Genomic DNA, 57,671 nt, shown 5'->3' with positions numbered 1-57,671 from the left:
CACTACCCACGGGAATCGCCGCGTATGCCCACGCCATTGAGACCTCTAGCGCCGACAGCGTCTGGCGACTGACTCTCTGGGTCATTTGAATGCCGTAATACACCAAAACAGCCAGCACCAGCAGACAGCAAAGTCCAATTAGCCACTCAAGCGCCAGCAGGGTGCGCTTGGGTACTAGCTTGTAGATCACCTCGACCGCCATCATAAAGCCGCCACGGAACGTAGCCGCCGCCGCCATAAAGACACACCAGATCATCGATGCCCGTGATAGCGTTTCCGACCACGTGGAAGGCGCATTAAAGATAAACCGAGTGAGCACCTGATAGAAACTCAGCGACACCGATATGATCAACATCACAATAGCGATCGTTAGTGCCAGACGAGTCAAGACATGTTCGACACGCAAAAGCCAAGACACCATGAGTCACCTCACCCCGTCAGGTTGTGGGAAGGTGGCGCCCAGCGGGCGCCACGGGATGGGCTCAGCAGCTGCTGTTACGAATGCGCTCTAACATTTCATCACCGTACTGTTCAATAAAGCGGGCGTAAACATCCTCCACAGCCTCTTGGAAAGGCGCTGGATCGATATTGTCCGTCACGGTCATGCCGTGTTCTTGTAGAAACGCGACGCCCTCTTCCTCTAGCCGCGACACCTCAGCACGAGTAGCGACGGTGGCTGCTTGGGCGGCCTCATCGAACCACTCTCGCTCTTCATCACTCAGCCCATCGAGCAGCACGGGAGAGCCCAGCAAAATAGCGGGCGAGTAAACATGCCCCGTCAAAGACAGCTGGTCCTGCACTTCGTAAAGGTTCGAGGCAACAATGACGGCAATTGGGTTTTCTTGACCATCGACCGTACCCTGTTGCAGCGCGGTGAACAGCTCAGGCATGGCCATCGGCGTAGGGCTTGCGCCTAATCCTTCAAACGCCTGCTGGTGAATACGGTTCTCCATGGTACGAATCTTCAGGCCGCTAACGTCCTCAGGCGCAGCGATGGCACGCTGGCTATTGGTGATATGACGGAAACCGTTTTCCGACCAGGACAGGCCAACCAAATCGTGCTCGCCCATTTTATCCAACAGCTCCTGGCCGATCTCGCCATCAAGCACACAGCGCGCCTGCTCGTAGCTGGTGAACAAGAACGGCAGATCAAGCACATAGGTCTCCGGAACAAAGTTACCCAGCGGCCCGGTGGAGGTGATCACAACATCGACGGTACCAATCTGCAGCCCCTCGATCATGGCGCGCTCTCCGCCGAGTGAGCCGCTCGGATGATCCGACACGGTAAATTCGCCGTCAGAGAGGCGCTCTAAAGTTTCTTTAAAGGCGCGCGAGCCCGCACCGTAGTGAGAATTACTAGAGATGGCGTAGCCCACGCTGACTTCAGTGGCCGCCTGGGCTTGAAACGTGAGCCCCGTCAGAGCGATAGCGGTGCCGATGGCTGTCACGAGCGTGCGTTGAGTGAAGCGAGTGGTCATGGTGATGCTCCTTCGTTGTATTTATTAATTAGGATGACGGGAGCCTTGGCTCCCCTTATTGCTCGCCCATCAACTAGGCGTCGTGGCAGCTAGGAATAGCGACATCAGTGATACTCGGCCACATAGGCATCAACAATCTGCCGAAAATCACGATCTCCGACAAACCCAAGCTGAGTAGCCTTAGCCGTTTCAAAGCGTGCCGGCCAGCTAGCCACTAAGGGCTCAATGCGAGGGTCCTGCTCATGATGCACAAGCGCTACCGCTTCTGGCCCGGCGATCTCTTGCAAAGCATCCAGCATCTCAGCGACATGGGTGGTGATGCCAGGCAGGATGAACGCGCGGAATTTACCGAGCGCCTCTTGAGCAATATCGGCCCCGTGTACCAGCGCATCAATCACCTTATCCGGCGACATCACGAACAGCGGCTGGTTTATCGAGACAGGACAAACGGCCTTCTCACCGTTCAAAGGCTCACGCAGAATACTTGAGGCAAAGCTTGAGGCCGCTGCATTCGGCCGCCCAGGGCGAATCACGATCGTTGGCAGGCGCAGCACAAGGCCATCAATAAACCCACGACGGCTGTAGTCATTAATTAAAAGCTCACACATCGCCTTTTGCGTACCGTAAGACGTTTGCGGCTGCAAAGCGGTCATATCATCAAGTACGTCGGGCAAATCACCGCCATAAGCAGCCACGGAGCTTGCCATGATCAAGCGGGTGTTACTCAGATCACGAGCACGGCAACCTTCTAGCAGCGCTCGCGTGGCATCAAAATTGACCAGCATCCCCAGGTCAAAGTCTGCCTCGGCAGCGGAGCTCACCACCGCGGCCAAGTGATAAATAACGTCAGGGCGCTGATCCAGCACGCTATCCAGCGCACCGGGCTTAGTAATGTCGATTGCTAGCGATGTCACCGCGACATTGCTTTGCGATGGCTGCGGCGCCTCAACTTGGTCAATCAGCGTTAGCCGGGTGATAGGCTGCTGACGAAGCTCGCCTCGCGCCAGTAATTGCTGGACTAAACGCTGGCCGAGAAAGCCAGCCGCACCGGTAATCGCTATGTGCATTGTGTCGATCCTATGTGGCAATTGTTATTGTGTCTTCAGCCGAAGTTAGCTCAACGATCCGTTAGACCCCACTGTTTACCCCAGCCTAAGCCTGCACGGGTTTCTGCCTGCGGATGGTACTCGCAGCCAACCCAGCCGCTATAGCCTAAGGCGCCCATGCGCTCAAAAAGAGCGGGATAATGCACTTCCCCTACGTCAGGCTCGTGGCGCGTTGGCACACCTGCAATCTGAATATGGCCGATGGCACTAAACTGGCGCTCAAGATGACGTAGCAAATCACCGTCCATAATTTGGCAGTGATAGAGGTCAAACTGGAGCTTCAAATTCTGCGCCCCAACCTCTTCGATGACCGCCATTGCCTGGGCTTGGCGAGACAGAAAAAAGCCGGGCATATCGCGAGTATTGATGGGCTCAATCAGTATGTCTCGGCCGACTTTCGCCGCCTCACGCGTCGCATAGCGCAAATTGCTGATATAGATCGCGTGATGCTCAGCTACGGTATCCGCATCGGCGCCCTGCGGTAGCAGCCCTGCCATGGCATGTACCCGCGGGCAGTTGAGCACTTCTGCATAACGTAGCGCCTCAATCACTGAATCACGAAACTCACCTTCGCGCCCCGGCAGGCTCGCCAGGCCTCTTTCACCCGCGTCCCAATCACCTGGCGGCAGGTTGAACAGCACTTGCTCCAACTGCGTTTCTGCCAACACATGGCGTAATTCTTCAGCGGCGAACGCATACGGAAACAGGTACTCCACGCCCTTAAAACCTGCCTCTGCGGCGGCCGCAAAGCGGTCTATAAAGGCGTGTTCGTTAAACAGCATGCTGAGGTTGGCGGCTAGTCGAATCATAGCGGGGCTCTTTTGAATAGCGGTGCTGTTTTTATGGGCTGCATTGCTCTCAGCCTCCGCAGGCATCGTTAGCCGCTTCAGGTAACGTGATGCCCGATAAACGCTGATAAACTTTTATCACCGCCGAATCGTCTTCACGTCCGAAACCCGCGCCGCTGGCAGCGGTAAACAGCTGCAGCGCGCTAGCCGCGATCGGCGTTGTTAGCGCCAGCTCCCGCCCGGTTTGATGCACAATATTGAGATCTTTAACGAAAATATCCACCGCTGACAGCGGCGTATAGTCGCCACTCAGAATATGCGGCACACGATTTTCAAACATCCAAGAGTTGCCTGCCGAATGGCTAATGACGTCAAAAATCACCTCTGGGTCGAGTCCCATACGAATACCTAGCGCCATCGCTTCAGCAGCGGTGGCAATATGCACCCCGGCCAGCAGTTGATTCACAAGCTTCATACTAGAACCAACGCCCGGCGCATCGCCAAGGCGATAGACTTTGGCTGCCATGGCATCGAGCACAGGCTCAGCGTAGGTGAACGCCTCGGGCGAACCGGACGCCATCACTGATAAGTCACCGCTTTTCGCTTTAGCCGCCCCGCCGCTAATGGGTGCATCGAGCATCATTAGACCTTCCGCCGCTAAGCGCTCGCCAAGCTGCTTCGCCTGGCTTGGTGCCACCGTTGCACACTGCATAACGAGGCTATCCGGTGCCAAATGGCCGACGACGCCCTGCTCACCGAATAACACTTGCTCAACCTGCCCTCCGTTGACGACAACCACCAGTACAATATGGCAGTCAGCAAGGTCTGCAGGCGTTGCAACGCTACTGCCCCCTGCTGCCGTGAAGGCTTCGCGCGCTGCTGCCGAAATATCACAGCCTGTCACATTAAGGCCGCGCTGAAGCAAGGCAGTAGCGGTTCCCATCCCCATAACGCCTAGGCCTATGACCCCGATTCGAAGGGCTTGTTGGCTACGTTCACTCACCTGGCGATACCTCGCTGCGGTTATATTGGCTGTCGCTGTACTGGCTATAGCAGTGCTGCGAATGATAGCGCTACCATTCTTTCTAGATTATTCTTTGCGTATCGACAAGCTGAACATGAGGGATACGCGACCAATGTCTAAAGAGCCTACCAGCGGATCTAAACAGCGCCGCCGCTCCGATCAGGTCACGCTTAGCCAAGTGGCAGAGGCGGCAGGCGTATCACCGATTACCGCCTCACGAGCGCTGAATCATCCCGATAAAGTGAGTGAACGGGCTCGACACAGCGTTCATGCCGCGGTGGAGCGTTTAGGTTATGTCCCAAACCTAATTGCAGGCAGCTTAGCCTCCTCCCGCTCACGCCTGGTTGCGGTCATTGTGCCTTCGCTGGTAAATACTGTGTTTGTTGAGGTTATTCAGGGGCTTCAAGAAACGTTAGAGGCACAGGGCTACCAAATCCTGCTCGGCAATACCGACTACGACTCGGATCGTGAGTATCAGCTGGTGCGCACTTTTTTGGGCTGGTCATGCTCGGCACTGGTGACCGCAGGCCTACGCCACAGCCAAGCATGTCATACGTTGCTCGCCAACTGGGACCATCCCATTATGGAAGTAATGGAACTGGGTCAAGCGATGGATCTTAACGTTGGGCTCGACCATGTGGCCGCAGGGCGCTGCATGGCTCATCACCTTATTGAAAAAGGCTATCGCCATATTGTTTATGTCGGTGCTCGTCTGTCTCAGGATTATCGCGCAGGCATGCGCTTTGAAGGGCATAAATCGGTGCTGCAAGCTAACGGGCTCGCAGTACCTCTGGTAGAACTAAACACGCTGGGCAGCCTACAGGCTGGCGCGGAAGGCCTAGCCCAGGTGCTGGCACATTACCCGCAGACCCAAGCCATCCACTTCGCTAACGATGATTTGGCCGCTGGCGCGTTGCTTGCCGCCCAGCGCCAAGGCCTAAGGGTGCCAGAAGATATCGCCATTGCCGGATTCAATGGTTTGCCGCTTAGTCAACACGTAACGCCACAGCTCACCACTATTCTCTCACCCAGAGAAGAGATAGGCCGCCTAGCCGCCAGCACCTTAATACAGCGGCTCAGCGGCAAAGCCGTCGAGCACCGCCAGCATGACGTTGGTTTTACCCTCCAGGCGGGTGGCAGTACTTAGCATTGCCCTCAGTTACAGCATTGGAGGATGACCAAGAATATCCAACCCCGTGCCCAGCTCATTTTCAATTGCCTGGCCAATCGCCAGCAGCTTGGCATCTTGCCATGGGCCGCCTAGCACTTGCAGGCCAACGGGCATGCTTGCAGCATCTTTTCCCACCGGCAGCGTTAGCGCACATAGACCCAGAAAGTTAGCGATCACTGTATTGCGAAGGGCATGCATATTGGCTTTAGAATAAGCGCCTTCCGGCTGCAGGCTCTGAATAGTGGGCGGGGTAATGGCCACTGTCGGGGTAAGCACGGCATCCACATCCGCCATGCGAGCGGCGGCGGATTGATAGAGCGAATCCAGCACCGTACGACGACGCACGTACTCCCAGGCAGGCATATCATCAGCCGCTGCGATACGGGCAGCCACATTAGGGTCAAGAGAAGCAATCATCTCGGGTAGTTCGGTTTTTAGAAATGCTGCCAACTCAGCGGCGGCTACACCGCCCAGTTTGAAGAGTGAATATGCTTCTTCGATGCCCGGCAATTCCAACGTCACTATCCTTGCTCCGGCGCCTTCCAGCTGTTTTATAGCCGCGCGAACGGTTTCTGCAATGCCTGGACTACAGTCATCCCAGAAAAATGTTTCCGGCACGCCAAAGGTGAGGTCCGCAAGCACCGGGGTCGCCGGTATTCGACTATCGTTGCCGCCTCGCGGGCCATCACCCAACTGACCATCCAGTGCATCAAACGCAAAGGCCAGGTCATCCACCCGCCGCGCCAGCAGGCCAGGGGTATCCAGCGTGGTCGAGAGTGGCACAATTTGTTGGGTCGACCAGCGCCCGGCAGTGGTTTTCAACCCTGCGACGCCGGTCATCGACGCGGGAATACGCACTGACCCTGCGGTGTCGGTGCCCAGCGCCAGGCTAGCAGTGCCACTCACCAGCGAAACACCCGCTCCGGAGCTCGAACCGCCAGGCACTCGATGCTGACCAATATCCCAAGGATTACGCGGCGTTCCCCAGTGAGCATTAGTGCCCAGCCCACCAAAAGCAAACTCAACGGAGTGGGTTTTACCCATCACGGAAGGTAACTGTTTCAGTAAAGCACTCACTACAGGCCCAGCAGACTCCCACCGTTTCGGCAGTCGCTGAGAAGAACCCGCATAAGTGGGCAATCCAGGCACTGCGTAAATATCCTTGATCGAGACCGCTATCCCCATCAGCGCACCGACATCACCACCTTGGGCGAGTACAGTATCAGAGGCTTTGGCCATCGCTAGCGCTTGTTCACCATTCCAGGTGAGGTAAGCATGATCATGTTTGCCGCGCTGTTGATAAGCAGCTATCGATGCCTCGGCAAGTGTAGTGGCGGTTAACGTACCCGCTCGCAAGCGAGCATGCTGCTCACGCAAAGATAGAAATATCGGTGAATCCTGCATACGTCACGTACCTCCATCCGGTGTCTAACGTACTTCAAAAATCGCTTCGACTTCCACTGCAGCATTACCAGGTAGAGTAGCTACCCCAATGGCGGTTCTGGCGTGTCGCCCAGCCTCGCCAAACAGCGCGACAAATAGCTCCGAGGCACCGTTGATAACCAGAGGTACATCGTGAAAGCCCGGCGCCACATTGACGAAGCCATTCATGCGTACGCAGCGCACCACTCTAGAGAAGTCACCCTCAAGTGCATCGCTAAGTGATGCCAACAGATTTAAAGCACATGTTTGGGCTGCTAGCTTACCGGTTTCAAGGTCAAGCTCAGCGCCCACCTTTCCCGAATAGAGAACATCACCCCCACGCTCACAAATTTGCCCGGCTAAAAACAGCTGGCTGCCCAACTGAGACCAAGGCAAAAACATGCCACGCGGTTTTGGAATCACGGGAAGCGTAAGGCCCTGCTCCGCCACCGCTTGTTCAATTGTTTTACTCATTGTTCGTTGTCCTTATTGATTAACGTATTCACGCTATTAATTAATAAATTAGCGATGGCAGCCAGGTACTTAACCAGGGTATATAAGTGATGATGATCAGCGCGATTAGCATCAAACCAATGAGCGGCAAGCAGGCCTTAAATACTTCCTGAAGTGACATTTTGGAGATTGCCATGGCGACAAACAGGTTCAGCCCTACCGGTGGTGTAATCATACCCACCGAGAAATTGATTAACGTGATAATACCGAAATGAACCGGATCGACGCCTACTTGCGCGGCGATAGGCTGCAGTAGCGGTGAGAGCACGATGATCGCTGAAGCGCTATCGAGGAAAAAACCAGCAATAATCATCACGATGTTAAAGAGCGCCATGACCTGAAACGGATCATCTGTCCAAGACAACACTTGCCCCGCCAGTTGGCTCGGTGTGCCGGTAATGGCAAGCAGCCAAGAAAAAGCGGAGGCACCCGCAGTAATCAGCAGCAGCGTGGCGGAAATCAGCCCTGAACTTCTCAGCGTACCCATCAGTTCCATTACATTGATCGTGCGATACACCACCATGCCAACAAACAGCCCATATATGCAGGCAACGGCTGCCGACTCCGTAGGGGTAAAAACTCCGCTGTAGATACCACCCAGCAATATCACCGGCAGACCCAGCCCCCAAGCGGCGTCTTTCAAAGCCGCCAAAATTTGACGCAGTGTCGGAAATGAGGAGCGCTCATAGCCTTTGATGCTGCTAAACACAATGCAGTAGGCAATCAGGATAGAGGCAATGACAATGGCCGGTAGTAAACCTGCCGCGAACAGACGCCCAACCGAAGTTCCGGTTACAGAGCCATAGATAATCAGCGCAATACTCGGCGGCACAATCGGCCCTAACGTACCGGCGGTGGCAATCAAACCAATCGCGAAGCGTTTATCGTAGCCAGCCGCTACCAGCGCCGGAAACATAATCGAGCCAATCGCCACCACCGTGGCGGGGCTTGAGCCGGAAATGGCACCGAAGAATAAGCATGAAAGCACGGTAGCCGCTGCTAAACCGCCGGGCACCCATCCGACTAACGCTTTGGCTAAATTGATTAACCGATCTGAAAGTCCACCAATGCGCATTAGCTCTGCCGCCAGAATAAAAAACGGAATCGCCATGAGCGAGAAGTTATTCATACCGGTAAACATGCGCATCGGCACAATGACCGGGTTGGTGGTGCCAAAAAACTCGATCGCTAAAAACACCGCTAATGCTAAAGAAGCAAAGATAGGTAACCCAAGCAGTAGCACGGCAAAAAAGATGGGTAATAATGCAGTAATCATAGTCGCTCTCCTGGGATTAAATGAGCTTATCCGAGCCGGCCACAAGCTCTTCGGAGAGACCTACCGGAGGCTTTTTCCAAACTTCATTAATGACCCATAGATAGCGAAGAGTCAGCAAAACACCGGATACGCCAATAGGCAGATAAAACCATGCCATCGGCAGGCGAAGTGCCGCTGTTAGCTGTCCACGGTCTAGCGTACTGAAATAGAGAACGAAGCCGTAATAGGTCATAAAGCCTGCGAATATGATGCCAATGATCGCCGCGATCATATGCAGCCATCTATTAACGGCGGGCGAAGCAATTGCATTAATCACATCCACCGAAATATGCGTGCCATGACGCACGCCCATACTGGCTCCTACGAAACTCATACAGATAATGGAGTAAATAACGACTTCTTCAGCCCAAAACAGCGAACCGCTAAAGCCGTAGCGATAGACGACTTGGATGGTAGTGAGGATGGTCGCAATCGACATGAAAACGACCATCGCCACACTTTCCAAGCGATCAAGACATTTATTGAGCGCTTCGAACATGAGACATCCGCACCCTTAATTGGGTAAAAGGAAAGGAGCTAGGTTTTAGGAGATCCTAGGATCAGTACTCGATACCAACAGCGTCATATACTTTGTGCAGCAACTCAGTGGTGACGATGTCTTCATATTCTGCGTGCACCGGCATACTGGCTTTAATAAAAGCTTCGCGCTGTTCTGGGGTGAGTGCATTAATCGCGATTTCGTCTTTGATTTCTTCCATAATGGTTTCTTCATCCCGCAGCGTTAGCTCACGGGACGTATCTCGGCCATTATCAAAGGCTTCCAGCATGACCGCCTGCAGGTCTTCCGGCAGTGAGTCCCAGGAATCCTGGTTCATCACCGCAGCATAGGCGTGATAAGCATGACTGGTCAGCGAAAGGTAATCCTGAACTTCGTGGAATCGCATGGTGTAGATATTAGCCAGTGGGTTTTCCTGGCCCGACACTACCCCTTGCTGTAAGCCGTTATAAACCTCGGTAAAAGCCATTGCGGTCGCATTCGCACCCAGGTTTTGATACGTGGAGATGATGATGGGCGCTTGCATGGTGCGCATGCGAATATTTGCCATATCTTCGGGCGCTTCAATAGGGCGATCATTGTTAGTAATATGACGAAAACCTGCTCCCCAGAAGTTGATGCCAATCATATTATGGCCACTCAAAGTATCGAGAATTGCTCGGCCTACCTCACCATCAAGAGTTGTAACCATGGTGTCGTAATCTGCAATTAAGAACGGTAAATCCAAAATTTGCATGCGCGGTTCAAAGTTGCCTAGCGTAGCCGTTGGTGGAATACCAATATCCACGAGCCCCATTTGAATCTGCTCGATAATTTCCACATCGCCGCCCACTTGAGCGGCAGGTAATACGTTGATTTGAATACGCCCGTCAGATTTTTCCTCCACCTCTTCTTTAAATTGCAGTGCCGCTTGGCCGTTAGGTGTCCCTTCAATTAATACATGAGCAAAACTAAAGGTGTAATCGGCCGCCTGAAGTTGAGCTGCACTAAAAGAGGCAATTGCGATAGCAGCGGATAGGGTGACTTTCTTTAGTATTAGTTTCATGTCCAGCACCTTATTTAATTATGGTGGGTTATTTTTTTAGTGTTTTGTTACTGCATTTGAGCAAGATTAAGAGTCCACTCATGCCATCATGCGTTCCATCGCATTACCCAACGCTGCGCGCGGGGTACTACTCAGCAGTAAGGCAAGCGCGAGTCTTGCCTTACGTGCACTGATATCGTTGAGCGCTATCACTCCGGCCGACAATAAGTCGTCGAGGCTACCGCTAAATTCATAGCTGGTGTTCACCGGCCCTTGAGCACAACTGCTCACAACCGCTACGGGCACACCCGCGCTAACCAGTTCCCTTATTGCGTTCATCCAGCTAGGCGGCACATGGCCACGCCCTAAGCCATCAATTACTATCGCCTTTGCTCCACTCTCGACACAGACTTTCAATACGTCTGGTGAGGCATCCAAATAGGCTGGCAGTAGATCAACTCTTGGTAGCGGAAAGTCCCATCCTTCGATCGGGTTCGCCACCGCCGCGGCTGCGTGATAAAGCTTTACGCGCTGCCCATCGATATATCCCAACGGCCCGGCGCCGGGCGCATTAAAACCGTGCAGTTGGAAGCTGCTCATTTTTCGGGCATAGCGTGCAGTGAATAACGACTCGTTAAAAACCACCACACAGCCATGCTGACGCAGCTGTGGGCTTGTCGCCGCCACAATGGCATCGCAGATATTTTTAAACGCGTCGGTGCCTAGCTGGTGAGGTGCTCGCTGCGAACCAGTAATGACACAAGGTTTATCAGCCGGCAGCGTGAGTGACAGAAAGTAAGCGGTTTCTTCTAAGGTATCGGTACCATGAGTGATCACCAGCCCGTCCACATCCGGGCGTGCCAGCGCTTTTCTCCCTTGAAGATACAACTCAGCGAGATCAGCGAGGGTGATGGCGTTACTGGGTTTTTGCAGGATCGAAATAACTTCTACCGTGGCTTCGACCCCCTGCGGTAGCACTACCCGATCCAGCAATTGCTCACCGTTTAATGCGCCTGACTGGCTACGCCCTGATTCGCCAGGCTTACTGGCTATGGTGCCGCCCGTCGTCAACACCACGATGTGTTTTTTGGTCATGCAGGTTCTCGCATTTAATGTCTAATCGATTCGGACACCAGACATCAGATGTCTGATATCATGCTAGACCTACTAACGAGCTTTATGCAAGCAGCGTACATAAAACAATAAAAAATATGCATATTTCTTTTAAATATATGCAATCAAGCGTATTAAGCCGCTAGGCTTACGCTTTATTAGCATGTAATAAATACCGATGAGCCACGTGAGGCCCACATGAGTTTTAAACGCCAGCCCGAGACTACCCCCACGAACACGACTTCTTTTGGAGATTCGATGGAGCGCAGCTCAGTCGCGCTGCAACTACTCGAGCGCATCAAAAGTGCCTTGATACGCGGCGACCTAAAGCCGGGTGACTATTTACCTTCAGAAACTGAATTGACCCACAGCCTGGGCATTGGCAAATCAAGCGTGCGCGAAGCCATAAAAATGCTGCAAGCCATCGGCATTGTGGAAGTCAAACGTGGTCAGGGCACTATGATTCGCCGCGAGCCAGGCAAGCCGCTGGTGGATCCTATGGCCTTTGGGATGATTTTAGCGCGCGGTATGACGAGGGACGTGCTGGAATTTCGTAACATGTTTGAACCTGCGTATACCCTTCAAGCAATGGGCGAAGCAACGGCACAGGATCATCAGCGCATTCAGCAGAGTATCGACGCCATGGAAGAAGCGATCCGGGTAGGGGCACAAACGTCTCAGCACGATATCGCCTTCCATCGCGCCATTCTGCACAGCACCCATAACCCCATGACCATCCGCGTCGGGGAGACCTTACTGCAACTGATAGAAGCCGCGCTGGAAACCTCAATGCGGTCGCTACCTGAAACCGCTTTAAAAGATCACAAAGCGATTTATAAAGCTTTCAAAGCAGGCGATAGCGCGGGCATTCATGCGGCGATTGCCGTTAGTAGCGACAGCTGGGAAACCAACCTTACCTATGAAGGCGACAGCGGATTGAGCACTCCCTCAGCTTAAAATTAACTATAAATTATCATTAACACTTTAACTGACCGCATAAAGCCCTTCTCGACATTTTGCTAAAATAGCTAAAGCGGCACCAACGCTTTTAACGCTGTACGGCGAAGGTGCTGCGTCAAACCGGCTAATAGGCGCCCGCCATTACGCCAGTAGTGCCAGTAAAGCGGCACGTCGATGGAGCGTCCTGGGATCAGCTCCACTAGCTTGCCTTGCGCCAGTTCATTGCGCACTTGCAGCTCAGACACCATTCCCCAGCCAAACCCGCTTTCAAGCAAACGTACAAAGCCCTCAGAAGAGGGACACAGATGATAGGCAAAGCTGCCCGTTACGCCAAACGTTGCTAAATAGCGATGCTGCAGTAAGTCATCTGCACCAAATACGATAGCGGGCGCCTGGGGTAAAACCTGCGCCCTAACGCCACCTGCGAAATACCGCGCGATGAAGGCTGGGCTTGCCACGGCAAGATAGGGCATAACGCCCAGCACTTCGCTATTCGCTCCCGCCACCGGGCGCTCGGCGGCGCATACGCAGCCCGCTACTTCGCCAGCGCGCATGCGCTTTAATCCCACTTCCTGATCTTCGACTATCAACTCCAGCAGTACGTTTTGATGGGCGCAAAAATCGCCAACCGCCGCCGCCCACCACGTCGCCAAACTGTCAGCATTGATCGCTAGACGTAGACGCTCCGGCATGGCGTCATCGAGCATTGGCACTTGGTCTTGAAGGTCGCGTTCAAGCAAGCGCACCTGCTGCACATGATTGAGCAATCGACGGCCAACATCGGTCGGCGCGGGCGGCGTCGCTCGAATCAGCACAGGCTGGCCAATACGTGCTTCAAGCAGCTTGATACGCTGAGAGATAGCCGACTGCGACAGCCCCAGCGCTTGTGCTCCCCGCTCAAAACCACCCTGCTCGACGACGGCCGCTAACGCCGCCAATAATTTGTAATCAAGCAATTCATTTTCCTAATGGTATATCAGTAATATTCGTTTTCCTTATACACGCAGCGGCAGCACACTTACCAACAATTTCATCAACATTAAGTAGGCCGCTATGTGGCAGGGTGTGTGGCAGGGTATGGGGCAAAGTTATATCAACGGCCTGCTGGTCGCTATCGGGCTAATTATGGCGATTGGTGCTCAGAATGCGTTTGTGCTCTCACAAAGCCTACGCCGTGAATATCATTTAGCCGTAGCGTTGGTATGCATGGTTTGCGACGCGGTGCTGGTAGCCGCGGGCGTATTCGGATTGGCAGGCATATTGATGCAAAGCCCGCTACTGCTCGGCATTGCGCGCTGGGGAGGCATTGCTTTTCTGCTTTGGTACGCAAGCCAAGCACTGCGCCGCGCTTGGCGCCCCGTTACGCTTGAGGCAAACGGCACGCAGGCGCGTTCTTTCCACGCGGTGATGCTGGCGACACTGGCCGTGACCCTGCTCAATCCGCATGTTTATCTCGACACGGTCGTGCTGATTGGCTCGCTAGGTGCCCAGCAGCCAGTTCCGAGCGCCTACGCGCTGGGCGCAGCTAGCGGCTCGGCGCTATGGTTTAGCGCGCTAGCCCTGGGAGCTTCCTGGCTAGCGCCCTGGCTATCAAGGCCGTTAACTTGGCGACTGATCGATATTGGCGTAGCCATTATGATGGCGACCATTGCCTTTCAGCTGCTTGTCGATGGGCTTTAGGGCTATCGCCGAGTAGTTCGACGCTGTGCGCTACAGGGCTGAGGTTACACCCCCACCGGACCACCATCGCGTTTCTGAATGACCACCGTCGCAGCTCGTGGGCGCACTTGGCCGCTGGCGGCAATGGTGGCGTCTTGAACCAGCGCGCCGCCGTCAGCGGGCCAGTTGCCGGGGTGCTGAATATTGATAAACAGCGCGGTTTTATCCGGCGTGGCAAAGATACCGGTGACTTCACTGCCATTAGGCCCTACCGCGAAACGCTTTAGCTGCTGCTGATTGCTATTGTTAATTACCGGGCCGGTGCCTTGAATATCGCCCAGCCCGTTAGGTACTACCGCAAGCAATTGATCGTTTGTATATTCCGTTAACCCGCCATAGCCATTATCGGTTTGAATCCAAAGAATCCCCTGGCCGTCACCACGTTCGTCGAACCACAACCCATCGGGGCTCGCGAACTGGTTCATTTCGCTCAGGCCAGAGTGGTTATCCACATCGCTTGCCGCGGCACCAAACACAAACACTTCCCAGGTGAAGGCGTTCGGCAAACGGCTTTCGCGCCAGCGGATAATATGCCCCGCTTCGTTATTGGCACGCGGGTTGGACGCATTGGTGGGCGCTGTGCCATAACCAACGCCTAACTGCTCAATGTCGTCACCGGTATTGGTAAACGTCGGCGTGGTTTCTTCGGCGGTACGCTGAGTATTATTGGTCAGCGTGAGGTATACCTCGCCTGATGTAGGGTCGACAGCCGCCCATTCTGGCCGGTCCATTGGTGTTGCGCCCATAAAATCCGCCGCATCACAGGTATTAATGATAATTCCTGCGTGGTCGTCGTCTGCCAAGCCCAGCGCCACGGCTAGCGTGCGGCCATCCTGCGTTGTCGCATCAGGCGTCAGCGCTAGCCACTCACCACTGCCATCGGCATGGAAACGGGCCACATACAGCGTGCCGTTATCCATATATCGACTACCGATAGCCAAGCGGTCGTATTCTTCGCCGGGGCGGTTGGCATCAGCGGGATTCCAGAGGGCATCAGAAACGTATTTATAGACATACTCATTGCGCGAATCATGGCCAGAGTAGTAAACCACCGGCTGACCGGCTTCCAGCTTGCCCAGCCAGCAGCCTTCATGGCGAAAACGACCCAGTGCCGTGCGCTTAACGGCGAGCGCATCGCTATACGGGTCCACTTCTACCTGATAGCCAAACGAGCGCGCCTCGTTGCGATAGTCGTCAGCCGCGTGTTCACCTCGTGGAGTAATATCGAAACGGCCAAACTCATCGTTGTCCTCAGAGGCATCGCCTGCCGAGGTATCCCAGCCATAGCGGCTTTTATCGGTAGGAATACCGATGCGCGCATCGTCCTGGAAGCGTTCACCACGGTTAACGAAAATATCCGGCCAGTTCTCTTCGCAGGCAATATAGGTACCCCAGGGAGTAACACCGTTGCCACAGTTATTGTTGGTGCCTCGGGTCTGCATGCCCGACGGTGAAAACTGCGTTTTGACGTAGTCGCTACCGGCAACAGGGCCTGCGATTTCCATCACTGTTGCGCTGGTAAAGCGGCGGTTATAAGACGAGCCCGGCACATGTGCCCAGTGGCCGTTGGCATCTTTTTCAACCTCAACCATGGTGACGCCATGGGCATTGATCTCGGTGCGTGACTCATCGGCGGGCCGCTTACCGCTTTTTGCATTAGTCGGACCACCCTGAGGTGCCCACAGCGCTTCTTGATCGATATACTCATTGTTAAGCGCCAGTACAAATCGACGCGAGGCGTTATCGGCATCCAGCGCAAACCCTGCCATGCCGTCATGGTGCATGCCCACACTCACAGCCTGACGCTCAGGCGTCATCGGCTGGTCAGCCTGCCAGGTATCGCCGTCGTTTAGCGGCGTACCCCAAGGTACTAGCACCTGTGCCACATAGCCTTCTGGCACCACTATCGCGTCAGTCCGTGAACCGTGTACGGCTTCGAAGGCCAGCGTCAGCGGTGTTTTGTGCGCACCGTTTGAGGCAAGCGCCTGAGCGGCGCCACCAAAACTAAGCATTGAGGCCGCCGCCATGCTTAAGCCGCCACGCATCACATCGCGCCGAGATACATGTTTTGCCAATACCGCTGCGAACGGTTCATTGCGGCTTGGGTTAAGCAGACGATGATCTTCGATCTCTTTACTCATGTTGGGTCTCCCTCGTATCGTTTTAAGCTAACGATTGAATTTCAAGAGACTTTAACTGAGCAAAATGACAGCGCGATGACGGTCTGCATGCCTGTATATAGGTAAATTAAAGACACCTTTTGGCACAGTTGCTGCCATTAATCGCATGATGACAAGCGTTTACCTTCCAAAGCCTATTGAGTAGCATTCTCAACTCTGTTAAATTAACGCTAATAGTTATCATTAGCACAGGAGTCATTATCGCATGCAGTTTCCCGACAAGGGCGCTGAGCAACGCCATGCGCCAGTAGTGGCGCCAGTAGTGGCGCCTATAGCGGCGCGTGAAGTGGATAGTAAAGAGCTGCTGGGCAGCGCTGGTCAGCTGATTATTCATCATGAACAAAGACGCTATATCTTGCGTCGCACCAAAAGTGGCAAGTTAATCCTTAACGCATAAGCACACCCTAATTTTAAAAACTAATACAGCAACAGCCAGCCATATTGCAGCCTAACTGCACTCAGCCAGCGATGTCTTCCACCTCTCTTTGTTGGAACTATCCGGCTCATGAAATACACATGCGCGTTCAGCGGCCTTTGCCTCACTTTTTTCCCTCTACTCGCCGCTTTTGCAGACGATGCTGAACTTAATCCGGTAACGGTGACGGGCACTCGCGCGCCGACGGACCTCTCTCGGGCACCGCTGATTATCGACATCATTAACCGCAATGATGCGGTGCTAGCAACGGCTAGCCGAGTGGAAGACATCCTTAGCCGCCAGCCGGGTCTGCATGTCGCTGGCCAGGGACGCCGCAACGGTCAGACGTTGAGTATGCGTGGTTTTGGTCGCTCAGGCGTGCTGATACGTTTAGACGGCGTGCGGCAGGATATTTCGACGGGCCATGTCGGCAACTTTTTCCTCGACCCTGGCTTAATTCAGGAAGTACAGGTAGCTCGCGGCGCCCTCTCCAGCTTATACGGCAGCAATGCGATGGGGGGTGTGGTCAGCTTTACGAGCGTTGATGCCGATGACCTGCTGGCACCTGGCGAAGATAGCGGCGTACGCCTTTCCGTTGGTGGCGCCACCGCTAGCGATGAATTACGCGGCAGCCTAACGGCCTTTGGCCGCCGCGATACCGCCAACGGCAAGGTGGATGGCTTATTTTCAGTCGGCCGCAGTGAGTCTGGCGATATTCGGCGCGCCGGTGGCGATCAAGCAGAGGAAGACGCCACCCTCAACAGCCTACTGTTAAAAGGCGGTTGGGAGCCAAACGACGACCAGCGGGTATTTATCAGTTGGCAGCATTACGACGAGCGCGCAACCCAGCCTGCCAACCCTCAGCAGCTTTCAACAGATGCCAGCAGCCCACTGCGTGACCGCGATGTTGAGAGCAATAACGTGCAGCTTGGCCATCGCTGGCAGCCTGGCGCCGCGACCGAGATCACCTCGCGGCTAACCTTTAGCCAGCAGGATATTGATGAGCCCCAGGCCAGCCGCTCATTAGAACGTATCGGCTTGCAAAGCGATGGCTACCATCGTATGGATCACGGCTGGCTCTCCCAAACACTGGTGTTTGGCGCCGAACTGGAACAGGCCCGCCAGCGCCCAGAGGGTGAAGCCAACGGCTTCCCAAAAGCCGACATTGACACCCAAGCCGCGTATTTAGATACCACGCTAACGGCGGGGCGCTATTTGTCTGATGGCGGCGCGGGTCAGTTTGATGTTGGTTTGGGTGCGCGCTTTGATCGCTACGACGCTACCGGGCAAGACGATGGTGACAGTGTCCATGATCAAGTATCGCCACGCTTTCGTCTTGCCTGGCGTCCTGATGATGCGCTGATGCTGTTCTCTGGCTACGCCGAGGCTTTCCGCGCACCTAGTCTCTCCGAGCTTTACGCCAACGAGCGTCATTTTGCCGGTTTCTGCGCCGGGCCATTTTTCTGCACCCCGGACAACTACTGGATACCCAACCCCAATCTTTCCCCCGAAACCAGCAGCACGTGGGAAAGCGGCGTGGTCTGGCACCAGGGCGATTGGCAGGTACGCGCCAGCTATTTCGACACCCGCGCGGACGACTTTATCGACACTCAGGTCGACATCATGGCAGGCACTACCCAGGCGGTGAACATTCAACGTGCTCAGCTATGGGGCTATGACGCCCGCGTGACATGGCAGCCTAGCGCTCTCCCATCACTGACCAGCTTTGCCGGTCTTTCGGAAGTCTCCGGCAAAGACCGCGACTCTGGCGACCCACTGGGCAGCCAAACACCGCTAGAAGCAACGCTGGGCAGTGAGCTGGCGCTCTATGGCAGCAATATTCGCCTAGGTTGGCAAAGCCGATTCGCTCAATCCTTCGATAAGCAGAGCGACGACGAGCGTCTACCTGGCTACGGCCTTCACGATTTACATCTTGCCTGGCGTCTTACTCCGGCCGTTGACACCTCGCTGCGGCTCGCCAATGCAGGCGACAAAGTGTGGTACCGCCCCGATGGCAGTCTAGGCGATGGGCGCAGCCTATTCGCGACGCTCAACTGGCAGTGGTAACCAAGATAGTCATCAACCCACTCAGTGACCTATGCAGAGGTAAGTCATGATTGAGTCTCAACAAATCGCTATTTACGAAGCTTTCGACGCGGCGCGAGCGGCCCAGCCACGGCTACCCGCGATTGACATTGCCGAGCGCTTAGCGATTAGCGAAGGCGAACTCCAGGCCGCCCGCCTCGGGCGCGATGTGTGGACGCTACCCTTAGCACCGAATGAACTTGCCGCTTACCTACCCCAACTGGGCTGTGTTAAAGCGCTCACCCGCTCTCGCTTAGCAGTACTCGAGCAAAACGGCGATTACCCTGAGCTAAACGGCGGGCCGCAAACGGGGCTGTTGCTTGGTCCCGGCGGCCTAGATCTAAGACTGCTCTATTCGCACTGGCACTGGGCCTGCTTAATTCGGGACACGATGCCGCCACTCGAAGGCAAAGAGACATGGCGCTGGAGCATTCAGGTGTTTGATCGCCATGGGCGCGCTATCCACAAATGCTTTGCCCTCGAAGACCCGCTGCCGCGCCCTTGGGACGAACTAATGGCCATGGGCAATAGAGATTCGCCAGCCTTTACCCAGTTAGCGCCACGCTTACCGCGACAGCTTCCCGACACGCCCTCTCTCGCCAGCGAGTGGAGCGCGATGCGCGATGTCCACCAATTTTTCACGCTACTGAGACGGCATCAATTAGAGCGTATCGAGGCCAACACGCTCATGGAAGGTCGTTTCACCCGAGCCTTGCCTACCAATGCACTGGAAACATTGCTAACCCAGGCGAGCCAACAGGCTCTGCCGCTTATGCTCTTTGTGGCAAGCCCCGGCTGCGTGCAGATACGTACGGGCATCGTCCCTCCTCCGCAGCGCGCCCGCGGTTGGCTGAACCTATTTGGCGATCAATTCACCCTGCACATTGATGACACGGCGGTTAATCACATCTGGCAAGTCAGCAAGCCCAACCGTGATGGCGGCGTTACCAGCATTGAAGCCTTCGATAGTGAAGGGACTCTTGCGCTGCAAATTTACGCTGAACGCCAAGAAGGTCAGGTAGAAAGGCGAGACTGGCGGCAGCTACTAAGCACGCTGGAAAGCTGTGCGGAGGTTGCATGACTCAGCAGCACGTGGCTTCCCGCTTAGTGGCAATGATGACACTGGCATGGCTGTGCGTGGGCACCCCTCTCGCCCATGCCGACGAGCAACCGTCGACTAACGAGCGCTGGGTAGTCCTCGGTGGTGATATCGCCGAAACACTGGCCGCACTGAGTGCCGACGCCAACGTGATCGCTCGCGACGATACCGTCCTTTATCCCCCGGCCATGGCTGACTTACCTTCGGTTGGTTACTTACGCCAGCTCTCTGCGGAAAGCGTGCTGTCGGTTCAGCCTGACCGCGTGCTGGCCGCCGAGCATGCCGGCCCGAAAGAAGTGCTGGAACAGCTGACGGCAGTGGGGATAACGATCGATATTATCGCAGCCCCCAACACGCTAGAGGCTATTCCTGCCAAGGTCCGCGCGGTGGCACAGCAGACTAATCGTCAACGTGAGGGAGAGCGGCTAGCAGTGTCTTTAACCGCAAAGCTGGAGCGCCTAGCCGCGCTGCCTGCACTGCCGCCGATCCGAGCCATGTTTGTGATGCAACATAGCGGTCTGACGCCGAGAGTAGCGGGAAGCGGCACGGCAGCCCATACCGCCTTAGAGGCCGTTGGACTAGAAAACGCGTTTGCAACCATGCAGGGCTATCACAATGTGGGCGCCGAAGCGCTGGCGAAAGAAGCCCCCGAGCTGATGATTATGTCGCAGCGCGGATTAGATGCCTTGGGTGGCGAAACGGCGCTATGGCAACTACCGGGAATGGCATTAACGCCAGCGGGCCATGCGCAGCGCTTGATAATCATTGATGACCAGGCGCTGCTCGGCTTTGGCCCCCGTGCGCCGGATCAACTCCTCGCGCTGCGCCAACAGGTAGAAGCGTTATTAACCGCGCCAACGACGGCTCGGACTAATCAATGACCATTAGCCTAAGCACGCACCGTCCTCGTGCTTGGCTGCCGGCTAGCCGCGCGCCGCGCGTTCTTATGGGCTTAACCATTGCGCTGATGATCGCCTTAATGTGGGGCGCGGCCTCGGGGGTGCTGGGCATTTCCCCCTGGGCGCTCATGAGTAGTAGCACCAGTGAGCTCAGCGTGCAGGTGTGGTGGCAATTGCGCTTACCCCGGCTGCTGCTAGGCGTTGCCGTTGGCGCCATGCTGGCAGGCAGCGGCGCCGCCATGCAGGGCTTGTTTCGCAACCCGCTGGCCGACCCAACGCTGCTCGGCCTAGCCAGCGGCGCGGGTCTCTTTGTCGCGCTGTGGATCGTACTGTTTCAAGGTAGCGCGATGGGTAGCCTTTATGGTCAGTTCGCAGCGGGGTTTTTAGGTGCGTTAAGTGTTTGCGTCATCGTCTTTGGCTTAGCAAAACGCCAAGGCGGCAGCAGTGCGGCGGTCATGACGTTGCTGTTAGCGGGCCTGGCGATTAACACCCTGGCAGGCGCCGGTGGCGGCGTGCTGGCCTTCATCGCCAGCGACGAACAGCTGCGCCAACTCAGTTTATGGGGCATGGGTACGCTTACTAACGCGTTATGGCGTACTACCGCCATCGCGCTGGTACTGATTAGCATTGCACTGTGGATGCTATTGCGCAGTGCCAGCGAACTCGACCTGCTGCAGCTTGGCGAATCCACCGCCCATGCGGCAGGACTAGATGCCTCGCGCCTCAAGCGTCGCGTCGTTGTCGCCACCTCGTTAGGCGTCGGGCTGTGCGTTGCACTGACCGGTGTCATTGGTTTTCTTGGCCTGCTAGTTCCCCACTGCCTGCGTCTGTGGCTAGGACCCAGCCATCGCCTGCTGCTGCCCGCGTCAATGCTAGGTGGCGCACTACTGTTGGTCGTCGCCGACACGCTGGCGCGCACACTAGGCGCACCGGCAGAGATTCCGGTGGGTCTGCTCACAAGCCTCCTGGGTGGGCCTTACTTCCTTTACTTATTGATGCGCCGGAGCTCGTCATGCTGACCCTGCATAAAGCGGGATTATCGACGATGCCCTCCTTAGCCCCCATCGACGGCACCATTCGCCCTGGTGAGCTACTCGCTATTGTCGGCCCCAACGGCGCCGGTAAAAGCACGCTACTCAGCATGTTGTCAGGCTATCGCCCTTGCGAGGAGGGCGAAGTACGTCTGGATGGTCGTTTACTACAGGAATGGGAGATAGATGCCCTGGCCAGCCGCCGTGCGCTGGTCGCACAGCAAGAACCGCTGGGCTTTGATTGGCGAGTGGAGGAGTTGGTGTGCTTAGGCTGCAACCCAGAAAAAGCGCTCATTGCCGAACTGCTCGATGACTTAGATCTCATCCATCTTGCTAAGCGCAGTGCGCTTACGCTTTCCGGCGGCGAACGCCAGCGTGTCATGGTCGCGCGAGGCGCCTGCCAGATTCTCTCCAGACGCTCTGCTACCGCCCATGATGGTGGTCTTTTGCTATTGGATGAACCTACAAGCGCACTGGACATTGGCCAACAGCAGCGACTCATGCGCCAGCTGCGTGTCTGGGCTGAACAGCATCAGATGGCGATCGTCTGTGTGCTGCACGACCTGAATCTGGCCAGCACCTACGCTGACCGAGTGTGGTTGCTCAATAAAGGCCAGCGCATTAGCCACGGCTTACCAAACCAGGTGCTTAGTCTCGACACTATCGCTGATATTTATGCAGCGGAACTCCAACTCATTCGCGCCAGCCCTGCAGCGGCGCCTTTTCTTGCCCTTAGACCTTGATGCTTTTATTTATGTTATGAGCGAGCTTCGCATGACTAAGCCCCCTGCTGTGCTGCTGCGCATGTTTCTCAACGAAAGGCACCGTCTCGTTAAACGCATCAAGCAAGTCGTTGGAAGTACTAGTGTCGCAGAAGACTTAGCGCAGGACACGTTCGTAAAGCTGTGGCAGCGCTCCTCCAAAGACGCCGATACCGCGGGTTTGCTGCACCGTACTGCGCAAAATTTAGCGTTGGACTATTTGCGCTCTCAGGCAGTACGACGGCGTTACCAAACCAATGAACTAGATACCGCTGCTGATGAGCCGCCTCAGGCACCAAGCCCAGAGCAGATAGCGAATACGATGCAACAGTGGCAGCGGCTTACCGAGCAACTCAACGACTTACCGCCAAGGACAAAGCGTGTCTTCTTACTTAATCGCATTGAAGGTGAGACCTATAACGCGATTGCTGAACGCCTTGGCATTTCTATTAGCACCGTTGAAAAAGACATGATGCGGGCAATGCGACTGTGTCGTGAATGGCAACGACAATCAATTAATGAGGAAGAAGCACCGGCTAAACGTTGTATTAATAATAACAAGCCACGTATTCAGAAAGGGCTAGATCGTGACTAAGCCAAATGAACCTACACGTCAGCAAACGCAAGAGCCTATTTATGACGACGACATCATTGATGAGGCCACCGCTTGGCACCTAAAAATCAAGGACGAAAGCGCAACACAACAAGATCATCAGGCCTTTCAAGTTTGGTTAAACGCCATGCCCAGCCATTATCAAGCCTACCAAGAGGCAGTGCATCTTTGGCAAGCGGTTGAAGCCCCTGCTCGCCTTCTTGCTATTCAGTCATCACCCGCCAAACCCACACGGGTAACGGAACGAGCATGGGGATGGGCAGCGGCTGCGCTGTGCGTATTGGGCTTGCTGCTAAGTTTTGAATTATGGCGTGAGCCCGGTCACTGGGATCACCTAATGGCTGCGACGATAACAGCACCTGGGCAAACACAGCACCTCCAACTGACCGATGGCTCAACGCTGCTACTTGATGGCAATAGCGCGATAAAGACTGATTTTAAACAGACGCAAAGGGGATTAACGCTACGCCGCGGTCGCCTCTGGATTGATGTCGCCAAAGATGCTCAGCGACCGTTCCTCATTACGGCGGGAGACACCTTAGTACATGTTGTAGGAACTCACTTTTCTGTCATGCGTAGCGGGGGCCAGGTAACGGTCACAGTTGCAGAAGGACAGGTGACCGTCAGTGATAGTACCGACCGCCAAGCCATGCTGGTGGGCGGCCAGCAAATTACCATGCAAAACGGTGAGCTCGGCCCTATCTCATTCGTAGAGCTACCTCTGGCGCTTTCTTGGCGGGAGGAAAGGATCGTGTTTGATGATGCCGCAATGAGCGAAGTCGTCGCGCAGTTAGAGCGCATGCTGCCAGGTCGCCTTCTTTTGGATACCCAAGCATTTGACGACGTGCGCCTTTCAGGCAGCTTCCCGGCGAACAAACCGGTGGCATTACTCGACACATTAACCAATGTCTTTGATATCACCGTCCATCGCTTGCCGGGCAACATCGTTTGGCTGCGTCCGTCGCATACCGGCTGATATCACACCGAGGAGAAGCCAACTCTGTATTTGCCCCTCTTTACTCACCTAACTGTCGCGAGTGACTTATGGAAGCACTACTCCCCCTCTCCAAAGGGGCTAACACACTGCCGCTAAGCAAGCGCTTAAAGCTGGATACACATTCTGCCCATGAGCGTGTGGATCAAGCCATTATGGCGCTATCTCCTTTCGCCAGTCTTGAAGGCTACCAACGCTTTCTTTTTGTGCAGTATCAGTTTCAACGCCATACAGCACCTCTCTATCAACAAGAATCGCTATGCACTTGGCTGGCAGGATTAGCCGAGCGTTGCCGGTACGACGCGGTAATCAGAGATTGCCAAGACTTAGCCATTCACCTGAACGCATTGGACGAGCACGCCCTTGTGCCACCGACCATCGGCTCACAGGCCGCAGCGCTTGGCTGGCTGTACGTGAGTGAAGGCTCAAACTTAGGCGCAGCCTTCTTATTTAAGTACGCCAGCCAACTCGGGCTTTCCGATAAATTTGGCGCCCGGCATCTAGCACCTAGCGACTCCGGTCGCGGTCTGCACTGGCGTCGTTTTACCGCTCAGTTGGATGCCGTCTCTTTGGAAAAGCAAGAGGCAATTCAAGCTTTAAACGGCGCCAGAGACGCTTTTCAATTCGTCAAATCGCTAGTATCAGAAGCATCAAAAAGATAACAGGGAATGGCAATGAATCAGATGATAAAAGCCCTCATATCCAGGCTACGTGCATATGGCCTTCCCATCGCCTCTCTACTACTCAATTGGTGGGCAGCTAGCCTATTTACAATCACGTTACTAAGCGGATGCCTAGGCACTCTTTACGGACTACTCCATGAATCACATACAGCTTGGTTCTGTCTGCTGTGTGCAGTTTTAGGCGGGGCCCTAATACATAGCATGATGATTGTTATTGCACTGACGATTTCAATAGTGGCTGAGCCTACGTGTGAGCTGGAGCAGCATGAACCACAAAGCTAAAAAAATACTTAACTAAAAACTCATTTTTAGATGAGGGAAACCCTCTCTGCAAACGTTAATGATTATACAAACGATTATTATTAACATAAAAAAGGGAGCATGACGTCCATGCACTGCAAGGGTTTCCCATTCAAGTCGCTTGCGGCAAGCCTCAAGCCAAACCACCCGCCCACCTTCAGATATGCCGTCACGGCTGTCATGCTCGGCCTGCTCATCAGCCAGGCACATGCCCAGTCATTACCCCCGAACGCCGCCGACGCTGTGCAGCAAAATCCACTACAACAACGTTATACGTTTGATCTTCCTGCTCAGCGCCTGCTCTATTCCTTGGGTGAATTTACAGCCGCAACACAAATCGCTGTAGTGCGCCAAGATGGTGAAGCCATCAATGGCATCGCCCCTGCGCTACAAGGCGAAATGACCGCCGATGAAGCGCTACGTGCCCTTCTGACGGACTCTTCACTAACAATCTCATATCGCAATGGCAGAACCGCCGAGCTGCTGGAGCCAGCAACCTCGCTCACCGTGGGCAACCAAACGGCCTTTAGCACCCTGACCGTATCGGCTGACCGTATAGGTGACGATTGGGTCTATCACGAACCGCGTTCGGTCAGTGTGATCAGCCGCGAGCAGATTGATCGCTTACCGCCACGTCACGCGGCGGACATGTTGCTTGAGACGCCGGGTGTCTACAGCGCAGTAAATACTCAGGACCCGGCGCTTTCGGTCAATATTCGTGGCATGCAGGACTTTGGCCGCGTCAACATGATGATCGATGGTATGCGTCAAAACTTTAACGAGAATGCCCACCAGCAGCGCAATGGCAGCATGTATGTGGACTCCGAGCTGCTGAGCGAAGTGGTCATCGAAAAAGGCCCCAGTTCAAGCATAAACGGTGCAGGCGCCATTGCTGGCAGTGCTAATTTCCGCACCCTTAACTATGACGACATCATCATGGAAGATAATAATGTCGGTGCTCGTATACGAGCCAATACAGGGATAGGCAATGAAGGTAATGGCGTCAATTTTATTGGCAGTGCCGCGATAGCGGGACGTTTTGGAGATCAGCTGGAACTGCTGGCAGCGAGGAGTCGGCGAAGCTTGGGCGAATACTCGCCGGGTCGCCGAAAGGAAAGCTTTGATTGGCTTCTTGTTGGCGTACAAGACGGTATTGAGGGCCGCAATAGTGAGCAGGCTGTCGACCGCGTTAAGTTCAGCGATCAGACCCAGGACTCCAACTTATTCAAGGCTCGATGGCACCTGACACCCGAACAATCGTTGCAGTTCACCTACCTGGATACCGACATTTCCTACAACAACGTCTCCGATCGCCGGATTGTCAACTCCGGCGATGGCAGTGTACTTGACGGCGACGATGCATGGCAGAAACGCGGTGATGCCCAGGCGACGTCACAATCCATCGGGCTGGAATACACCTTCAACCCTGACTCCAACTTGGTTGACCTTGACGCGAGAATTTATCGCGTTTCCACCGATAACGAGCGCTATACCCAGGAGGGGCGTCCGGTGATGGCGGGCGATACCAACATGACGGAAACCGCCTGGAACCTCGGGCTATGCTCAACGCCTTTTCCTGATAGCTGGCGTAAGCAGTGCGAAGCAGGGCTTGGCTCTAATGTCACAACAAGCATCGATACCTATGGCCTAGCCCTAGAAAACACATCAAGGTTCTCATTAGGTGATGTTGAGGGCTTCCGCTTCAATCACGGCATCGAATATTTCCAAGACCGAGGAGACTCCAGTACCGAATATGACCGGCGTGGCAGTACCATCACTACATCCGAAAATACGCTTCAGCCCCGTGGAAAGCGCAGCATCGCCAGCGCCTTCGGCAATTTAGTGTGGGAAAATAACACATGGACATTAGGCGGTGGCCTACGCTACGACTACTACCGTCTCAAGGGCGATACCCGCGTTATGGGAGTGGAATGGTCCTACTTAACCCGTCAGGAAAAGTTTGACCAAAGGTTCGACGAGGCAGCCCAGCAAAGGATGCGTGATGCTGGCACCTATGATCTTATCTTTAATCGTGGTCAGTATGCGCCTGGCTATGACTCGGAGCATGGGCTGTACGCATATGAAGTTAACAATCGCGAGGACAAGCTGCTGCCGACTCTGCAGGCAGCGTATCGACCCTCTAGCTGGTTAGAGCTATTCACGAGCTGGGGTGAATCCTGGCGCCCACCGGCACTGACCGAAGCACTAATGGAGGGCAGCCATCCCAGTGACCCCTTCGCCATCATGTCCCCTAACCCCTACGCAGAGCCCGAGACCTCTCGCAGCTGGGAAGTAGGTTTTAATACCGTGTTTCAGGGATTGCTGACGGACAATGACCGTTTCCTTAGCAAAGTGACCTACTACGACACCCGCGCAGATAACTATCTAATTACCAGCATGGCCAATGCAATGCCCGGCGTAGTGGCGGGTGCTGGGTTGGGTAATACCATGTTCATCAATAACCGCCTTCCCATGAATTTTCGTGGTATCGAGCTGGAACTCGACTACGACGCCAGCAATTGGTACACGCGTCTGAACTACACCCACGTGCTAGGCGGTGACCAAGGTTTCTGCCAGGAAAGATGGCCACTGGGCAGCCATCAACCCCAGTTTGATATGCCTGATAAGGCGGGCAACTATACAGAAGAGCATCAGATGGCGATCGAAAACGGCTACGACTCTTACGAAAGTTTCCTTGACCAACAGATGGTCTGCGCGGTTGGAGGCCAGGCGGCGGGCTATGGCATGAACAGCGCCCGCAATTTGCCAATGGACCGAGGAAGCTGGGTAATCGGCACACGCCTATTCGACGAAAAGCTGGATATGGGTACCCGACTCAACTACAGCGCCGAGGGCAAGCCAGAAGATTTCGAATACGCCATCTGGCCCAGCTACGTTACCTGGGACCTCTACGCAAGCTACCGCTTCAATGACCATCTACTAATGCGAGCCTCCATCGAGAATCTACGTGACCGTAATTACGTCTCAGGATACTCAGATATCTTCTCCCGCACCTATGCGCCAGGTCGTACAGCAATGGCAGGAATAGAGTTGCAGTTCTGATGCTATAGCGGTTGCTGTAGCTGTAGCTGAAGGCTCATATCCCTTTAGGGTATGAGAAGTGGGCATGGCGATAATGCCCGTTAGAGCTCGCCGGATAGGCCGACGAGTCTCTCTTAATCAAGTAAAACGAAAGGAGTATATAAAATGTCTATTTCCTATACTTACGATGAAAACAACTTCCCTGGTGAATTTGCAGTAGGTAGCCTAGAAAGTTTGCTGCTGGCTTTCCAGAGTGACGGTGTCGACGGTGAACACCCTTCTAATACTGGCGGTTTCTACGAAGATGGCAGCCTCTCATCCAATCCTTTCTCTGGTGATACCTATGCGATGGCTCTCAATGGAGGTGACTTCGCCTTCTCGGCAACGGGTGATATCACTTACGACTTCCCCAGCCATACGCTACACGGCACCCTGACTGGGTTGACGCTGGGAGGCGGCCTAAATAGTGATGGCACGGTATCCGATGACTTCATCACTTTTGACTTCAACGCGCCGCTGGATGGTGATCTTGCCGATGGTCGAGAGAATGCGGTCCACGACGTAATTTGGGGCTTAATGAATGGCTCAGTGGAGGGTTGGGACAGCAGCAGCTCAGTTAGCCAGGGCGGCTTGCTAGCAGTACTGGACGATGCTGGTCTGCTTGGCGATGCCATTCCGGCTTCTGCAACCGGCGTTCAAGAGTTCAGCGAATTCGATTTCGCTCTGGCTGCGTGAGCAACGCCATCGCTATAAACAGCTAATAAAAAAGGCAAGGGGAATCCCCTTGCCGCAACGTTCAAACACCGCGTCATGGGCTTTATGCCTTGGCGCGGTGCCTCGGCATTCTCGCCCGATGAGACGAGAAGTCAAGCAGAGACGTGACAAAAGCACTAATGAGAGAACGAATTCGAGACGAACTGCTATGGCGATTCGTTGATTTGTTACGTCTATTTTCAGAGACATAGCCAATGACCCCCTCCCAACGCCAGCCCGGAAACGAACTCTACCGAGCGCTCGGCCGCTATCGCGGCACACTGCGCTCGGTAGGGCTGTTCAGTGCGGTTATCAATCTACTGATGCTAGTGCCGCCGCTGTATATGCTGCAGGTCTATGATCGCGTACTGGCTTCCGGCAATACCACCACGCTAGTGATGCTAACCGGCATGGCACTGGGTCTGCTGGCGTTAATGGGTGCCTTGGAGTACATACGCAGCCTGGCGGTCATTCATATTGGCGAGCGGTTTGATGAGCAACTGAGGGAGCGGGTTTACGCCGCCGCTTTCGAGCGCGGCTTAAGCGGCCAGGCTGCCCAGGCGGGGCAAGCTACACGTGACCTTGACTCGCTGCGCCAATTTATCACCGGCAGTGCGGTATTCGCGTTCTTCGATGCTCCCTGGTTCCCGTTGTATTTGCTGGTGATGTTTATGTTCCACCCCTGGATAGGTTGCCTGGCGCTGGGGGGCGCCGTGCTGCTGGTGGGCTTAGCGTGGCTGAATGAACGGCTTTCCCAGCCGCCGCTGCGTGAAGCGGGTGCGCTTTCTGTACAAGCTAATGCCATGGCGGAAGCACAATTGCGTCATGCCGATGCCATCGAGTCGATGGGTATGCTGTCGGCCTTTACCCGCCGTTGGTCGCATTTTCACGATGGCTTTGTTGCGCTGCAAGGGCTGGCCAGCGAGCGTACCGCCCTGGTCACCGCTATTTCTAAAAGTTTACGCGTCGCGTTGCAGTCACTGGTGTTGGGGTTGGGCGCCTGGCTAGCGATTGGCGGGCAGATCAGCCCTGGCACGATGATCGCGGGTTCTATCCTGATGGGCCGTGCGCTCAGCCCCATTGATCAGGTCATCAATGCCTGGCGGCAGTGGTCATCGACACGGCTGGCTTACCAGCGTTTGGGTAACCTGCTAGCAGCACACCCGGCCCGCCAATCAGGCATGGACCTACCTGCCCCGCTGGGCAAGCTTGATGTGCAGTCGGTGAGCGCCATGCCGCCCGGCGGAAAAACACCCACGCTGGTTCAGGTGGGCTTCCAATTGGAAGCAGGCAGTGTGCTCGGTGTTATCGGGCCTTCGGGATCAGGCAAATCTACTCTGGCTAAACTACTGGTGGGCGTTTGGAAGCCGAAGATCGGTACTGTCCGGCTAGATGGTGCCGATATCCAACGTTGGAACAAAGCGTTGCTGGGGCCACATATCGGCTACCTGCCTCAGGATGTCGAACTTTTCGCCGGTAGCGTGGCAGAGAATATCGCCCGTTTCAGCGAACCAGAGCCCAATACAGTCGTCGAGGCCGCCAAAACCGCGGGCGTACACGAACTGATTCTGGCCCTCCCCAATGGCTACGACACCTACTTGGGAGATAGCGGAATCGGCCTTTCGGGCGGGCAGCGCCAGCGTATTGCCTTGGCCAGAGCGCTCTACGGCCCCCCTGCGCTCGTCGTCTTGGACGAACCCAATGCAAGTCTTGATGACGCCGGAGAAAAAGCACTATTGGAAGCGTTGCAGCGATTGCGCGAACACCACGTTACGGTGGTGCTGATCACCCACCGCCCTCAGGTACTCAAAGCTACCTCTCACTTGCTAGTACTACGTGAAAGCCGCCTGCAGAAGCTCGGCCCCACTGAAGAGATCTTGCAAGCCCTGAGCGCTGCCCGCCAAGCGGCGGCACCTGCCAATGGCGCGATGGCCACCCCGTATGCGCAAGGCGCTTATACCTACGGTAATGTTTCCATCAATCGTCAGGAGCAGCGCGCATGACCCTTCGCGATATCTCGCAGGCGCCGCCTGCTGCAAAACTGCATACCTCCACAGCCACACCGGACTGGCAAGCACTCGCCATGCACCGTAAGCGACGACCACTACGCATAGGGAGTTGGCTACTGCTGGGAGGCTTAGCACTGTTTGTGGCTTGGGCAGCCTGGGCACCGCTGGATAATGGTATCGCGGTACCGGCGACAGTGGTCGTCTCCGGCAATCGACAGGCGGTCGAGCATCCAACCGGCGGTATTGTTGAGCGGCTTTGGGTACGTGAGGGAGAACAAGTGGAAGAAGGTCAGCCGCTGATCAGCCTCGATACAGCACGGCTGCAAAACGAGACAAGCGCGTTGCGACTGCAGCGGGCTTCATCATTGGCTGAAACTGCACGCCTGGAAGCGGAACGTGATCACCTTGATACCTTTATCACCCCGGCAGAGCTCGCTAACAGCGGAGATATCGCCATCGAAACGCTACTGACCTTACAGCGCCAACTGTTCGCCAGCCGGCGTAATGCGTTGTCAGCCGAACTCTCAGGTATCAACGCTAACCTGGATGGACAGCGAGCAAGGGCGTCGGGCCTTGTATCCTCGCTGGCTCAGCAGCATATTCAGCTGTCAGTCCTGAGAGAACAGCGCAATAACCTGCGCGAATTGTCGACCGACGGCTACATTCCTCGTAACCGGCTGCTAGAGATTGAAAGTAGCTACGCTCAGCTGCAAGGCGATATTGCTTCGGCCACCGGCACTCTGCAGCAAACTCGACGACAAGTCGATGAATTGCAGTTACGGCACGCCCAGCGCAATGAAGAGTCTCTGCGTGACGTGCAGGATCTACTGGCCCAAGCACGCTTACGTACCCAGCAGCTGGCTGCTCAACTCACCAGCATTGAATTCGATCTGGCCGACGCCCAGATACGTGCTCCCCGCTCGGGCACAGTGGTGGGACTGACGCAGCATACCGAAGGCGGTGTCGTTCAACCCGGTGCCCTACTGATGGAAATTGTACCCCGCAGTGAACCCCTCTTAGTCGAGGGACAACTACCCGTTGAACAGATTGATCAAGTTCACCCAGGCCTCCCGGTAGAGCTTGCGTTTACCGCGTTCGAGCGTAGTAGCACACCACGCATACCCGGGACTGTTAGCCACGTTTCTGCTGACAGGCTAATCAATGAACAGACGGGGCTGCCTTATTACCGACTGTATGTAGAGATAGCGGCAGATGAACTCACTCCACTGGGTAATCAACCGCTCAAGGCGGGTATGCCAGTCGAGGCATTTGTACGCACTGGCGAGCGCACGCTGCTCAACTATATGTTCAAGCCGCTGCTGGACCGTGCACGCACAGCCTGGGGGGATGCATGATCCGAACGGCATTACTTCGATATCATACTTGGCTGTTGATAACCTACATCTGCTGGCCTTTCAGCGCGCACGCGCTAGATTTTCGTGAGACCTATGAACTCGCCAAACAGCACAACCCAGGTTGGCTGGCCGCACAGAGTGAAAGTGCAGCTGGGCAACAGGAGCGAGCCCTGGGGCGCTCGGCTTTACTACCCACACTTAGCTATCGCTACTCACGGGGCGAAAACTGGTCGGAAGTGCTGCAGGAAACACAGCGAGGCACAACCACAAGCGATATGAATTACTCCAGCTACTCGTCTGCCTTCACGCTGACGCAACCCTTGCTGGATGCTGCAGCTTTCGCCCGCTATCAAGCAGGCAAGGCACAGGCCGAAGCTGCTGTACTAACACTTGAACGCGCCCGTCAAGCACTTGCTGTTCAAGTCCTACAGACTTACACCGGGGTGCTTTACGCAAATGACGATATCGAGCTGGCTAAAGCCCACCTACGTGCCCTACAAGAAGAAAATGAACGCAGCCAGCGCTTTATCGATTACGGTGAAGGCACCCGTACTGACCAATTGGAGATTGCCGCTCAGTCACGCTTGGTGGAAGCTCAACTGATCGAAGCCGAAGATCGCCTGAATGACGCCCGCAATGAACTACACGCTCTGACCGGCACAGTAGCACCACCTGCTTCACTCGCCCCACTGCAGGCCGGTCAGCTAGCCCATAATGTGCAAACCACCCAGGAAAACCCAGTGCTATCTCTGGAACACTGGCACGAACTTACGCTCGCCCATAATCCTGAACTAGCCGCACAGCGCAGTCTATTGGAAGCAGCACGGCACCAATTGCATCAGCAGCGTGCCGGACATCTGCCGAGTGTGCGCTTGTACGCGCGAAGCCAGATATCCGACTCCAATTCAGAAAATATGATTGGGCAACGTTACGACACCGACAGCATTGGCGTTGAGGTTAATCTACCGCTCTATTCAGGCGGCCGGGTTGTCGCTGCTAGCCGCCAGGCAGATAATACCTATGAACAGACGCGTCACGAGCTAGATGCCGCAACAGTAGCGCTACGCAATGATGTTGAACGCCAATACCGTCTAACCCGTAGCAGCCAACAACGCATTGAGGCCTATCAACATACTGTTACCGCTGCGATGGCACGCCTGGAAGCTACGCGTAAAAGCATTCTCGGCGGTGAGCGAACCAATCTGGATGTGCTAAACGCCGAACGTGGACGTTTCGAGGCACTGCGCGATCTATCCCGCGCTCGCTATGATTACCTGTTGGCTTGGTTAACACTACGCTGGCAGGCTGGCGTTCTGGATAATGATGATATTGACCAGATCGCGGGATATTTCGCGCCATGAAAAAAGGTTATAAACGAAGGAGCCTGAGGTGACGCCAAAGCGCTTCCAAAGAAAAGCCTCAATGTTAGTACGCGGAATGTGGGTAGCGATCGCAGCGCTGAGTTTTAGCATCGGTGTACTGGGCATTTTTTTGCCCTTACTTCCCACCACCGTGTTCATGCTGATCGCCGTTTACTGCGCCTCTAAAGGCTCGCCACGTTTTGAGGCATGGATTCGATCAAGGCACTATGTTGGCCCACTACTGGTTACCTGGGAGCAAGAGCGCGCTATTCCACGGCGCGCAAAGCTGGCAGCCGTTAGCATGATTGCATTGAGCGGGCTAATCACCGTCTGGACTCTTGGCCCTGGCTGGCGGAGCTTGGCCATTATCGTGCTACTAATAATAGTGGCGGTGTGGCTGGCAACCCGACCGGAACCATCTTCTTGCTCGAAGTAAGCTGCTTTCGGGTTGCATTAAATGGATTAATCCCGCTATTTCTTCTTTCTGCGTAGCTGTACTAATGCTTCCTGCGCTAAATCAACACGTACGCTCCCTCCCCTCACCAATGCCTCAGCCACTCGTGCAATCTCTTCACCTTCAGCTCCCGCCATTAACGCGATATTTTTAGCATGCAGCGCCATATGTCCTTTTTGAATACCGGTCGTGGCTAACGCTTTTAACGCTGCAAAGTTCTGCGCTAACCCGACGGATACGATGATGCGTGCTAATCGATCAGCGCTCTTAACGCCTAAAATATCGAGGCATCGACGAGCGGTAGGGTGCGCCCGTGTGGCACCACCCACCAAACCCACGGGCATCGGCATTTCAAGGGTGCCGGTCAGGTTGCCATCACGACCTTTCTCCCAGTGGGTAAGTGAGCGATACCGCCCAGTCCGAGCGGCATAGGCATGAGCACCCGCTTCAACTGCACGCGTATCATTACCCGTCGCCAACACCACAGCACTCACCCCGTTCATCACTCCCTTATTATGAGTAGCCGCTCGATAGGGGTCCAAATCAGCGAAACGATAGGCCGCCAGAATTCCATCACGTACCGATGCTCCGCCTATTTGGTCAATATGCCAGGTCGCCCTGACTCTTGCTAAACGGCGATCAGCTAAATTCGATAGGATACGCAGTCGGCTCTCTCCTCCCGACCACTCTGCCAAAGAAGGAGCGACAGCTTCAGCCATGGAGTTGACTGCATTAGCCCCCATCGCGTCACGCACGTCCACCAACAGGTGGACAATCACCATGCCATCAAGTACACGAACTTCTAAATCGCGAAAGCCACCACCATGCTCTAAAAGTACGGGGTCCGTCGCGTCACAAATCCGCTTAATCTCATCGCGGGCATCCAGCAAGCGTAACCTAGCAAATTCTGGATTAGCTACTCCAATAAGTTGCACCTGAGCAATCATAATGGGGGACGACGTATCCGTATAAAAACCACCTGAATCACGACACTGCCTCGCTGCATTACAAACCGCGGCAACGACAGATGACTCTTCCGTCGCCATGGGAACCAGCGGCTCTTCCCCATCAATGATCAAGTTAGTTGCAACACCAATAGGTATATTTAAGGTGCCGATGACATTCTCAATCATACTATCGGCTGTTCCTGCTGGCAGGTTCCCGGTGTCCGCTAAATGCGCCTCGCCGGCAGCATCAAGGCCACTCATATCGGCAACGATACGCAGCCGCTCTCGGGGTGAAAGTTGATAAAACCCTGGAATTCTCGATGTGCTCGTCGTCATAACCGTTACCTACACTTGGATAAAGTATCGCGGTGGTGTGATATGTCCATTTGAGCGGTCAGGCCAACCAGCCCATGAGCCAAGGAGCAGCGTACAGCGTCATAAATTGCACGCCATAGTTCACACCCCAGCGGTTCAAAAGACCGGCAACAAGCGCTAATACCCCTACACCTAAAATCCCCATAACGCCTGCGTCCATAAATGCCAGAAGCATAACGAGCGAGAAGAACATCGCGAGAAAAGCCTCGTGAGGAATACGCTGGAAAACAAATACGCATATATGTCGGGCATAGCGCACGGCAATGGGATAAGTAATCAGCAGCGCTACACTGGCACCCAAAATACTGGCCACCGCGATTTCACTAAAACTCATCAAATGGTGAGCATTCTGTTCCAACGTCAGCACTGGCGGCGCATTAAAGAATGCATTGCCAGGACCAATCGCCATTGGGCTCATGGGAATGCCGAGCGCGGCGAGGGGTATTAAAATACCCGCGATATAAGCGGCATTAGTGACCGCATCCATTGAGGAAAGCGCACGGCTGGCTTTTTCTACCGTTCCCTTGACCCAACTCGACATCACCTCACCCAGAAAAATCGTTATACCGACGGGGCTCATAAAGAAAGTGACCGACCCCAGCACCGAACTGGCAGTCGCTGAAACTGCTTCTTGCCGAGTCAAAATTCGAAAAGGATTGGGAAAGCGACCAGTGTCGTTGCTGTTATCAGTGGCATAGATTTTTATTGTTTTAGGCTCATGAACAGTCATTTTGCGGCGCTCTTCACGCACAGTCAGCTGCGCCAGATTAAAGATCATCGGGCCAATAGTGATGCCTAAAAAGAACGAGATGAAAACTACTTGGCCTTCAGGAATAACCCCCATTCCCCAATAAAAGTGGCGTAGCGCTTGGATCAGTGCAGCCAATATGACAATGCTGATGAGGCTGATCACTTTTTCACGGCTCATTAGCGCTAAAAATACGGCGCCGACAAAAAAGATCTGGCTGGCGTACTGACTCAATACATCCGCCAAAGGCGTCAGCAAAAATGCCAACAACAAACTCACGGGAATGGCGACGAGGGTTCCAATGACCGAGCCCGACGCCATTTTGCGAATTGCTAACGTAGCGTGACCTTCCCGCTTGAGGATCATTGCGTGCTCGACCATCGGCGCTGACATTACGCCACCCGGTATCCCTGCCACCGAAACGGGTATCGAATCCGTCAGCTTCTTTGCCACAATAGCGGCCATAAAAAAAGCCAGCACGACAGGAAGAGGAATTCCCGCAACCACTAGTGCCAGCGTCACGGGGGCAAGCACCGCTGTTTCATCGGTGCCCGGTGCAACACCAATGGCGGTATAGACCACTACACCGATCAAAGCGGCAATTAACATCTGCAGAAGCAATATGACATCCATTTTCACGCCTCCTTTTCAATATCGAGACGGCGCTTAGGACGTAAAACAATGGCGTTAATAGCGAAGCCTAAGAGAGCTCCACATAGGCCAACGATTAGGGGCATCGGCGCTGGCCACGGCGTATAAATAAAACCGCCTAGTGTCAGCGGGGTAGAAATAGCTAATGCAATGATCAGGTCTTTTCCCGTCACCGTATCATCCCAAACGGTTAAGTAAGAGGTTTCTTTATGAGGCATGCAGGTACTCCAAAGACATCATTATTGGTTTTTTTATGCCCAGGTTGGCGGCCTATAGCTTGTGTAAATATAGGCCGCTGAGTAAGGTACACTTATACGAATTGTATGAAGTACTGTACCCATCAAACAATAGATACAGTTTAACCTTCACTCACAGTTCAGCCTTCCTTGAGTGCCATCGATGTCCAAATCTCGCCAGGTAGCCACCGCCCTGCTAAAAGCCATCGAAGATGGCCGTCTCTCACCGGGTACGCGAGTGGCCTCCATTAGAGAAGCTGCCCAACAGTTTGGCGTCTCGAAAAACACCGTCATTGATGCTTACGACCAGTTAGTCGCGCTCGGCCATCTGTATGCACGCCAAGGCGCGGGCTTTTTCGTATCACGCCCGCTACCGTCTGCAATGGAAGAGACAACGGCCGACCTCTCAGAAGCGGTCGACAGCGTGTCACTACTACGCGAACAGTTAGTGGGCAACTTTGAGGTGCGCGCGGGTGATGGCAGGGCGCCAGCTAGCTGGATGGGAGGTACGGAACTAACGCGCCTGATCAGGCGCAACGCCGGTCTCAATGGCATTAACGATATTGAATACGGTGTACCTCAAGGCTATTCCCCTTTGCGTGAGACCTTAGCTATGGCAATGGCTGGACGTTCGATTCACGCCTCTCACGATCAGGTCATGATGACCTTTGGTGCTAACCACGCCTTCGATCTCATTATTCGTCACTTCGTGGCTGCTGGCGAAAGCGTTCTGGTTGAAACGCCCGGCTATTACCCACTTTTTGGGAAACTTCGCCTAGCTAAAGCAAAACTTGTTGGCGTCCCACGTACAGCGGATGGACCTGATTTAGAGGAGTTTGAGAGAAAGGTAAAACACTATAGGCCACGGCTTTTTTTCTTGCAGCCCAACGCGCATAACCCCACTGGCAGTACTATGTCACTCAACAACATGCATCGGTTATTGAAGCTCGCTGATCACTATGGTGTAACGCTAGTGGAAGATGATGTATTCGCAGACATTCTTCCCAAAGGTAGCGCTCACCTCGCGGCTCTTGATGGGTTAGAAAGAGTTATTTATGTAGGTACATTTTCTAAAACGCTTTCCACAGGCTTACGCTGTGGCTACGTGGCAGGCAGTCGCTCAATCGTTAGAGCATTAGTCGATATTAAGATGCTCACTGTTGTGAACACCTCGACGTTCAATGAAATGGTTATACATGATCTGCTAATCAGAGGTCGCTATCGACGCCACCTTGCACAACTTCGCGAGCGGGTTGCCAAAGCCAGCGCGACTGCTTTGCGTGCTTTACAGCAAATAGGGGTCGACGATGTGAGTGGCCCAGGCGGGGGTTACTATTTATGGGCCAAACTGCCAACACATATCAATACAACGGAGTTGGCTAAAAAAGCGTCAGAGAAAGGTATCTTTATTGCACCTGGCGCCATTTTCTCACTACGCCCAGACAGTACCGATGCCAATTCCATGCGCATTAATATTGCCCACGCCAACGATCACCGTTTTTTGGACTTTATTCACACTGCTGTTAATCGCTAGCTACGGATATTCTCTACGTGAGAGACAATACTTCTCCGTTTGGGTATTTCATCCATGTGCTGCCTAGATAGCCACGGCCATTCAGCTTTTTAAAACAGCACCTTATGATCATCGTAAAAACATGGCATTAACTACTCTCTCAGAGTTTTTCTGCATCGCACGTTTAGGTAAGCTCAGTCGTGCCGTATCTAATATCTTCGCTTACGCTTAATAACGCCTCTAGCGGCTTTCCATCCAGCGAGTCGGTGGAAAGCCTCAGCAGATGGGCGAAGGTAGCTCCCGCACTATCCATACGCTGGATACCTCGGGTGGTATTGAACGCAAGCTCGACCCCCGAGCGAACGCCGGCGCCATGGAAAATCGCCAGGCCATGGTTGGAGGCGAACGCGGTACTTGCCGTGGGTACCTGGGGGCCGTGGTTGGCACCGGGTGTCGAGAGTTCAGCGACGGTGTCACCGCGTTGATTGGTGCCCCAGACAAAACCCGGCGCGTAGGCGAACAGTACGTCACCCATGTTGTCGCCCCAGTAGCCCAGCACGCTGGCGTCCTGTTTCTTGACCGCCAGCGCTACCACGTTGCGCTCGCCCGTGTCGGTGTCAACATACCAGGTGGTCAACGCCTTGAGAATTTGCGTCTGTACACGGGGAATTTCATCACCGGCAACGAGATCACGATTGACGAAAATCTCCAGACCGCCACGCTCATCCTTGAGAAACGCTTGGCTGCGCGCCGAGTTGGGTCGGCCCTGATCGTCGCTTGCGCACAGGCCGAACTCGGCCAATCGCCTGTGAATATCACACAGATGACTGTTGGGTACATCCCCATGGTCGGAGGCCAATACGACGACGGTGTCTTCATCCCGCCCCGCCAACGCCCGGCCCACAGCATCATCGAGAATTCGATAGGACTCACGGATGACGTCCAGATAGCGGGAGTGATCATCCTGCTGATAAAACTTCGATTCGGGATCGCACTGCGCGAGACAGGTGTGATGGGTTTCATCGTTGAGACGAAAGACCGTGGCGAATAGCTGAAAGCCTTCGTTGTTGAGTAGCGTCAGGGCGCTGTCGACCAGCCATTCGAGCTGATAGCGCCCTTCCTCGAAACTGGTCTCGAAATAGCGGCTATCGGGGTCGGCGGAGACCGTCCATTTGGAAATAAAGGGGCCATGACGTTCGATTAATCGCTGGGCGATCTCGGGCTGCCCACTCTCCGCGGCTGGTGCGGTCACCTGTGACTGGAGCAGATCCAGCTTGCCGTTCGTCGGATCAAAAGCGAGTAACTTGAAGCGTACCTGTGCGGCCTTGCCATCGATGTTTACCGCCATCCAGTCGCTCCATTCCTCAACTCCCAGATTGGCTTCGCTCAGGCCCGACTCTCCCGTGCCCAACGTTAGGTCCACGCGATCACCTTTCGGGCTCAGCTCAACAGGAATCGGCTCGCCTTTATGCACAGGGATGGAGGCCAGATATCCATCGCCTCGGCGTTCGATGCCAAAACGATTATGCTTCTGATGATGCGCCAGCGTGCCGGTTGGTGGCCACCCCAGCGCTTCGCTCTGGGGTGTGGTTTGCCACTGATCGAGATGAGTGCTGTGAAGGCAACCTGGCACGAGCTCCATGGGTGCCGGGCCGCTGCCGCTCCAGAACGGCGCGAAGCAGAGATCATCCGCGCCAGCCGGCTTGAGGCTCTCGGGAAAATGAACCAGCGCGGCACGTTGCCCGGCCTCCTGCATAAGCTCCAGCAGATGCCGGGTACCACTGGGCGATTGGCGCTGGCCAACCCAACTGGTGCCCGGCGCCTGGCCGGTCAGAAAGCTGACGAAGTTGGTATCACCCCAGGTCGAGATGTACGGCAGCAGGCGAGTGCTACCGCCCGTTTCGCGCAGACGCTGGATGTTCGGCAGCACGCCCTCGGCGCAGAAACGCTCGACGAGCTCGGGGATCAGTCCGTCGACACCCAGCAGCAAGATCTTGGAGTTCTGACTCATGACATTCTCCTGTGAGCGCAGATTATTGGATTCTGTAGCGATCGATTATCGCCCGATCAATTTCAATACCCAGGCCAGGCTTGTCGAGCACGTCGACACAGCCGTTGGCGTTGAGCTGGAACTCGCCGCCGATCAGTTCCTGACGGAACGGATGCGCCGATTGGTCATATTCGAGCATTGGCTCGTCCGGGGTCAGCGAGAGCGGCTGCGGCGGCAGGCTGGCGATAAACTGAACCGCAGCGGCAAGGCCGACGCCTGATCCCCATACATGGGGAACCAACGGTACATGCCAGGCCTGCGCCATGGCGGCGATTTTCTGGCACTCGGTGAGCCCGCCGGCAGCGCCGAGATCCGGCTGGATTACGTCCAGCAGCCCCTCGCTGATCAAGTCGCGATAGCCGATCTTGGAATACTCGTTTTCACCGGCGGCAATCCAGGTGCGAGAAATCCCCTTGAGCTCACGATAGCCATGACGGTTTTCCGGGCTCAGCGGCTCCTCGAACAGATGCACGCGAGTCTCTTCCAGTTCCATCAGAATGCGCCTCGCCGCTGGCACGCTATAGGCGCAGTTGGCATCCATCATCAGCGCCACGTCATCGCCTACCGCTTCACGCACCGCGCGCATATCGCGGATATCCGCATCAATGCCGAAACCGGTTTTGAGCTTCATCGCCCGGTAACCGTTGGCCTGATGGCGCAGCGCCTCTTCGACCACTTCCTCGGGATATTTTCCGCCCTCACGGCGATAGAACCCCGTCGCGTAGGGGCGAATCTCCTTGCGAAATGCACCGCCCATCAGGCGATGAATGGGCTGGTTCAGCGCCTTGCCGGTCAAATCCCAAAGCGCGATATCGATCGCCGCAATACCGAACAATGCCGCGCCCTTCTGCCCGAAGGGCCGGGTCTGGTTGTACATCGTCTCCCACAATACTTCACGGTCGAAGACCGAGCGCCCGATCACCAGCGGTTTGAGCGCATGCTCAACCATCGCCTGGGCAACCTGCGGCGGCTGAAGACCGTGATTGACGCACTCTCCCCAGCCCACCAGGCCATCTTCGGTGTGAATTTCCACCAGCATGGCGGTGCGTTGATGCACCCACCCCTGGGAGAATGAGAACGGCTGCTCCAACGGCGCGGCCAGCACATGGGTCTTGATGTCGGTAATAATCATGATGAATCGCTCCAACGGGGAGTCGGGGTTCAGGCACCGACTTTACTAACGGACAACCGGAACCGTTGCACGCTTGCAGCGAGCGGTGCGGTTAAGAAGAAAAATGAGAGCTGTATGAGCATGGCTTTCCCTTTTGCGGCTTGAAAACTCGCATGGTGTTGTCGTTAAGGCTGCTTGGGCACCCTGCCCGGTTAGCAGCTCTAGCGTCTGGGAGCATCCTCAAGCTTTGCCACGTCGCTCTTTTCCACGCCATTCGGCAAAAGCAGACCACAGCGTCCAAATCACGAACAGCGCGATCAGCACGAATAGTCCGGTGGCGATGGTGCTATGCGTGAAAAAGGCGAAGAAGTCACCGCGCGAAATCAGCAGACCCCGGCGCAGAGAACTTTCGAGCTGCGGCCCCAGCACCATGCCGATTACCAGCGGGGCCAGCGGATAGCCGCCGCGACGTAGGGCGTAGGCGAGAATGCCAGTCACTGCCATGACGATCAGATCCAGCGGATTGCCGCGCACCGAGACGGCACCAATGAAGCTGAACATCACGATGCCGCCCATGATGTAGCCCGCCGGCAGCTTGAACAGATAGCGGAACAGACCAACCGAAGGTTTGCTCAGAATCAGCATGGCCACGTTGACCAGGATCAGCACCACAAACAGCGCGTAAACGGTCTGTGCCTGATCGGTCATTAACCGCACGCCTGGCGTGATGCCGTGGATCACCATCGCACCCATCATCATCGCCGTGACCACATCGCCAGGAATGCCAAGCGCCAGCGTGGGAATGAACGAACTGCCGGTCACCGCGTTATTGGAAGACTCCGAAGCAATGATGCCATCCGGCTCCCCCTTGCCCAGATTGGCCCGACGTGGAGAGAGCTTTTGAGCGGCGGCATAGCTGATGAAGGCCGCAGCGGCGGCGCCAGTCCCAGGTAAGGCACCGATGAAGCTGCCAATGAACGAGCCACGCAACAGCTCGACCAGGCGGTGTACGATTTGAGGCAGCGTGGGGAATCGCAGTTTGGCTTCGGGTATTTGGGCGGCTTCGTCGTCGCGATCGGCAAAGCGTATGAACACTTCCGACAGCGCAAAGACACCGACCACAACGGGAATCAGCGTTAGCCCGGAGCTGAGCGCGTATTGGCCAAAGGTGAAGCGGTCGACCCCGGTAATCGGATCGCTGCCGACCATGGAGAAGAAAAAACCCATCATCCCGCAGAGCAGGCCCTTGAGCGTGCTGCCCTTTGAAACACCGACGATGCATAGCATGGCCAGACACACCAGCGCGAACACCTCGATGGAGCCGAAGTTGACCGCGAATTTGGCCAGCTGCGGCGCGCAAAAGATCAACAGCACGCAGGAGAGCACGCCGCCGAAGAACGATGCGAACGTCGCCCAGCCCAGCGCCTCGTCGACGCGACCCTGCTGGGTCATCGGGTAGCCATCGAAGGTGGTCGCCGCCGACTGTGGCGTGCCCGGCGTATTGATCAAGATCGCGGTAATCGACCCACCGTAGACCGAGCCACAGTAGACACCGATCAGCAACGCCATGCTGGTGATGACGTCCATGCCGAAAGTGAACGGCAAAAAGATCGTCAGCCCGACCACGGAGCCCAGACCGGGCAAACCACCAATGATGATGCCCGCCCAGGTGCCGATCACAATGGCCAGCAGCGCTTGCCAGGTAAAGGCATCGCCCATGGCCGCCAGAATCATATCCATCTCAAATTGCCCCGCTAGTCAACATGGCCGGAAGCCGGATCAGCAGTACGTGGTGGAACAAAAACCACAACCCACCGGCGATCACCAATGTGCCCAATACCAGCGGTAAGGGCCGGCGGATGCGAAACAGCCATAGCGTCAAAGCGACCACAGGCAACGCCGAAATCACAAAACCCAGCCATGCCGTGGCGATGGCCGACGTCAGGACGGCGGCCATCAATAGCAGCAACGGCGAAAATGTCATTGTTTCTACCGACAGCCGGCTTACGACCTCCCCGATTAATACGAATAGCGCCACCGTGCACCACAGCGCCAGCACGATCCGCGGCATCAGCATGGCATCCGCCGGCCCCTGCCAAGCACTGATCGACAGCGCACAGCCGGCTATCAGCAGCACCAGTGCGATCAGCACACGGGGTTGAAACAACGTTGCAGGCATAGAGTGCTCCTTGAAATGGATCGGCTATCGAGATCACTGAACCAGTCCGGCATCCTCGAGAACCTGTTTGTTGGCCTCAAAGCGTTGCTGCACGAAAGCTTTGAACTCGTCTGGCCCGAGATAAGCGATGCCGGCCTTGGCCCGATCGGCAAAGGTCATGAAGCGCTCGGACTCCAGTGTCGCCTTGCAAGCATCGGCATACTGTTGGGCTCGCTCATCGGAAATGCCCTTCGGCGCCACGATGCCCTGCCAGACAGCAAAGTCCATCTCCGGCAGGCCAAGCTCGGCCATGGTTGGCACGTCTGGATACCCTTCAACTCGCTGTTCAGCGAATACCGCTAGCGGTCGCAGATCGTAGCTCTCGAGAATGGTCTCGGTATCGGCAATGACTTGAATTTCGTTGCCCGCCAGCGCGTTCATCGCCGGCCCGGAGCCACTGTAAGGCACGTGCTCCGCTTGCAGATCGCTATTGACGACCAGTGCCGCCATGGCCAGGTGCGGCAGCGTGCCGGGACCGGATGAACCATACAGGAAGGGATATTCCTGGGAACCCTCGACCAGCTGTTCGAAAGACTCGACGTCCGACGATGGCGAAACCATCAGGAACATCGGGTTGGAAACGGTGCGGCAGATGTAAGTGAAGTCATCCGGCCCGTAGGGCAGCACTTTCATCGACGGCTGAATCGACAGCGCGCCGGCTGGCTCATAGCCGATGATATTGGGATTGCCTTCGCTATTAGCCACTTCGGCAGTTCCCACCGTAGCGCTGGCTCCTGCCACGTTGCGCACGACAGAGGTCACACCCAGCTGCTGGGAAAATATTGGCTCGAAGCTACGTGCCACGATGTCGGTGGCACCGCCGGCGGCGAATGGAACAATTATATCTAATGTTTGGGCTTGAACGGTTTGAGAGGCTCCAACGAACATCAGCAGAGTCAAAGAATGGCGTATGGATTTCATTTTTTCTCCTTTTCGTATCGCTACGAAATTGTATTTTTTTCTGGAGCATCAACTATTTTAAAGTCTAGGATTAAATATTTGTTATTAACTCGCTATAATCGTAGCGCTACGATTCAAATCCTAACGCTACAGTGAGAAGAGTCAATACTATTCGACCAATTCTTTAGTCGAACAGCTAGCCAACTTTGGACAACCACAGGTCAGCGTTAATACTGCTATTGATACGTTCTCTTTGGTGTGAGGTACCATGCGAGGGCTGGCAAAACGAATTCAATGAGCTGTTTTACAAAGAAAACGGGAAGAGAGGATAGTGAGAAAGCGCAGACAAATTTCACAACGAGCCACTATGAGTGAGGTCGCCCAGCTTGCGGACGTCTCACCAAGTACTGTATCTCTCTACTTGCGTCGCCCCGACGAGGTCTCTACTCGCAGGGGCGAGCGTATTCAGTCGGCAATCGATAAGTTAGGCTACCTCCCCAATACCATGGCTGGCGGCCTAGCTTCGTCGCGCTCTAATATCATCGGGGTGATCGTTCCCACGATCACCTTCTCATTTTTTTCCGAAACCCTTGAGACGCTTGAAAAGAGCCTACGCGCTGCAGGTTATCAGCTGTTGATAGGCAATACGGAATTCGACGCCTCACGAGAAGAAGAACTGATTCGCTCGATCCTAAGCTGGAACCCCTCCGGACTTGTATTGACGGGGTTCTCGCATAGCCGAAAATCGGTTTCGCTGCTCACCAAAAGCGATATTTCAATCGTTGAAATGTGGGACTACGGCCAAGAAGGGTTGGACATGGTCGTGGGCTTTTCACATCGTACCTGCGGCCGTCTAGTGGCAGAGCACCTCATACGTAACGGCTACCAAAACATGGCTTTTTTAAGCACTAATTTTCATCGCGACATTCGCGCAAATGAACGCTATCTCGGTTTTCGAGACGCTGTCGTTGCTTCTGGCGGTTCCGTGGAGCTTCGCGAACTTGTCGGGCGAAGTAATACAGCAGAGGCAGGCAAGCTGCTGAGGATCCTGATCAATGAACACCCTGAAACCCAAGCTTTGTTCTGCTCTAATGATATGGTCGCGCTTGGTGCAATGCTTGAATGCCAGCGGCAAGGCTGGTCAATACCCGAGCGGCTAGCGATCGTAGGTTTTGGCAACCAAGATTTCACTGGCAGCACTCTCCCACCAATGACGACGGTGGAGCCTCCCCGGCAGGAGATTGGTAATCATACCGCGCGACTGTTACTTACAAGACTTAGGGGAAACGACTCCACTAATACGGAAACAAGAATAGATCTAGGTGTAAGGCTCATCGTTAGAGAGAGCTCTTGAGCTTTCATATTTTTCTTAGCCTGTCTTTTTTGGCATCTAGATCAGTGGCAAAACTTCTCCGTTCGCGTATTTCATCCATGTTTTTGCTAAGTGTTGACGCAGTACCTGCCCCACCTTCACGGCATCCCGCGCCTCTAGTGCCGACATAATCGCTTCATGCTCTTCCATCGCTTTCGCCCACTTTTCTTTTTTATCGTTGGAAAGGTAGCGCACTCGGTAGAGCTGGCGGCTAAGCGTGCCGTGCATATCGATCAGCGTTGCGTTATTCGACAAAGACACAATTCTGTTGTGTATCTCCTGATTGAGTCGAAAATAGTTTTGCTGATCACGCCGCAAAAAGGCTGCTTTCATCTCAAAGTGCAGCGCCTGCAGTTCGGCCAAATCATCATCGGTGGCGGAAACACAGGCAAGCTCTGCCGCCGCTTGCTCAAGCACACTCAATACATAAAGCTTTTCCTGCATGTCGGCGGGACTGACCTCCGCGACGACCGCACCTCGATTAGGTGAGATCACCACCAGCCCTTCTGCCGCCAGGATTTTTAACGCCTCCCGCAGTGGCGTGCGCGAAACTTGAAGCTCAACTGCCAATGTTCGTTCGGGCAAACGCTGCCCTGGCTGAAAATGATCCATGACGATATGTTCGCGCAAGTAGTGCGCGACTTTTTCGACAAGACCTGGCGAGTGCGGCTGGGCTGTTTCCTGCATGGGCGTATTCACGTAGTAAGCAATCGCCAAGAATGGCATACCAAAATATTCCTTACAAATTAAATGGCGTTATTAGCCATTTTTTTAATTCATAAATATCAAACAGATAAATATAACAAGACGCATTGCAAGACCAAAGTATAAGCACCCACCAATTGACCTCCAAAATGGTATACCACTACATTCCACACACATAAGTATCGCGTTACTGGTCGCGATAGCACGTTTACACAAGCACGCGTCCGCCATAGCAGACCGTTCGGCAAAGGGAATACCCGCACCTTATGAACTACTTACAACATTTTCAAACAGACAAGGTAGTGGAGGCCTGCATTGCGGGTGCAGGCGACTTTGGCCGAGGAGTGCTGCGTCAGGCACGTCAGATGAAGGGACTGTCGGCGCGTATTGCTATCGACATTAATCCTGAAAAAGCCGCGGAGGCCTTGCTTCATGCGGGAATTTCGAATGAAAAAATAATGGTATGCCATTCTGAGCAAGACGCTCAGCGCGCATGGGAAAAGGGCTATTTTATCGCAGCGGCCTCTTTTGACGCCGTTAAAGAGCTGCCTTTCGATATTTTAGTCGAGTCAACCGGTATTCCCGATGTGGGTGCACGCTTTGCAGAAGCCGCCCTGCTCGCCGGAAAGCATGTCGGCATCGCGACCAAAGAGACTGAGTCAGTCGTGGGGCCCTACTTAACACGCTTAGCCTATCAACAAGGCCGTTTGTTCACGCCGTTAGACGGTGACCAGCCTAGCCTGCTCATTGGCTTACTAACGTGGGCCGACACGCTTGGCTTTGAAATTATTGCTGCCGGCAAAAGCAGCGAATATGACTTCATTTGGGATGAAGCCAGTGGCACCGTCACCTGTAACGGCACGCCGTTTTCAGCCCCAGACTTGCATGAGCTTTGGGAGCTACCGGCAGGCCGTGAGCGCGAGGTAGTGGCGGCACGGGGCAAAATGCTGGCCGCAATACCGCAAATTTCAGTCCCCGACCTATGTGAAATGGTCAACGTTGCCAATGCCACAGGGCTAAGCCCGGACCGGCCTGAGTTTCACGCAATGGTGCTTCGTACCTCGGAAGTACCCTCGCTGTTGGATTTACAGGCTCAGGGCGGGGTCTTGGAAGGGCTACAACGCCTAGAAGTATTTAACTGCCTGCGGCGCCCCGATGAGCTGAGTTTTGCGGGCGGTGTATTTGTAGTCGTGCGCTGCGAAGACCCGCACGTGTGGACTCTTTTGCGTGATAAGGGTCATGTGCTCAGCAGCAACGGCAACAGCGCCATGATTTATCTGCCTCGTCATTTGCTGGGCCTTGAAGCACCGATTTCTTTATTAGACGTGGTCATTAATGGGCTTACTTCCGGCGGCGGGCATGCCACAACGCCGAAGTTTGATCTAACGGCGCGGGCAACGCAGCCTATTCAAGCAGGCCAATCTCTCGAGATGCGCGGCCACCATCGGCACATAGAAGGGCTGCGTCCTGAAATTCATCCTGCGGCATCGCTGTCCTCAGCCGCTAAAGTACCGTTTTATCTACTGCCCGGGGCGCAAGTTATTCGCGATATTGCCTCAAATCAACCGATTACCCTAGCAGACGTGACGCTACCCGCCTCAACGTTAAAGCAACTGCGCGAAAAGCAAGATCTGATGTTTCAGCAGGACACATCAGCATCCAGCGCCTCTGTCGTTAGCACGCTCGACTAACCTTCCCTCACGGGACTAAAAAAGCAATAAAAAACATACTGGAGACACACCATGTTTACCAAGCTCTCGCTCACTAAGCACACGCTAAAAATGGCTACTCTCGGCGCAACTCTGGTTAGCTGCGCTACCACGGTCAGCGCTGACGACGCCGCAGACTACCCCACTAAGCCTATCCAGTTTTTGGTAGCGGCAGGTGCCGGCGGCGGCACGGACAACTTTGCTCGCGTGGTCCGCCCCATGTTTGAAGAAGCCCTCGACGGTGCGCGCATTACGGTGATTAACCTTCCCGCCGCCTCCGGTGCGCTGGCCCACCAGCGTACTGCCAACGGCGCGCCAGACGGGCATACCCTGGACTTCGCTTCCACGACACTGGTCACATCACTGGCGGCAGGGCAAAACCCCATCGGGCTTGATCAACTGACTCCCGTGGCGCGCCTGCAGCCAGATGTGATGGCGCTGTTCGTTAATCCCGAGCGCTACCCGGATTTTGAATCGTTCCTGGCGTATGCGAAGGAAAACCCCGGCAAAGTGACCGTGGGTGGCACACACACGGCAAGCCCTGATCACGTTGCGTTTCTTGCCCTACGCGATGCCTCAGGCCTGGACATGAACTTCATTCCTTACGACAGCACCGGCAATGCCACGGCCAACGTTCTGGGCAATAATATTGATGCCACCACCACCTCGCTGAGCCCACTGCTGAGCTATATGGAAGCGGGTCAAATGATGCCGATTCTGGTGTTTAGCGATGAGCGTCTGTCTGACTATCCGGATGTGCCGACGACCGTAGAGCACGAGTGGGATCTAACCGATGGCAACGATCGGGCAATTTTTGTTCACGCGGATACGCCAGAACCGATTCTTCAGCGCCTGGAAGAGACGTTTAAAAGTGTTTACGACTCTGAAGAGTACCAATCTTACGCCGAGCGTGTGAATTTGGACTATCGCGATGGCTGGATGGGCAGCGATGAGTACCGCCAGCGTCTTGAACGTAACTACGAGCTCTACTCACGGTTACTGAGCAACGACTGAATAGAGCAAGGTGAAGGCAGGCGAATCACTCGCCTGCCTTCCAACACTCACTGACACAGTCGGGCGCTTAGCATGCCCGTCACGTCATTGTCCCTTCGGGGTTTATCATGCACGCCAGGATTGCCGTTTTTGCCTCCGCTGTAGTGCTTCTCGCACTGGTCAGCTTAGCGCCTACCCTTCAGTTCCCCAGCTCCGCTGAGGTTTCTACCTTTATTGGCCCGCGCGTATGGCCTCTCTCGCTGTTAATTGCGCTGCTTGGATTGGGTGGCGCGCTGCTCTTCATAACGTGGCGGGATCAACGCAATGGAACGGCCGCTGAGGATGAGCAGGAAATAACCTTGACGCCTCAAAGCAGAAACTTAACGTTTGCTTCCACCCGTCACTGGTGGCTGATCGCGACGACCATCGTCTACACATGGCTCATCGGTGTCGTTGGTTTTCTCATCGCTAGTATTGCGTTCACGTTGGTATGCACGCTGCTACTCGGGGCACGCTCCTGGCGCACAGTGCTGATCACCATCGTTATCGCCACGCTGCTGATGCAGGGCGTTTTCGTCATGCTGCTTGGCATCCCTTTATGACACACCCCATTCGCATGCCGGTAACGTCTATCGCTGCCTGAGCTAGGAGTTAATGATGCTAGAAAATTTTCTAGGCGGGCTGGCCGTGGTGATGCAGCCACTCAACCTGCTATTACTGACGTCTGCCGTATTTATCGGCTTTATCGGCGGTGCCCTGCCCGGTATCAGCGGCGTTATCCTGGTGGTTATCCTGCTACCCGTCACTTACGGTATGGAACCGACGACCGCGTTTATGGTGCTCACCGCCATCTACGGCGCAACGGTATTCTCCGGGCTCATTACCGCCATTCTTTACCGCGCCCCCGGTACCCCAGAGGCGGTAATGACAGCCTTTGACGGTTACCCAATGACTCAACGGGGCGAGGCAGGTAAAGCGCTAGGCATCGGTGTACTGAGCTCGGCGATTGGTGGCTTAGTGGGCACTGTTGCGCTCATTATTTTTACCCCTATGCTGGCGAAGCTGGCGCTAAAATTTTCCTCGCCGGAGTATTTTGCCCTGGCGGTATTAGGCCTAACGGTGGTGGCATCCTTGGGTGGGCGGCTTATCTATGGCTTGATTGGCGCCACGTTGGGGCTGTTTATCGCCACGGTGGGTATCGACCCGCTGACCGGCACTAGCCGCTATACGTTTGATAATCTCAACTTGATGGAAGGAGTGGGCCTCATTCCTATGATCGTGGGCCTCTTCGCTGTTTCTGAGGTCATGAAGCGCTCTCTGGATCAAGATACTCATCAGCCGCTGACAAAGGTTAAAGTCAAAATCTTTGACCTGCCTATCCTGCGCCAGATCGGCACCACGCTAACGCGCTCGTCTATTATTGGCGTGATCATCGGCATTCTGCCCGGCATTGGGGCCAGCACGGCGGCAATGGTGAGCTATAGCGAAACGGTGCGCTGGTCTAAACATCCAGAAAAATTTGGCAAAGGCGCGCCCGAAGGCATTGCCGCGCCAGAATCGGCCAATAACGCCGCCGCCATGGGCGCCTTAGTACCGCTGTTTGCTTTGGGCATTCCCGGCAGTGGCACAACGGCGGTAATTTTGGGCGCGTTTATCATGCATGGCCTTCAGCCTGGCCCTATGTTTATGATGACGCACAGTAGCCTGATCTATGCCGTCTTTGCTGGCCTGTTTATCGTCAACTTTATGATCCTGCTATTTTCCAAGCCATTTATCATTCTGTTCACTAAACTGTTGAACGTGCCCTACTCCGCGCTTGGCCCGATTATCATCATGTGCTGTATTGTGGGCACCTACTCAGTGCGCAACTCGATGTTTGATGTTTGGCTGATGCTCGGTTTTGGCGTGATGGGCTATCTGCTTGAGAAACTCAAATTCCCGCTGGTATCTATCATTTTGGGCTTAGTGCTGGGGCCGATAGCAGAAAGCGAACTACGCCGAGCGCTATCAATGTCACAGGGCGATATTGCAATCTTCTTTTCTCGCCCGATCAGTGCCACCCTACTGGCTATCGCGGCGCTGTTGCTTGCGGTGACAGTCATCACCCCATTAATTAAGCGCGCGCGCCTGAAAGCCGCCACGCCCTGAACCCTGACGACGGAAGCGACGTATGACAATCGTATTAGGCGCCATTGCAGACGACTTCACCGGGGCTACCGACCTCGCCAATAATCTAGTGCGCGGCGGCATGCGCTGTCTGCAGGTGATCGGCGTACCGCAGCAAGCGCTCGACCTTGCCAACGTCGATGCCGTGGTGGTGGCGCTGAAATCGCGTTCCTGCCCGCCAGACGAGGCCGTCGCCGACTCACTGGCGGCCCTCACCTGGCTACGTGAGCAGGGCGCCAAGCAGCTGTTCTTTAAGTACTGTTCAACGTTTGACTCCACCGACCAGGGCAATATCGGCCCGGTGGCCGATGCGCTGCTAGACGCCTTAGGGGCGTCTCAGACCGTCATGGTGCCGGCGTTTCCGGTTAACGGCCGCACGGTCTATCAAGGGCACCTGTTTGTAGGCGATCGCTTGCTCAACGATAGCGGGATGCAGCATCACCCGCTAACACCGATGCAAGATGCTGATTTAGTACGTGTGCTCGCTCGCCAGACAGCACATCCGGTGGGTTTAACCAACCGCGCAGTGCTAGCCAAAGGAGCTGACGCAACGCGTGATCATTTATCCGCCCTCGCGGAGCAAGGCATTCGTCATGTGATCTGCGACTCGTTAGACGAGCAGGATCTCAGCGTGCTGTCAGAAGCCACCGTATCGCTACCGTTAGTCACCGGTGGCTCTGGGCTAGGACAAGCATTACCGGCTCAGTACCGCGCCCAAGGCTGGCTAGATACGATTACCGAACCGGGCCGTTTACAGCCGTCCTCAGGCAGCTCATTAGTGCTCTCGGGCAGCTGCTCACGCGCAACTCTGGCCCAAGTAGCGAATTTCCTGGAACGCCAACCTGAGGGCGGCTTTGCGCTTGACCCGCTATCGTTGGCTGAGGGGGACAAACAGTGGGAGCAGGCGCTGGCTTTCGCCTTTGAGCGTTTGGAGCAAAATGCCCCTGCGCTGATTTACGCCTCGGCAGACCCTGATAAGGTTAACGCCGCTCAGCGAGCCTTGGGCATCGAACGTGCTGGGCAACTAGTGGAGAAGGCGCTGAGCCAGCTAGCCGTCACACTCGTCAACGAAGGCGTTGGGCGGTTGCTGGTCGCGGGCGGCGAAACCTCGGGCGCGGTGGTCTCTGCACTGGGTATCACGACGCTGCGCATCGGTGAACAGATCGATCCTGGCGTGCCATGGACCCAGGCGCCTTGGCCCGGCCGCGAGGGACCGCTCTCGCTGGCGCTTAAGTCAGGTAACTTTGGCGGAGTGGACTTTTTCACCCGGGCGTTCGAGGTGCTGGCATGAGCACACACGATCAGAACACTCAGCGAGAACAGATCAGCACGCTGGGTAAATCACTGTTTGATCGTGGTCTGACCATGGGGTCCAGCGGCAATATCAGCGTACGGCTAGCCGATGGCGGCTGGCTAATGACGCCCACTAATGCCTGTTTGGGGCGATTGGATCCGGCGCGAATTTCTCACTTGGACCAACACGGCCAGTTACTCAGCGGCGACACGCCCACTAAAGAGCAGTTTCTGCACATGGCGATGTATGCAGAGCGCCCGCAGTCCGGTGCGATTGTACATCTGCACTCCACCCATTCGGTGGCGGTCTCGTGCCTGCCGGAAGTGAATCCGTGTGACTGCATTCCACCTCTCACCGCCTACTACGTTATGCGCGTGGGCAAGCTACCGCTGGTGCCTTACCACATCCCCGGCGATCCCAAGCTGGGCGATGCCGTGCGTGGTCTAGCGGGCAAACACAGCGCAGTGCTGCTCGCCAACCACGGCCCGGTAGTGGCCGGCAAGAATCTGGAAGCGGCAGTCTACGCCACGGAAGAGTTAGAAGAGACTGCCAAGCTTTTCTTGCTACTTCGCGGTGAAAATCCACGGGGATTAACGCCGAAGCAAGTCGCTGAGCTGGAAGCTCGCTTTCCAAGAGACTAAATCGGCACCTTATCGATCGAGACCACCTCGTGTAGCCCCATAAACGAGCGAATCTGGCGCACGCCGGGCAGCGTACGACCTCAACCTATTCCACCCGTGCAACGAGCGCTGGGTGCTGGCGGATCATATCAATCAGCGCACGCAGGCCGGCCGAGATATGGCGATGCCCCGGGTAGTAGAGACGCAAGCCCGGAATGGACGGGCACCATTCGTCCAACACACGTTCGAGTCGGCCCTCGCGCAGAGCCTCAACCACCAGGTGGTCAGGCACGAAGGCAATTCCAATACCATCGATTGCTGCGTCAACCATCAGCTGCTGGTCTGTCAGCGTCAAAGGCCCCGTCACATTGATAGCCTCGGTCGTGCCGCCGTGCTCGAACTCCCAACGGTAGATCGCACCGCCTTCAAAGCGGAAACGGATGCAATCGTGGCGATACAGATCCTGCGGCACAACAGGACGGCCTCGAGCAGTGAAATAATCCGGTGATGCGACGGCGGCAAATCGCACTGTGTCCGTGAGAGAAATCGCGACCATGTCCAAGGGTACCGCTTCCGCCAAGCGAATACCGGCATCAAAGCCATTATCAATAATATCGCCCAGTCTCCCATCACTGACGATATCGAGATGCACCTGCGGGAAACTGCGTAAAAAGTGCGCCAACACTGGGCGTAAAACCATGCGAATTGCACCTTCACTGGCATTAATCCGCACGGTACCGCTAGGAGTATCTCGAAAGTCGTCGATCTCTTGCATAGCCTCTGTGATTGATGAGACCGCCGGTTGGAGTTTCGTGGCCAGCCGTTCCCCGGCATCCGTTAGGGAGACGCTGCGTGTTGTCCGGTTAAACAGCCTAACACCTAGCCGCCGCTCAAGCGTCTTCACCGAATGGCTGGTCGCCGAGGGTGTCACATCCAGCGCTAGGGCAGCCGCACGGAAACTGCGATGAGTCGCTACAGCAAGGAATACGGTGAGCGCAAACAGATCAGCGCCCTTCAATTGATGAGTATCTTTCATTGCGGTATCAAACATTGGCGAGATTGTAGAGACAATGAGCATCCCATAGACTTGGGAAGTCGACAACTTGGAGTGATTTTATGTCTATCCACGGCAACTATGCCCCCGAAAAAGTAACCTTTTCTTCGCACGGTGACGATGTGGTTGGCGTCCTCTATAGCCCCAAAGGCGACGGCCCGTTTCCCACGGTCGTAGTGCTCGGACCGTACTCCTTCCAGAAAGAGCAAGCCCCGACCCAGTACGCCACTCGGCTAGCCGACGAAGGATTCATGGCACTCGCTTTCGACCCGCGCACTGTCGGTGAGAGCGGCGGCACTCCGCGCCGGCTCGAAAACCCAAAAATGAAGAACGAAGACGTCATATCAGCACTCGACTACATGCTAACGCGCCCTGACGTCGACCCAACACAAATTTTCTTGCTCGGCATCTGTCAAGGCGGCCCGGAAATGCTAGACATTGCCTCCTATGAAGAGCGGGTCAAGGCCGTTGCATCGGTAACCGGCTACTACCGTGATCGCGAAACCGATCTGTTCATGATCGCCGCTGGGGTCACCGAAAATCCGTTCGACACTGCAACTGCACCGACAACCGAACAGTTGGAAGTGCTGCTGGCAGCACGGCTAGAACGTGCACGCGATGCCAAAGCCCGTTTCGAGGCTACTGGCGAGGTCATATATCAACCACTCGTATCTCCCGATCTCGGTGACCCGGTGACTGGCTCGGAAGCGGGGTTGCCCGGCCCACTGGTCTGGAGTTGGTACGGACCCTGGACACTCAAGGGATGGGACAACCGCTACGCGATCATGAGCGACCTAGATCACTTCGATTACACCACCGTGCCCGGCGTGTCAAAGCTCAACAAACCGGCACTTGTCATACATTCTGACCTGTGCATGAACCCGGCGGCGGCGCGGCGGCACTTCGATTCGATTCCGACCCCGGACAAAAAACTAATCTGGGAAAACGACACCAATCATTTCCAGTACTACGAACAGCCGGACGTCGTCGATCGCACTGTCGGCCATGCCGCTGACTGGTTCCGCGAGCACATGGCCTAATGGTTAGGCGATCACTGCTGAGCCCTTCTCTACCAGCAGGACCAGCAGGTGCCTAAACAATCGTCTGTTGACCAACCATGATCCGACAGCAGAAGTCAAAACCTGGAAGCTCGCTTTCCAAGAGACTAAATCGGCACCTTATGGGTCGACACCACCTCGCGTAGCCCCATAAACGAGCGAATCTGGCGCACGCCGGGCAGGTAAAGCAACTGTTCGGCGTGCAGTCGGTTGAAGCTTTGGCTATCACGGGTACGCACTAACGTAGAGTAACTCCCCGTTTCCACACGACTCTTCAAGAAGACCGCGAAGAACGTTGACGCTAAGCGGTTCAACACGCCGCCCTATCGTTTCGCGCTGTCTTCTCGGGTAATCTAGGGGAAAGGTCACCCCGCTTGCGCCCGCCTTACTGCTTGGCAGTGTTGCATTCCAATAGATGCTGCTCCTGAAAAAAGCAGCGTCGAAATTGAAAGTTGATTGGACCATGTGTCACTTAACTTTTGCGTAGAGTGTGAAGTGATACAACGTTCTAAGCACTAATGTTCAGCGCTACTCGCATTTATGCCATTCTGTCTTCTCGAAATTTATTCAGATCTTTACTGCTTATCTTGTCATCTTCATCGCCACCCTTATGATAAGTGTCAAGAATGCTGAACAAGCCTTCTTCTTCTTCAAGCAGCCAGCGAATAACGTCTTTATCCTTTTTCGGCGTGTCTTCGCTATCTAGAAGTTTTTCCAAATCATTCCTGCTTACGACGTCATCCGACCCGTCCCACTTAGTCCATCGTTCACTGATATATTCTATGTTGTCAGCATTATCTTTGTAGAATTTCTCGCCAAAGCTTTCTTCAACGTACTCATCATACTTCTTGTCTATCCACGTATGGCGCCACTCGTTGAGATCCCTGCTGCTAATTCTATCATCTGAACCTTTATGACTGCCGGCATTCCATCCTCGATTGCTTCCCCCTAACAGGCTGAAATAATCCAGCACTTCAAAAAAGCCATCATCCTCCAGCAGAAGGTTGATGGCCTCTTTTTCTTCTTTTGTCGTATCGTCACTTTCTAGGAGTTTTTCAAGATCTTTTCGGCTGACGATATCGTCTGAACCGTCCCAATCAGTCCATTTCCGGCTAATGAGTTCAATCTTGTCTCTGTGTTCGTCATAAAACTCTTCACCGTACTCGTGCATCACAAGGTCGTCAAAGCTATCTCGCAACCAACCCTCGCTAATATGCCCCTTGTCGGCCACTTTTTCGGTGAACTCCTCATACACTTCGGGCTGCGCCTCCCAAGTGGGGGTGTCTTCTGGAAACCAGCTTTCATAGACCGCATCGATTTTACCTTCATGGTAAACGGACTTACTGTACTCGGTGTGGATAGCGAAGTTGAACTTATCGCCCCAGTCATCTTCCGTGACGCCGTCCGCAGACAAATCTTCAAATACTTCTTTGATACGTTCCGTGACACCCGCATTTTTCTTATCCGCAAGTGCCGACATTACACCAGATAAGATCGCCCCAATGAAGCCGAGTGCTGCCCCCGCAAGACCGGTTACAGCGGCTATCTTGGTAGCAATCTGTGGGCCAATGCCGAAGCCGGACGCGGCCGACGCTAACCCCATGGTGGTAGAGAAAGAGCCAGCTCCCACCTGCAGGCTCTTCTGTGCAAACTCGATGGGCTCGCCGCCGTTGTTGGATAGTTTTTCCAGCCCTCTTGCACCTAATACGATATCAAGCACGCCCCCACCCGCATCCGCCATCCCGCCCAGAACATTCAGCGCGCCCC

General features: G+C 54.9%; 52 protein-coding genes and 1 pseudogene (2 of these 53 only partly in view). 27 read left to right on the top strand and 26 right to left on the bottom strand.

Annotation, left to right across the window (positions count from 1 at the left end; all coding sequences use genetic code 11):
• The 5 genes from ACT3TF_RS07235 to ltnD all read right to left on the bottom strand — a co-directional run.
• Nucleotides 1-421, bottom strand: the 5' portion of a protein-coding gene (locus ACT3TF_RS07235; RefSeq protein WP_441686900.1) for a TRAP transporter small permease. 143 nt of this gene lie to the left of the window's left edge; 421 of the gene's 564 nt are visible here — the first part of the coding sequence; its start codon is at nucleotides 419-421; the stop codon falls past the left edge of the window.
• A gap of 61 nt (nucleotides 422-482) precedes the next feature.
• Nucleotides 483-1,478 carry a TRAP transporter substrate-binding protein gene (locus ACT3TF_RS07230; protein ID WP_444671890.1) on the bottom strand — a complete coding sequence of 332 codons (996 nt, stop codon included), beginning with the start codon at nucleotides 1,476-1,478 and terminating at the stop codon, nucleotides 483-485.
• A gap of 104 nt (nucleotides 1,479-1,582) precedes the next feature.
• A complete protein-coding gene (gene denD, locus ACT3TF_RS07225) occupies nucleotides 1,583-2,545 on the bottom strand; it encodes a D-erythronate dehydrogenase (protein ID WP_444671889.1) in 963 nt (320 codons plus the stop codon).
• A gap of 50 nt (nucleotides 2,546-2,595) precedes the next feature.
• Nucleotides 2,596-3,393, bottom strand: coding sequence for a 2-oxo-tetronate isomerase (otnI, locus tag ACT3TF_RS07220; protein ID WP_444671888.1), 798 nt, complete (start codon nucleotides 3,391-3,393; stop codon nucleotides 2,596-2,598).
• 49 nt (nucleotides 3,394-3,442) lie between these two features.
• Nucleotides 3,443-4,375: an L-threonate dehydrogenase gene (gene ltnD, locus ACT3TF_RS07215; RefSeq protein WP_444671887.1), complete on the bottom strand. Its 933-nt coding sequence runs from the start codon at nucleotides 4,373-4,375 to the stop codon at nucleotides 3,443-3,445.
• Nucleotides 4,376-4,508: 133 nt separating this feature from the next.
• On the opposite strand from ltnD, the gene ACT3TF_RS07210 reads away from it, so the two are divergent.
• Nucleotides 4,509-5,543, top strand: a complete 1,035-nt coding sequence (locus ACT3TF_RS07210) for a LacI family DNA-binding transcriptional regulator (protein ID WP_444671886.1) — start codon at nucleotides 4,509-4,511, stop codon at nucleotides 5,541-5,543.
• A gap of 12 nt (nucleotides 5,544-5,555) precedes the next feature.
• Here the strand turns inward: ACT3TF_RS07210 and ACT3TF_RS07205 are convergent, their stop codons facing one another.
• From ACT3TF_RS07205 to ACT3TF_RS07180, 6 genes are all read right to left on the bottom strand, one after another.
• A complete protein-coding gene (locus ACT3TF_RS07205; protein WP_444671885.1) occupies nucleotides 5,556-6,971 on the bottom strand; it encodes an amidase in 1,416 nt (471 codons plus the stop codon).
• 24 nt (nucleotides 6,972-6,995) lie between these two features.
• On the bottom strand, nucleotides 6,996-7,463 hold the full coding sequence (locus ACT3TF_RS07200; protein WP_444671884.1) for a RidA family protein: 468 nt from the start codon (nucleotides 7,461-7,463) through the stop codon (nucleotides 6,996-6,998).
• 40 nt (nucleotides 7,464-7,503) lie between these two features.
• Nucleotides 7,504-8,778 carry a TRAP transporter large permease gene (locus ACT3TF_RS07195; RefSeq protein WP_444671883.1) on the bottom strand — a complete coding sequence of 425 codons (1,275 nt, stop codon included), beginning with the start codon at nucleotides 8,776-8,778 and terminating at the stop codon, nucleotides 7,504-7,506.
• Between the two features lie 16 nt (nucleotides 8,779-8,794).
• Entirely contained in the window at nucleotides 8,795-9,316 is a 522-nt protein-coding gene (locus ACT3TF_RS07190) for a TRAP transporter small permease (RefSeq protein ID WP_096277530.1), read from the bottom strand.
• A 61-nt stretch (nucleotides 9,317-9,377) separates the two neighbouring features.
• Nucleotides 9,378-10,379 carry a DctP family TRAP transporter solute-binding subunit gene (locus ACT3TF_RS07185; protein WP_441686689.1) on the bottom strand — a complete coding sequence of 334 codons (1,002 nt, stop codon included), beginning with the start codon at nucleotides 10,377-10,379 and terminating at the stop codon, nucleotides 9,378-9,380.
• Nucleotides 10,380-10,457: 78 nt separating this feature from the next.
• Entirely contained in the window at nucleotides 10,458-11,453 is a 996-nt protein-coding gene (locus ACT3TF_RS07180) for an asparaginase (protein ID WP_441686688.1), read from the bottom strand.
• Between the two features lie 216 nt (nucleotides 11,454-11,669).
• Here ACT3TF_RS07180 and ACT3TF_RS07175 point away from each other — a divergent pair, with 216 nt between their 5' ends.
• A complete protein-coding gene (locus ACT3TF_RS07175) occupies nucleotides 11,670-12,428 on the top strand; it encodes a FadR/GntR family transcriptional regulator (protein ID WP_441686687.1) in 759 nt (252 codons plus the stop codon).
• A gap of 71 nt (nucleotides 12,429-12,499) precedes the next feature.
• Here the strand turns inward: ACT3TF_RS07175 and ACT3TF_RS07170 are convergent, their stop codons facing one another.
• Entirely contained in the window at nucleotides 12,500-13,387 is an 888-nt protein-coding gene (locus ACT3TF_RS07170) for a LysR family transcriptional regulator ArgP (RefSeq protein ID WP_444671882.1), read from the bottom strand.
• A gap of 97 nt (nucleotides 13,388-13,484) precedes the next feature.
• On the opposite strand from ACT3TF_RS07170, the gene ACT3TF_RS07165 reads away from it, so the two are divergent.
• Nucleotides 13,485-14,111 carry a LysE/ArgO family amino acid transporter gene (locus ACT3TF_RS07165; RefSeq protein ID WP_444671881.1) on the top strand — a complete coding sequence of 209 codons (627 nt, stop codon included), beginning with the start codon at nucleotides 13,485-13,487 and terminating at the stop codon, nucleotides 14,109-14,111.
• Between the two features lie 44 nt (nucleotides 14,112-14,155).
• On the opposite strand, the gene ACT3TF_RS07160 is transcribed toward ACT3TF_RS07165, so the two are convergent.
• A complete protein-coding gene (locus ACT3TF_RS07160) occupies nucleotides 14,156-16,291 on the bottom strand; it encodes a PhoX family protein (RefSeq protein ID WP_444671880.1) in 2,136 nt (711 codons plus the stop codon).
• A 244-nt stretch (nucleotides 16,292-16,535) separates the two neighbouring features.
• Between ACT3TF_RS07160 and hemP the strand changes: the two genes are divergently transcribed.
• The 15 genes from hemP (at nucleotide 16,536) to ACT3TF_RS07085 (ending at nucleotide 34,166) form a co-directional block, all read left to right on the top strand.
• Nucleotides 16,536-16,727, top strand: coding sequence for a hemin uptake protein HemP (gene hemP, locus ACT3TF_RS07155; protein ID WP_444671879.1), 192 nt, complete (start codon nucleotides 16,536-16,538; stop codon nucleotides 16,725-16,727).
• Nucleotides 16,728-16,835: 108 nt separating this feature from the next.
• Nucleotides 16,836-18,812 (top strand): TonB-dependent receptor domain-containing protein, encoded by a 1,977-nt coding sequence (locus tag ACT3TF_RS07150; protein ID WP_444671878.1) that lies wholly within the window; start codon nucleotides 16,836-16,838, stop codon nucleotides 18,810-18,812.
• A 46-nt stretch (nucleotides 18,813-18,858) separates the two neighbouring features.
• Nucleotides 18,859-19,911 carry a ChuX/HutX family heme-like substrate-binding protein gene (locus ACT3TF_RS07145; protein ID WP_444671877.1) on the top strand — a complete coding sequence of 351 codons (1,053 nt, stop codon included), beginning with the start codon at nucleotides 18,859-18,861 and terminating at the stop codon, nucleotides 19,909-19,911.
• Nucleotides 19,908-20,810: a heme/hemin ABC transporter substrate-binding protein gene (locus ACT3TF_RS07140; RefSeq protein ID WP_444624914.1), complete on the top strand. Its 903-nt coding sequence runs from the start codon at nucleotides 19,908-19,910 to the stop codon at nucleotides 20,808-20,810. The genes ACT3TF_RS07145 and ACT3TF_RS07140 overlap by 4 nt, the downstream gene beginning before the upstream one ends.
• Nucleotides 20,807-21,847, top strand: a complete 1,041-nt coding sequence (locus ACT3TF_RS07135) for a FecCD family ABC transporter permease (protein WP_444671876.1) — start codon at nucleotides 20,807-20,809, stop codon at nucleotides 21,845-21,847. Before ACT3TF_RS07140 ends, ACT3TF_RS07135 begins: the two co-directional genes overlap by 4 nt.
• Nucleotides 21,841-22,602: an ATP-binding cassette domain-containing protein gene (locus ACT3TF_RS07130; RefSeq protein ID WP_441685697.1), complete on the top strand. Its 762-nt coding sequence runs from the start codon at nucleotides 21,841-21,843 to the stop codon at nucleotides 22,600-22,602. The genes ACT3TF_RS07135 and ACT3TF_RS07130 overlap by 7 nt, the downstream gene beginning before the upstream one ends.
• A 31-nt stretch (nucleotides 22,603-22,633) precedes the next feature.
• Nucleotides 22,634-23,215 carry an RNA polymerase sigma factor gene (locus ACT3TF_RS07125; RefSeq protein ID WP_441685695.1) on the top strand — a complete coding sequence of 194 codons (582 nt, stop codon included), beginning with the start codon at nucleotides 22,634-22,636 and terminating at the stop codon, nucleotides 23,213-23,215.
• Complete coding sequence (locus tag ACT3TF_RS07120; protein ID WP_444671875.1) at nucleotides 23,208-24,209, top strand: FecR family protein; 1,002 nt, start codon at nucleotides 23,208-23,210, stop codon at nucleotides 24,207-24,209. Before ACT3TF_RS07125 ends, ACT3TF_RS07120 begins: the two co-directional genes overlap by 8 nt.
• Before the next feature lie 68 nt (nucleotides 24,210-24,277).
• Nucleotides 24,278-24,889 (top strand): biliverdin-producing heme oxygenase, encoded by a 612-nt coding sequence (locus ACT3TF_RS07115; RefSeq protein ID WP_444624910.1) that lies wholly within the window; start codon nucleotides 24,278-24,280, stop codon nucleotides 24,887-24,889.
• 411 nt (nucleotides 24,890-25,300) lie between these two features.
• Nucleotides 25,301-28,273, top strand: coding sequence for a TonB-dependent hemoglobin/transferrin/lactoferrin family receptor (locus ACT3TF_RS07110; protein WP_444624909.1), 2,973 nt, complete (start codon nucleotides 25,301-25,303; stop codon nucleotides 28,271-28,273).
• Between the two features lie 144 nt (nucleotides 28,274-28,417).
• A complete protein-coding gene (locus ACT3TF_RS07105) occupies nucleotides 28,418-28,987 on the top strand; it encodes a heme acquisition protein HasA (protein ID WP_441685688.1) in 570 nt (189 codons plus the stop codon).
• A gap of 233 nt (nucleotides 28,988-29,220) precedes the next feature.
• Nucleotides 29,221-31,008: a type I secretion system permease/ATPase gene (locus ACT3TF_RS07100; RefSeq protein ID WP_444671874.1), complete on the top strand. Its 1,788-nt coding sequence runs from the start codon at nucleotides 29,221-29,223 to the stop codon at nucleotides 31,006-31,008.
• Nucleotides 31,005-32,369, top strand: coding sequence for an HlyD family type I secretion periplasmic adaptor subunit (locus ACT3TF_RS07095; RefSeq protein WP_441685684.1), 1,365 nt, complete (start codon nucleotides 31,005-31,007; stop codon nucleotides 32,367-32,369). Before ACT3TF_RS07100 ends, ACT3TF_RS07095 begins: the two co-directional genes overlap by 4 nt.
• The gene (locus tag ACT3TF_RS07090; protein WP_444671873.1) at nucleotides 32,366-33,730 is read left to right on the top strand and encodes a TolC family outer membrane protein; all 1,365 of its coding nucleotides are present in this window, start codon (nucleotides 32,366-32,368) and stop codon (nucleotides 33,728-33,730) included. The genes ACT3TF_RS07095 and ACT3TF_RS07090 overlap by 4 nt, the downstream gene beginning before the upstream one ends.
• Nucleotides 33,731-33,758: 28 nt before the next feature.
• Entirely contained in the window at nucleotides 33,759-34,166 is a 408-nt protein-coding gene (locus tag ACT3TF_RS07085; RefSeq protein ID WP_444671872.1) for a YbaN family protein, read from the top strand.
• A gap of 35 nt (nucleotides 34,167-34,201) precedes the next feature.
• Here the strand turns inward: ACT3TF_RS07085 and ACT3TF_RS07080 are convergent, their stop codons facing one another.
• Genes ACT3TF_RS07080 through ACT3TF_RS07070 form a run of 3 tightly spaced genes read right to left on the bottom strand, consistent with a single transcriptional unit; the run spans nucleotide 34,202 to nucleotide 37,123 of the window.
• The gene (locus ACT3TF_RS07080; RefSeq protein WP_444671871.1) at nucleotides 34,202-35,467 is read right to left on the bottom strand and encodes a hydroxymethylglutaryl-CoA reductase, degradative; all 1,266 of its coding nucleotides are present in this window, start codon (nucleotides 35,465-35,467) and stop codon (nucleotides 34,202-34,204) included.
• A gap of 58 nt (nucleotides 35,468-35,525) precedes the next feature.
• A complete protein-coding gene (locus tag ACT3TF_RS07075; RefSeq protein WP_192535751.1) occupies nucleotides 35,526-36,887 on the bottom strand; it encodes a tripartite tricarboxylate transporter permease in 1,362 nt (453 codons plus the stop codon).
• A gap of 2 nt (nucleotides 36,888-36,889) precedes the next feature.
• Nucleotides 36,890-37,123: a hypothetical protein gene (locus tag ACT3TF_RS07070; RefSeq protein WP_192535752.1), complete on the bottom strand. Its 234-nt coding sequence runs from the start codon at nucleotides 37,121-37,123 to the stop codon at nucleotides 36,890-36,892.
• A gap of 181 nt (nucleotides 37,124-37,304) precedes the next feature.
• Between ACT3TF_RS07070 and ACT3TF_RS07065 the strand changes: the two genes are divergently transcribed.
• Complete coding sequence (locus tag ACT3TF_RS07065) at nucleotides 37,305-38,675, top strand: aminotransferase-like domain-containing protein (RefSeq protein WP_444671870.1); 1,371 nt, start codon at nucleotides 37,305-37,307, stop codon at nucleotides 38,673-38,675.
• Nucleotides 38,676-38,838: 163 nt separating this feature from the next.
• Here the strand turns inward: ACT3TF_RS07065 and ACT3TF_RS07060 are convergent, their stop codons facing one another.
• The 6 genes and pseudogenes from ACT3TF_RS07060 to ACT3TF_RS07035 all read right to left on the bottom strand — a co-directional run bounded on the left by ACT3TF_RS07060 (nucleotide 38,839) and on the right by ACT3TF_RS07035 (nucleotide 44,954).
• Nucleotides 38,839-40,287: an alkaline phosphatase family protein gene (locus ACT3TF_RS07060; protein WP_444672024.1), complete on the bottom strand. Its 1,449-nt coding sequence runs from the start codon at nucleotides 40,285-40,287 to the stop codon at nucleotides 38,839-38,841.
• 237 nt (nucleotides 40,288-40,524) lie between these two features.
• A pseudogene (locus ACT3TF_RS07055) lies at nucleotides 40,525-40,665 on the bottom strand (hypothetical protein); the annotation flags it as partial.
• A 22-nt stretch (nucleotides 40,666-40,687) separates the two neighbouring features.
• Nucleotides 40,688-41,836 (bottom strand): mandelate racemase/muconate lactonizing enzyme family protein, encoded by a 1,149-nt coding sequence (locus ACT3TF_RS07050; protein ID WP_192535755.1) that lies wholly within the window; start codon nucleotides 41,834-41,836, stop codon nucleotides 40,688-40,690.
• A 219-nt stretch (nucleotides 41,837-42,055) separates the two neighbouring features.
• Complete coding sequence (locus tag ACT3TF_RS07045; RefSeq protein ID WP_192535756.1) at nucleotides 42,056-43,555, bottom strand: tripartite tricarboxylate transporter permease; 1,500 nt, start codon at nucleotides 43,553-43,555, stop codon at nucleotides 42,056-42,058.
• A gap of 1 nt (nucleotide 43,556) precedes the next feature.
• A complete protein-coding gene (locus ACT3TF_RS07040; RefSeq protein ID WP_192535757.1) occupies nucleotides 43,557-43,994 on the bottom strand; it encodes a tripartite tricarboxylate transporter TctB family protein in 438 nt (145 codons plus the stop codon).
• Nucleotides 43,995-44,027: 33 nt separating this feature from the next.
• The gene (locus tag ACT3TF_RS07035; RefSeq protein ID WP_444671869.1) at nucleotides 44,028-44,954 is read right to left on the bottom strand and encodes a Bug family tripartite tricarboxylate transporter substrate binding protein; all 927 of its coding nucleotides are present in this window, start codon (nucleotides 44,952-44,954) and stop codon (nucleotides 44,028-44,030) included.
• A gap of 346 nt (nucleotides 44,955-45,300) precedes the next feature.
• Here ACT3TF_RS07035 and ACT3TF_RS07030 point away from each other — a divergent pair, with 346 nt between their 5' ends.
• Nucleotides 45,301-46,287 (top strand): LacI family DNA-binding transcriptional regulator, encoded by a 987-nt coding sequence (locus ACT3TF_RS07030; protein ID WP_192535759.1) that lies wholly within the window; start codon nucleotides 45,301-45,303, stop codon nucleotides 46,285-46,287.
• A gap of 36 nt (nucleotides 46,288-46,323) precedes the next feature.
• On the opposite strand, the gene ACT3TF_RS07025 is transcribed toward ACT3TF_RS07030, so the two are convergent.
• Nucleotides 46,324-47,031 carry a GntR family transcriptional regulator gene (locus ACT3TF_RS07025; protein ID WP_441685670.1) on the bottom strand — a complete coding sequence of 236 codons (708 nt, stop codon included), beginning with the start codon at nucleotides 47,029-47,031 and terminating at the stop codon, nucleotides 46,324-46,326.
• Nucleotides 47,032-47,276: 245 nt separating this feature from the next.
• On the opposite strand from ACT3TF_RS07025, the gene ACT3TF_RS07020 reads away from it, so the two are divergent.
• The 6 genes from ACT3TF_RS07020 to otnC all read left to right on the top strand — a co-directional run bounded on the left by ACT3TF_RS07020 (nucleotide 47,277) and on the right by otnC (nucleotide 53,813).
• Nucleotides 47,277-48,701 (top strand): flagellar biosynthesis protein FlgA, encoded by a 1,425-nt coding sequence (locus tag ACT3TF_RS07020; protein WP_441685668.1) that lies wholly within the window; start codon nucleotides 47,277-47,279, stop codon nucleotides 48,699-48,701.
• A gap of 51 nt (nucleotides 48,702-48,752) precedes the next feature.
• Nucleotides 48,753-49,733, top strand: coding sequence for a tripartite tricarboxylate transporter substrate binding protein (locus tag ACT3TF_RS07015; protein ID WP_444671868.1), 981 nt, complete (start codon nucleotides 48,753-48,755; stop codon nucleotides 49,731-49,733).
• 107 nt (nucleotides 49,734-49,840) lie between these two features.
• Entirely contained in the window at nucleotides 49,841-50,314 is a 474-nt protein-coding gene (locus tag ACT3TF_RS07010) for a tripartite tricarboxylate transporter TctB family protein (protein ID WP_444671867.1), read from the top strand.
• 55 nt (nucleotides 50,315-50,369) lie between these two features.
• Complete coding sequence (locus tag ACT3TF_RS07005) at nucleotides 50,370-51,860, top strand: tripartite tricarboxylate transporter permease (protein ID WP_444671866.1); 1,491 nt, start codon at nucleotides 50,370-50,372, stop codon at nucleotides 51,858-51,860.
• Nucleotides 51,861-51,882: 22 nt separating this feature from the next.
• On the top strand, nucleotides 51,883-53,169 hold the full coding sequence (gene otnK, locus ACT3TF_RS07000; RefSeq protein ID WP_444624899.1) for a 3-oxo-tetronate kinase: 1,287 nt from the start codon (nucleotides 51,883-51,885) through the stop codon (nucleotides 53,167-53,169).
• Nucleotides 53,166-53,813 (top strand): 3-oxo-tetronate 4-phosphate decarboxylase, encoded by a 648-nt coding sequence (gene otnC, locus ACT3TF_RS06995; protein WP_444624898.1) that lies wholly within the window; start codon nucleotides 53,166-53,168, stop codon nucleotides 53,811-53,813. Before otnK ends, otnC begins: the two co-directional genes overlap by 4 nt.
• An 85-nt stretch (nucleotides 53,814-53,898) precedes the next feature.
• Here otnC and ACT3TF_RS06990 read toward each other — a convergent pair whose 3' ends face one another.
• The gene (locus ACT3TF_RS06990; RefSeq protein WP_441685399.1) at nucleotides 53,899-54,828 is read right to left on the bottom strand and encodes a LysR family transcriptional regulator; all 930 of its coding nucleotides are present in this window, start codon (nucleotides 54,826-54,828) and stop codon (nucleotides 53,899-53,901) included.
• 80 nt (nucleotides 54,829-54,908) lie between these two features.
• Between ACT3TF_RS06990 and ACT3TF_RS06985 the strand changes: the two genes are divergently transcribed.
• Nucleotides 54,909-55,886 carry an alpha/beta hydrolase gene (locus tag ACT3TF_RS06985; RefSeq protein ID WP_441685397.1) on the top strand — a complete coding sequence of 326 codons (978 nt, stop codon included), beginning with the start codon at nucleotides 54,909-54,911 and terminating at the stop codon, nucleotides 55,884-55,886.
• 125 nt (nucleotides 55,887-56,011) lie between these two features.
• Here ACT3TF_RS06985 and ACT3TF_RS06980 read toward each other — a convergent pair whose 3' ends face one another.
• Entirely contained in the window at nucleotides 56,012-56,221 is a 210-nt protein-coding gene (locus ACT3TF_RS06980) for a hypothetical protein (protein ID WP_444671865.1), read from the bottom strand.
• 221 nt (nucleotides 56,222-56,442) lie between these two features.
• Nucleotides 56,443-57,671: the 3' portion of a hypothetical protein gene (locus ACT3TF_RS06975; RefSeq protein WP_444671864.1), read on the bottom strand. Its footprint extends 2,587 nt past the window's final position; only the last 1,229 of its 3,816 coding nucleotides appear in the window; the start codon falls outside the window, past its right edge; it ends in the stop codon at nucleotides 56,443-56,445.

The organism is Halomonas sp. AOP25-F1-15, assembly GCF_052378675.1.
GTDB lineage: Bacteria > Pseudomonadota > Gammaproteobacteria > Pseudomonadales > Halomonadaceae > Vreelandella > Vreelandella casei.
Note: the sequence above shows the minus strand (reverse complement) of the source record. Positions and strands in the feature narration are given on the sequence as shown.

Bases quoted from the DNA above. Each gene is read 5' to 3' on its own strand.
- otnC (WP_444624898.1), top strand. From the start codon at position 53,166: ATGAGCACACACGATCAGAACACTCAGCGAGAACAGATCAGCACGCTG.
- ACT3TF_RS07195 (WP_444671883.1), bottom strand. From the start codon at position 8,778: ATGATTACTGCATTATTACCCATCTTTTTTGCCGTGCTACTGCTTGGG.
- ACT3TF_RS07140 (WP_444624914.1), top strand. From the start codon at position 19,908: ATGACTCAGCAGCACGTGGCTTCCCGCTTAGTGGCAATGATGACACTG.
- ACT3TF_RS07110 (WP_444624909.1), top strand. From the start codon at position 25,301: ATGCACTGCAAGGGTTTCCCATTCAAGTCGCTTGCGGCAAGCCTCAAG.
- ACT3TF_RS07010 (WP_444671867.1), top strand. From the start codon at position 49,841: ATGCACGCCAGGATTGCCGTTTTTGCCTCCGCTGTAGTGCTTCTCGCA.
- ACT3TF_RS07125 (WP_441685695.1), top strand. From the start codon at position 22,634: ATGACTAAGCCCCCTGCTGTGCTGCTGCGCATGTTTCTCAACGAAAGG.
- otnK (WP_444624899.1), top strand. From the start codon at position 51,883: ATGACAATCGTATTAGGCGCCATTGCAGACGACTTCACCGGGGCTACC.
- ACT3TF_RS07020 (WP_441685668.1), top strand. From the start codon at position 47,277: ATGAACTACTTACAACATTTTCAAACAGACAAGGTAGTGGAGGCCTGC.
- ACT3TF_RS07135 (WP_444671876.1), top strand. From the start codon at position 20,807: ATGACCATTAGCCTAAGCACGCACCGTCCTCGTGCTTGGCTGCCGGCT.
- ACT3TF_RS07210 (WP_444671886.1), top strand. From the start codon at position 4,509: ATGTCTAAAGAGCCTACCAGCGGATCTAAACAGCGCCGCCGCTCCGAT.
- ACT3TF_RS07230 (WP_444671890.1), bottom strand. From the start codon at position 1,478: ATGACCACTCGCTTCACTCAACGCACGCTCGTGACAGCCATCGGCACC.
- ACT3TF_RS07100 (WP_444671874.1), top strand. From the start codon at position 29,221: ATGACCCCCTCCCAACGCCAGCCCGGAAACGAACTCTACCGAGCGCTC.
- ACT3TF_RS06990 (WP_441685399.1), bottom strand. From the start codon at position 54,828: ATGAAAGATACTCATCAATTGAAGGGCGCTGATCTGTTTGCGCTCACC.
- ACT3TF_RS07150 (WP_444671878.1), top strand. From the start codon at position 16,836: ATGAAATACACATGCGCGTTCAGCGGCCTTTGCCTCACTTTTTTCCCT.
- ACT3TF_RS07145 (WP_444671877.1), top strand. From the start codon at position 18,859: ATGATTGAGTCTCAACAAATCGCTATTTACGAAGCTTTCGACGCGGCG.
- hemP (WP_444671879.1), top strand. From the start codon at position 16,536: ATGCAGTTTCCCGACAAGGGCGCTGAGCAACGCCATGCGCCAGTAGTG.
- otnI (WP_444671888.1), bottom strand. From the start codon at position 3,393: ATGATTCGACTAGCCGCCAACCTCAGCATGCTGTTTAACGAACACGCC.
- ACT3TF_RS07030 (WP_192535759.1), top strand. From the start codon at position 45,301: ATGAGTGAGGTCGCCCAGCTTGCGGACGTCTCACCAAGTACTGTATCT.
- ACT3TF_RS07180 (WP_441686688.1), bottom strand. From the start codon at position 11,453: ATGACCAAAAAACACATCGTGGTGTTGACGACGGGCGGCACCATAGCC.
- ACT3TF_RS07035 (WP_444671869.1), bottom strand. From the start codon at position 44,954: ATGAAATCCATACGCCATTCTTTGACTCTGCTGATGTTCGTTGGAGCC.
- ACT3TF_RS07115 (WP_444624910.1), top strand. From the start codon at position 24,278: ATGGAAGCACTACTCCCCCTCTCCAAAGGGGCTAACACACTGCCGCTA.
- ACT3TF_RS07130 (WP_441685697.1), top strand. From the start codon at position 21,841: ATGCTGACCCTGCATAAAGCGGGATTATCGACGATGCCCTCCTTAGCC.
- ACT3TF_RS07205 (WP_444671885.1), bottom strand. From the start codon at position 6,971: ATGCAGGATTCACCGATATTTCTATCTTTGCGTGAGCAGCATGCTCGC.
- ACT3TF_RS06985 (WP_441685397.1), top strand. From the start codon at position 54,909: ATGTCTATCCACGGCAACTATGCCCCCGAAAAAGTAACCTTTTCTTCG.
- ACT3TF_RS07025 (WP_441685670.1), bottom strand. From the start codon at position 47,031: ATGCCATTCTTGGCGATTGCTTACTACGTGAATACGCCCATGCAGGAA.
- ACT3TF_RS07165 (WP_444671881.1), top strand. From the start codon at position 13,485: ATGTGGCAGGGTGTGTGGCAGGGTATGGGGCAAAGTTATATCAACGGC.
- ACT3TF_RS07045 (WP_192535756.1), bottom strand. From the start codon at position 43,555: ATGGATATGATTCTGGCGGCCATGGGCGATGCCTTTACCTGGCAAGCG.
- denD (WP_444671889.1), bottom strand. From the start codon at position 2,545: ATGCACATAGCGATTACCGGTGCGGCTGGCTTTCTCGGCCAGCGTTTA.
- ACT3TF_RS07040 (WP_192535757.1), bottom strand. From the start codon at position 43,994: ATGCCTGCAACGTTGTTTCAACCCCGTGTGCTGATCGCACTGGTGCTG.
- ACT3TF_RS07090 (WP_444671873.1), top strand. From the start codon at position 32,366: ATGATCCGAACGGCATTACTTCGATATCATACTTGGCTGTTGATAACC.
- ACT3TF_RS07200 (WP_444671884.1), bottom strand. From the start codon at position 7,463: ATGAGTAAAACAATTGAACAAGCGGTGGCGGAGCAGGGCCTTACGCTT.
- ACT3TF_RS07050 (WP_192535755.1), bottom strand. From the start codon at position 41,836: ATGATTATTACCGACATCAAGACCCATGTGCTGGCCGCGCCGTTGGAG.
- ACT3TF_RS07065 (WP_444671870.1), top strand. From the start codon at position 37,305: ATGTCCAAATCTCGCCAGGTAGCCACCGCCCTGCTAAAAGCCATCGAA.
- ACT3TF_RS07075 (WP_192535751.1), bottom strand. From the start codon at position 36,887: ATGGATGTCATATTGCTTCTGCAGATGTTAATTGCCGCTTTGATCGGT.
- ACT3TF_RS07095 (WP_441685684.1), top strand. From the start codon at position 31,005: ATGACCCTTCGCGATATCTCGCAGGCGCCGCCTGCTGCAAAACTGCAT.
- ACT3TF_RS07175 (WP_441686687.1), top strand. From the start codon at position 11,670: ATGAGTTTTAAACGCCAGCCCGAGACTACCCCCACGAACACGACTTCT.
- ACT3TF_RS07190 (WP_096277530.1), bottom strand. From the start codon at position 9,316: ATGTTCGAAGCGCTCAATAAATGTCTTGATCGCTTGGAAAGTGTGGCG.
- ACT3TF_RS07070 (WP_192535752.1), bottom strand. From the start codon at position 37,123: ATGCCTCATAAAGAAACCTCTTACTTAACCGTTTGGGATGATACGGTG.
- ACT3TF_RS07005 (WP_444671866.1), top strand. From the start codon at position 50,370: ATGCTAGAAAATTTTCTAGGCGGGCTGGCCGTGGTGATGCAGCCACTC.
- ACT3TF_RS07160 (WP_444671880.1), bottom strand. From the start codon at position 16,291: ATGAGTAAAGAGATCGAAGATCATCGTCTGCTTAACCCAAGCCGCAAT.
- ACT3TF_RS07015 (WP_444671868.1), top strand. From the start codon at position 48,753: ATGTTTACCAAGCTCTCGCTCACTAAGCACACGCTAAAAATGGCTACT.
- ACT3TF_RS07080 (WP_444671871.1), bottom strand. From the start codon at position 35,467: ATGACGACGAGCACATCGAGAATTCCAGGGTTTTATCAACTTTCACCC.
- ACT3TF_RS07105 (WP_441685688.1), top strand. From the start codon at position 28,418: ATGTCTATTTCCTATACTTACGATGAAAACAACTTCCCTGGTGAATTT.
- ACT3TF_RS07185 (WP_441686689.1), bottom strand. From the start codon at position 10,379: ATGAAACTAATACTAAAGAAAGTCACCCTATCCGCTGCTATCGCAATT.